Consider the following 57,671-nt stretch of genomic DNA (forward strand, 5'->3'; position numbering starts at 1 on the left):
GGTGCCGGGCTTTGGCACAACGATTAAAGCCCGGCACCGGCCGCCCGGCCTTTAGGGGGTTGGGGGCGGAGCTTTACGGTAGAAGATGAGATTTTTAGACAGTCACTTACTTCTTTAATACGAAACCGGGCCGTAAACCAGCCGCAAATACCGTTTCTGCAAGTGGGAGAAATAAGCCAGTGTGAGTAAAAAACCAATAAACAAGGCGCTGAACGACAACGGATTATTCAGATACGGAAGTGCCATCAGAACCAGCAGCGAAACCCGGCTGATTTCAAGGTAAAACACCCACTGCCGTTGTTCGAGCAAAGCCCCGCAGTTGACCAGCGTAATCAGAATAAACAGGGAAATCAACACCTGATAATAGAGCGGAACTTGCTTTTCGAACAACAGGAAAACGAACAGAATAGTCAGAATACCAATGAGTTGCCCCAGAACGTAGCCCCGAAACCGGCGGCTGGTGGTGCGCACCGGCGAGCGGGCCAGAAACCGCTTCTCCAACTGCTCGCGAATCTCCGGGTCGATGTCGTCCGGACGGCCGAACAGTACGTTGATTTTCGCGACAAAACCGGGTGTTCGCCGAACGGTTTCGGCCAATTCCATCATAAAATGGAATTGCTGCCACAAAAAGCTGTGGCTTTCGAGCGGTTTGGTCAGGCCGTAAACCAGTTCTTCGGCGTCTTCCTTTTCTTCGACGAAGGTCCCGAACAATTTATCCCAGATGATCAGCACATCGCCGTAGTTTTTGTCGAGATACTCCGGATTGCTGGCGTGGTGAACACGGTGGTGCGAGGGCGTTACGAAGATGTATTCCAGCCAGCCCAATTTGCCGATGGTGCGGGTATGAATGAAAAACGGATACAAACCGTGCAGGATCAACATAACCGAGATCATTCCGGCGGGAAAACCGATCAGCGGCAGGATGGTCCAGAAACCCGTTCGGATGAGCGCCTGAAAAACCGTAATCCGGGCGGAAACCGTGTAGTTAAAATCCTCGCTCTGGTGGTGAACGACGTGGGCGCTCCAGAAAACATTGACTTCGTGGGCCAGCCGATGATACCAGTACCAGACAAAATCGGTAGCCAGAAACAACGCAACCCAGCCCAGCACGCCGGGTTTGAGATCAAAAATGGCGTAATGCCGGTGAATGTAATCGTAAACGAAGTAAAAAGCGCCAACGGTAAACGTATCGAGCAACCGCTCGGCGATTCCGACGTTGATGTTGGCGACGGAATTATTGAATCGAAAGTATTTCTTTTTCTGCCTTTTGGAAACGAGGTATTCCAAACCCATGAAAAACAGAAAAAATGGAACGGCAACGGCCATCCAGTTCAGTGTTGTAATGCTCATACACGTTGTCTACGAAAAATTATAAAAAAACGAATTAGAAGAATACCTTTTAATTGTTTTCATACGTGAGTTATAGCGTATTTCGAAGCAGATGATTTTGTGAATTGTGCTCCAAAAATATCAAATTTTGTCTTCAAGAGGTACATCATTGAAATACCGTTAGGATAACAGACCGATTTGGTGAAACAGTTCATTAAAGTCGCCATCTTTCTTTAATTACATTTGCAGGCTAAACGGTGAAAACAGTACAGAATTCATTAAACAGGGGACCGTTGTTTTCGATTTACTGAAAGTCAGTCTAAATTTTATAATTTCCCCTTTCTACGGTCTGCCCCCAACCCCCTAAAGGGGGCTTTAATCGGCGTCTCAAAGCCCCCTTTAGGGGGTTGGGGGCAGACCGTAGAAAGGGGAAATCCGAATTTTAGACTGTCTCTGAAAGCCAGCTTTGTTTTCATTCAGTTTTCCACCATCGCCCAAGTAATTCAAAAGTTTAGGATTCATATCTATAGTTTTAGTGGACAAATATCTAAAATTTTATAATCGCTGCAAACGCTCACCGGCCTGAAGCAGCACCTCGTCGTCTTTGGCGAAACAGAAACGCAGTATGTTGTAATCGTTTTTCTGGCGATAAAACACCGAAACCGGTATCGAAGCCACGCCAATTTCCTTGGTCAGCCGGATGGCCAGGTCGTAGTCGGGCTCGTCCGTAATGGCCCGGTACGAAACGGTCTGGAAAAAACTTCCCTCCGTCGGGGTGAACTGAAACCGGGAACCGCGCAGGATTTCGAGAAACAGATTCCGCTTGCGTTCGTAAAAATCCGGCAGCGTTTCGTAATGAACCGGATTCTTCAAATAATCCGCCAGCGCATACTGAACCGGCGTTATCGTGCTGAATGTCAGGTATTGATGGATTTTTCGGAACTCTACCGAAAGCTCTTTCGGCGCCAGACAGTACCCGATTTTCCAGCCCGTCACGTGAAACGTTTTTCCGAACGATCCGCACACAAAGGTCCGTTCCTGCAAAACCGGGTGCGTCGCCAGCGACAGGTGAGGCCGACCGTCGAACCGGATGTGTTCGTACACCTCGTCGCTCACAATCCAGATGTCGCGGTCTTTCACCAGGGCGGCCAGTTGGGCTAGATCGTCGGCCGTCCAGACACGCCCCGTCGGGTTTTGGGGTGTGTTGACAACGATGAGCCGGGTTTTGTCGGTTATTTTACGACCGACTTCGGTCCAGTCGATGGCGTAAGCAGGCGGTGTCAGCGTGACCAGCACCGGAATGCCGCCGTTCAATTCGATGGCCGGAATGTAACTGTCGTACGCCGGTTCAAAGACGATGGCTTCATCGCCCGGGCGAATCACCGCCATGATGGCGGCAAACAGCGCTTCCGTGGCGCCGGAGGTAACGGTGACTTCCGTTTCCGGGTGATACGAAACGCCGTACAGTAGCTCCGTTTTTTGTGCCAGTGCTTCGCGCAATACCGGCACGCCCGTCATGGGCGCATACTGGTTAAATCCAGTTTTCATGTATTTTTCCACCAACGCCACCAGTTCCGGCGAACAGTCAAAACCAGGAAACCCCTGCGACAGATTAATGGCGCCGGTGTCGCTCGCTAATTTCGACATTACCGTGAAGATGGTTGTTCCAACCCACGGTAATTTGGAGGATAAAGCGCCCGCAACGGATAAATTCATGGTATAAAAAACGATTCTAATTTGTCTATCGTGCCAATAGAGTCGATTGATTAGTCCGGATCTAACCCCAATTGACCCCGAAAAGTACAAAAAAAAATAATCACGAATGAAGAAAATACTTTTTCTATGCAGTTTGTAGAATACCGCTAATCGCCAGCAATCGGTTCAGAATGATGACGAACCTTGTTAGGCAATTAGAACTGCCATTTGGCCGATAAGCCTAACAAAATCAATACGTTACCAAAATCGCCCCGCGATATTCAGGAATCAGCGGCTGATTGGTTTTGATGCGGTATTCGTAATTGCCCGGTTGGACTTTCTGGTTTTTATACGTGCCATTCCAGGGTTTATCGTAGCCTTTTGAATAGAAAACGACCTCGCCCCAGCGGTTGTAAATCGTTATTTCACAACCCGGAAACTGTTCGGTATTGCGGATTTCCAGCTCGTCATTAACCCCATCGTTGTTGGGCGAAAAAACGTCGGCAATGAACATCCGCTTCAGGACATCGACCAATACGGTTTTTTCGGTCCGGCAATCGCCCGGTGCCGAAACAGTCAGCTTGTACGTTGTCGGAGCCGTGGGACTGGCGTTCGGGTTCAGAATGGCCGGATTGGACAGGTTGTCGGGCGGTTCCCACAAAAAACCGGTCGTTTGCCCTTTGACACCCGGTTTTAACTGCACCGAATTTCCCATTAAAACTGTCACCCGCTCCGGCAAATCGACTTCGGCGGGCGGTTCAACGCGAATCTGCCGGGTGATGGCGGCCGGGCAGGCTGAGGTGCCGGCAAACGTATACGTGATCGTATGCAAACCCACACCGGCTTTCATCGCGTCGAAGCGATTACCCGTGACGCCCGGCCCGGAAAAAGTGCCGCCGGCCGGACTGGCAACCAGCAGCAACGATTCGGCGTGGTTGGCGCAAACGGGAGCCAGGCTGTCGAACTGCATCGCCGGAAGCGGAATAATTGACAGCGTTAAAGGCGTCGAAAGCGCCTGGCAGCGGTTTCCATCCGTGATCCGAACCTGGTAGGTGCCGCCCTGATTGACCAGTTTTGTCGAGGCATAACTGGTATTGATCGACGCGTTATTCTGAAACCATTCGTACTGATAATTCGCCCCAACGGCGGCATCCAGCCGAACCTCCCCGTTCTGGCAAATGGCGGATGCGGAGCTGACCAGCGTTGCCTTGGGATTCGGATTGACGGCCACGGCCAGGCTGTCGCGACTGGTACAACCCAGCGAAGAGTTCGCCCGGATGCCGTACAAACCGGTTTTGGTGACGGTTAGCGAGGTATTGGTGGCACCCGGCAAAACCGTGCCGTCCGATGTCCACTGGTAGCTAACCGCCGTCTCCGGTTTCACCGATAGCACCAGCGATTCGCCTTCGCAGATGGGCGGTTCTTTGGCGGGTGTAATTTTCGCGGCAGGCGGAACAACGGCGTAGGCTTTGGTGATTTTTGAGGTCGTGTCGTTGCCGCAGGTGGTGGCAAAGCTTTTTACAACTGCATAATCGCCGGTTGCATTGATGGTTAACGTGGCCGACGTGGCCCCCGGAATGTTGGAACCGTTGCGCTGCCATTGGTACGACCAAAGCGGATTCGACTCGGTCGAAAGCATAACGGTTGCACCTTCGCAAAAAGGCAAATCGAGGGTTTCGACGTTTTTATAACTGATGACCGGCGCGGGGGGCGTGTTGTTGCCGCAATCGACCACGGGCATCTGAAACTCGCGCCGAACGGCCCCAATTTTGACCCCGTTACGGTATTCTTCGCATAAAACCGCAAAAATGAACAAACCGGTTTGGGTAGCGGTCATGCTCAACTGGCCGGTTTGTGAATCAATCTTCAGGGGCGGATTCCCGGGAATGGAGCGAGCTGCGCTATACCCCGGCAACCAGACGACTTCCGGATAGGTGGCGTGTGATTTCCCGTCGCCCGCGGTATTCTGGGCCGTATTATCGGTAAAACCTGCCAGGGGCGTCACCAGCGAATAGCGCAACTGGTCACCGTCGGTATCAGTTGCGTTGAAATTTAGTTTAAACGGCTTGTTGATGCAGATGTATTCGCCATTGGGAAAACTGAATTCGGGGCTGGAATTCGTAAAGGCCGCACCGTTGCGCACCACCGCCGGAAATTCCATGTAAAACAGCATGCCTTCGCCCGCCGGATTCTGAATATTGCTGATATCGGCACTGCGGCAACAACGATCCCAAACCACGTAATAACCGCCAGGATCGTTATAAATTGCGGGATTTAAATAAATATCCTTGGAGTAATACATGGCCAGCACCTTCAGATTTCGCAGGTTGGCGCAGGCCTGATTATCGTAACGTACCTGTTGGGAGGAAGTCTGATTGACCGTAATGGCGTCCGTCCGCACGTGGTCACTTTTGCGGAAAACATACAGTTGAATCTCACGCTCGTACGTATCGGCGTTCGAAGTGGCCTGATCGAAAAACAGCGTCAGCTTTAAGGTATAGTAATTCGTTCGGGCCGTTGCCCGCAGGCCCATTTCGCCCCCGTAAATATGTTTGCCAAAACCGGTTGACAGCGTCAGCAAACCCAGCAATAAACTACACGCGGCAACCCAAAGCCACCGAAATGCCGGAACACCTGGCGTGAACTGGCCCAACAACACATTCATAAGCGCATCTCGTAGAAAATGGAAGCATAGGACAGAATCAATATGGATCCGTAATGGACTGAAAATATACGAATTTGGGATTAATATGTCACCAAAATTGACGAAACGGTACTATTACCTATGACGAAAAAGCCCCGCAAAGCGTTGCGGGGCTGAAGAGGGTTTTGGCGGCTTTTCTACGAAGCGATTTTCAATTCACCACATTGCGCGGCTGGCCGGAAAAAAAGGCGCGGATATTCTCGGCGGTTTCGTGCAATAACCGTTGGCGGGATTCCAGCGTTGCCCAGGCTAAGTGGGGCGTAATGAGGCAGTTGCGGGCCGAAAACAGCGGATGATTCGGCACAGGCGGTTCTACGGTCAGGACATCCAGTCCGGCTCCGGCGATCCGGCCTTCGTTCAGCGCATCGGCCAGGTCGGGTTCGTTGATGAGGGCACCCCGGCTGGTATTGATCAGAAAAGCCGTTGGTTTCATCTGGTTCAGCAAGGTCCGGTTGACAAACGCCCGGTTTTCGTCAGTAACCGGGCAATGGAGCGATATGACGTCACTATCGGCAAACAACGTGGCCTGATCAACGTAGCGAATGCCTTCCGGCGGTTGCTCGTTGGTGTGTCGGCGGTTGACCAGTATCTTCATTCCGAGGGCCAAACCGATGGCGGCCACGCTCTTCCCAATGTCGCCGTAACCAACCACGCCCAGGGTTTTCCCGGCCAGTTCAACCAGTGGGGTTTTCCAGTAACAAAAATCCGGATTCCGCGCCCAGTCGCCCGCCCGAACGCTGTCGGCGTGTAAACCCACGTGATTCGTCAGCTCGAGCAGTAGCGAAATAGTCAACTGCGCCACCGATGCCGAGCCGTATCCTTTCACATTCGTCACAACGATGTCGCGTTCGCGGGCCGCTTTCACGTCGATGATGTCATAACCGGTTGCCGTCACGCCGATGTACCGCAGTTTCGGCAGCTGTTCGAGCGTCTGCCGGTTCATTTTTACTTTATTGACCAGGACCATGTCGGCGTCTTTCAACCGCTCGATCAGTTGGTCGGGCGCTGTGCGGTCATACAGCGTGACGCTGCCGAGTGAGGTGATGGGCGTCCAGTCCAGGTCGCCGGGGTTGAGGGTGTAAGCGTCAGCGTAAACGAGGTTCATGGGAAAAGGGAAAATGAGGCCGAAAGATACGGCGATTTCCACGGAAGGAATGAAAAATATCAAATGATGAATGTTAAATGTAAAAGTATTTTCTAATCCAGCACTTTTACATTTAACATTCATCATTTGATATTTTTCATTCTATTTAAAACCATTTCCTAAACCGACCTCATTACAAACTCCAGCGCCCGGCGCTCGGCCCACGAAAATTCGTCACCGCGTACGCCAAAGCCAACGTGTCCACCGGTTTTGGGGGTTTCAAGAAAAATAGTGGGGTGTTTTTCGGCCAGCCACGCGGGCGAACATTCCGGCGACAACAGCGGATCGTTCTGGGCGTTGATGAGCAAAGCCGGTACAGTAATGCCGGGCATGTAATTAACCGCTGATGCCTGGGCGTAGAAATCGTCGGCGTCGCGGTAGCCGTTGACCGGAGCCGAAAATAGCTCGTCGAAATCGCGCCAGAGCCGCACCTGTTCCAGCCTGGTCATGTCCAGGCGGCCCGGAAACCGGTCGGATTTCTGCTGTAATTTTACAATCAGTTTTTTCATGAACCGATTGCGGTAAAACCGGTTTTTGGGCAAATCGAGCTGTTTGGCGCTGGCTTCCAGATCCGTTGGCGACGAAATTGCCACGACTTTTTTGATCACATCGGGAGCGGTTTTTCCATAAACGCCCGCGTATTTCAGCGTGATGTTGCCGCCCATGCTGAAACCGATCAGGACCACCTCGCGGTAAGGTTTGGTCCGCAACACGTGGTCGATCACTTCGGCGATGTCGCCAATTTCGCCGTGGTTGTAGAGCCGGAATGCCCGGTTCATTTCGCCACTACACGACCGGCAATTCCAGGCCAGCACGTCCCAGCCCTGCTGGGCGAAGAGTTTCGCGCTGGCTTTGATGTAGTGCCGGTTGGAGTCGCCTTCCAGCCCGTGCGTCATGAGCGCGATCCGATCACTTTTTCGGTCGATCCAGTCGAGATCCACGAAGTCGCCGTCGGCCAGCGTCAGGCGTTCCCGCTCATAAGCGACGCCTTCAATCTTGCGAAAAACGCTGGGGACAATCGTTTGGAAATGACCATTGATCAAATACCGGGGCGCTCCGGGGTAAGAAGACTGTCGAAGAACCGGCATGTCGTAACCATTTAGTCGTTAATGCTGTTATTTTTAACGAAATTTAGTCTGGTTGGTTCCCGCTATGGCCTTTGCAAAGTATTTTTCGGTTTTAGTAGCCAGTATGTTGAAATTTATCGGCGGCCCCGTAACCGGTATCGCGCTGGGACTGAACTGGGCAGAAACCTGGCTGTCGACCGTTGCCGGAATGATGGTGAGCGTGGTGCTGGTGACTTACGCAGGGGCCGGTTTACGGACATTGATGGCCCGGTTTCGCAGTTCGCCCCCGAAGCGATTCAGTTCCCGAACGCGGCTGGCGGTGAAAGTCTGGAAACGGTCCGGAATGGTCGGTATTGCGTTCCTGACGCCCCTGATTCTGACGCCCATCGGCGGAACCATTCTGGCCATTTCGTTTAAAGTAAACCGCTCCCTGATTTTTAGTTACATGCTGATCAGCGCCCTGTTATGGGGCATTGTCTTCACGCTGGCGATCTACGAACTGCCGGATTTATTGAACCGGTTTGGCGGAAGCGGTTTTTTGAAGAAGTGAGGGAGTTGCCTCATAAGAATAGTGGTTATTGGGGAAATCAATCCTCAACAATCCCTTACGAAAAGGACGATTACCCATTATTCCGGTGGTTGGTATCGAGAACACATCATCCTCCCGGGTGCTAATTGGTATATTCTTACAAGAAAGTAAATAACCGTCGTGCGTGAGATTTAAATGCTTCACTCGTTTACCCAATCGTATTGAAATACCTTTGTTGATTCCCCTTATAACGATAAGTTTTCTGCCAATTGGTAAAGGCTTCAGTTTTGTTATCGCATTTTTATTTAAGTCGAATCCATCTGATCCAGAGTCATAAAATACGTCAAGTCGTTGGTCGTTTGCTACTTGGATAGCCATCATTGGCATTGATAAACCAAATAAATTCTTGGTTAGTGAGCTGTCAGCAACTGTTTTTTCTATTGTGAGCCGAGTTTGCGGAAAGTTGACGGTATAAGAAATCTGCCGGAGTACATCCAATCCAATTACGCCATCTATATGTCTCAATGGAAATGAGGAATAGCAGTAAACAGGCCAATTTTCGAGTAAAACATTGCCAAATTCAAGGTGTTTAATTGAAGAAATAGCTACCTGAGTTGAACCAGTTGCTGTGCTGACAGTGCTGTTACTTTCGTAAACTACCAGTCCAAGTTCGTTAGCCAGTAGTCGGCTGATAGCTGTTCTCGAAAAACCTGTATCCAGCACAAACTTCTTGCGCCGACCTTGAATCAATACTTCCACGACGATCAAACTTTTGTGTCTAAGAACAAAAGGAACAGTATAGCTGACATTTTTGAGGGTAAGTAAGGATTTTGGGCGGTCGTTAAAAAAGAGAGCGTCAGTATAAAAAGCGGGCTTGCTTTTCGTTTTTTGAGTAAGATCAAGTACGTTTTGAAATTGATTCTGGAAGAAGTAGAGTAACGCCAGTTGAGATTGAGCCGGTTTTGCAATTGGATTAATGGTATCAATAGCTAGAGGATACAGCATGGCTGCGCTTTGGGTGAACTGATTGACCAGGGCCAGTTCCATTGCTTTGAAATAATGGCGGGTTGGCTTATCAAGGCGTGTGGTATCAAACCAAAACGGGTGGTTTGAATGGTTGTACCAGACGGTAGTAGTTTGGGCTTTTAAATTTGTTGTAATCAGGAATAGAAGGTAAAGGCGAATCTTAAAACTAAAAAGAGACATGTTTATTTATTTTATGTTGTACATGCATCACTTGTAATTAAACCTCTTTCAAAATTAGTCAACTGGTTTAGCAGGAACGTTTTTTGAAAAATGAAGAAATACTGCAGTCTAGTTTTGCTCTCACAAAAACACCGAATAATAATTCTTCTTGTTCTGTACAAAGGCCATAAAGATCAGCCGCTCATTGCCAACCCAGCGGGGGGCGTAATCACTGGAGGGGTTCAGGCCCGGTAAGAGCTTGATTTGCCGGACTTTACCTGTTATCAGGTTCCGGACCCAGAGGGTATACGTCGCACCGAGCTGGTCGGTTCGGGAGCTCAGAAAAGCCAGTTGGTTGCCATCGGGTGAAAACGACGGTTGCGTATCGATCCAGGACGGTTGCGTTTCAAAAAAGTTCACTTCACCACTTCCGTCGGGTGAATAATACGAAACCGTGGCCCGCCATTTGTCGCTGGAATTGTCGTTCCGGGCGCGCGATACGGCAATGAACCGACCGTCGGGCGACCAGTCGAGGCTGCTTTGCCGGATGTAATTTGATTCGCGAATGGGCAAAACCGGCGTGAGAGCCGTGGCCGCGCCACCGGAAGTCGGAATTTTCCACAAGCGGGATTCGTCATTAGAAACCGTACTGTAAGCCAGCCATTTGCCATCCGGCGACCAGGCTATCGACCAGATCCAGGTTGCATCCGCAACGGGCAGCGTCCGGCTCGTCTTGGTTGCCAAATCATGGATGATAATTCCATTCTCCGCTCGGGAAATGTAAGCCAGCTGTTTGCCATCCGACGAAAACGTAGCTCCTCCGCCCAGGCGGTTTACGAGTTTGGTGGTAACAACCTGCTCATTTTGCAGATCGGAAACGTACAGCGGATAGACATACGTACCGGGCGTTTCCTGAACCTGGGTGGAGTAGGTTGATTTTGTGCCATCCGAGGTTATATCGCCACCAAAAACGTCCGTCGAAAACTCGCCAAAACCAGGGTAATAAGCCGATTGCGAAACGAACGCCATGCTGGCCATCACCGGATTGGAATTGACGGGTGGTGCCGTTTTGTTTTTCGAAACGATCCGGGCTACCAGTTGCTCTTCAGCCGAAGCGGCAGGAATGCGGATCGATTTTTCACCGGCGTCGAGGACGCGGTAGGTACGAAACGCTCCCAACTCGCTGCTGGCCACCTGAACCTCGTATTCCTCGGCTTCCACGTCGGCGACATCGGGGCAGGGCGATGTGACGCAAACAATTTGAATGGGTTCCCAACTCAGGTCGTAAAAAGCACCCGATACCGAAATCTTCAAACTAACGGGCCGGACTCGTTTGGCCGGATCAACGTCCGTTTTTGGTTTGCAGGAACCAGCCAGCGCCAGCAAAACCAGTAGTGGCCAGGAAAGGGAGCGTCTCATCGTAAAACCGTGTATTTTAATTATTTGAAGACCCGTTTGGGTACGTAAAGGTTGTAAAACGCCACGAAAAGTAAAAACCCGATTGACCAGCTGAATCCATCGGGTTTTCTACGTAAATCGGCGGGTAATCAACTAACGGCGTCAGCGGTTTTTTCTACTTTCCCAAAACCGCTGACGGAACGATTATACACAAACGGCTCAGGATTTCTTCGCAAATTCCTGATTGTCGCGGGTGTTTTTCTGCACTGCAATGGCGCCGAATAAACCGAGCATAAAAGAAAAGGCATAAAACCCTTTTTCACTGGGCAACAGCGTCGCATTCCAGAGGCCAATGGTCAGGAGTGTGATGGACAGCAGGGTTGAAAACCAGCTGAGTCCGTAGTAAATATCGGTTACGGGGAAACCTTCGAGCCGGTCTCTGACGCTTTTCTGCAACGAAACGACCGAAAAAAGGCCGAACATCAGGACGGTAAAATAGAAACCTTTTTCGTTTAAGAGCATTTCGGAACGCCAAAGCCCGATTAAATACCCGAACATGCCAATGCCGAGGGCAAACCATGAAGCGCCAACAAAAGCGGCTGATGTTTTCATTTTTGAATTTCCTGTTTACTGTGTGTATAAAATGATCGTTGCTGGTCCGGATGTCATCGACTCCAGCCGGCAATCGTAGTGTAAATGTAGGGGGATGAATAAACTCCGTTAAACCTGAATTTTTAACGGGTTGCTTTGAAGGTACAACAGGCGGTTTTCAGTCCTTAACTGGTGGTTGAAATGGTGTAAAAGACAGCTCAGGAATTAGGATGAAAATGAATCATTTGCCGGTTTTTGCTGGCCAACTACCGACTTACCGGTGCCACCGGTTTGGTGGTTTTTTTCCGGAAATCGCCCCGCGACAGGTATTTTTCGATCAGGCAATACAGCAGAATAAAGAAGTACCGGCTGCCCATCTCCTTGATTTTCAGCTTCGATTCCCCGTATTTCCGGTTGGTCCAGCTGTTGGGCACCACGGTGTAATTGTAGCCGCGCACCATGGCTTTCAGCGGCAATTCCACGGTTAGGTTGAAGTGCGGAGACAAAAACGGTTTTAGACCCTCCATCGTCTCGCGTTTGTACAATTTGAAGGCGTTGGTGGTGTCGTTGTAGCGGATGCCCATCATGATCCGAACGATGAAATTGGCCGTTCGGTTGATGATTTTTTTCAGTTGCGGATAGTCCACCACTTTGCCGCCTTTGCTCCAGCGGCTGCCAAAAACACAGTCGTAATCGCCTTCCAGCATTTTGTAGTAAAACTTCACCAGATCCTCCGGATCGTCGGACATATCCGCCATAAAAACCGCCACGCAGTCGCCCGTAAACCGTTCCAGGCCGTAGCGGACGGCGTAACCAAAACCGTTCGGGCCGGGATTGGTGTAGTAAACCAGCGTCGGAATTTCGTGAGTCAGTTGCTCCAGAACCTGCGCCGTCTGGTCTTTGGAATTATCGTTGGTGACACAGATTTCGTGCGGAATACCGTATTTCGCCAACGTTTGGTACAACGACCGCAGCGTTTCCGGAATGGATTCCTGTTCATTGTAAGCTGGAATGACTACACTCAGTTTCATGTTCGAACCGCCGACGCGGCAATTATTTTTGGGTATTGTTTACGGTATTCAATTGGGCTGCATACCGGGCAATGGTCGGCTGCAGGGTGGCATCGTACCGGTAATTGGTCCAGGCATTAACGGCTTCAAACATCTCTTTCCGGTTGTTGAGAAAAAAGACGTTCTGATTGGAATGCACATTGCTCAAACCGCCCCGGTGTTTGCGGTAAATGCCCATCACCTCGTTAAGATAATGGATTTTTCCGTGCGCTGCCAACTGGATCACCAAGGCCCAGTCGCCGGAAGCCGCCCGGTGGTGCCAGTCAACGAAGTCATTTTCCCGGAAAATATTGCGATACAGCGTGCTGGCGGTGGCAATAAACCACCGATCTTCCAATACATCTTCAATCGAACTCTCTATTTTCTGGTCGGGTAAATTGAACAAATGCTCGGGCGAACCGTCTTCGTAGATGACCCGCAAATTGTGGTGACAGATGGAATAGTCGGAATGAAAATCCATGAAATCGACCTGTTTCTGCAATTTCAACGGATCCGTCCAGTAATCGTCTCCTTCACACAGTGCCACGTATTCGCCCCGGCAGTCTTTCAACAACTGCAGCACATTGTTCCGTCCCGCAAATTCGCGCGGTTCCTGCGGGCCGAGGTTGTGCGGGTGCAGAAAAGCCCGAATCAGATTGGGATGGCGTTCGGCATACCGGCGAATAATTTCCGGAGCGCCATCCGTCGATCCATCGTCGCCAATCACAATTTCGAACGGAAACGTCGTTTGCTGCATCAACGCACCATCAAGCGTCTGGGCAATAAACCGCTCGTGGTTGTAAGTCGGTACGCACACACTGACTTTGCAAGGTGTTTCCATCTCAGGCTTTGGGTTTCCAGTGTTCGGGAACGTCCGGAACCGCCGTTTGAATGCGTTCGAGTACCTCCGGCGACAAAGCCCCCAACGCTTCGGCGGTTTTGTTCGCGGCTACCTGACCGGCATTGCGCATTCCGGGAATGACCACCGAAACAGCCGGATTCGACAGGCAGAAACGCAGAGCAGAAGTCGAAATACCGCCGGGCAGTTCATTCAGGAAGGCCAGATTCCGGGCGCTTGCCAGCAACCAGTCGCGATCGCGGTCGGGTAAATAATGGCGGTATTGATCGTCCGGAAAAACCGGGGTTTCCGTCAGGTAGTCCGGTTTTAAAAAACCGGAAGCCAGCGGTACCCGGACGATGAATTCGTAGTCGTCGGCCTGCGGCAAGGTCCACAGAACGTCTTCGGCCCGGCGGTCAAGCGCATTGTACAAAATTTCGAGAACACTGCCAAAACCGGCCTCCATCACGCGTTTCGCGCCATAAACGCTCTTCGAGCTAACACCGTACGCCTTGATTTTACCCGCTTTCACTAAGTTTTCAAACGGTGCCGGGTCATACGACGACCAGTCGAACGCATCGGGCGGGCTGTGCAGCAGCAGCACGTCAAGCGTATCGCGCTGTAACCGGCGCAGGCTGTTTTCAACGGCTGTCTGAACATAATCGGCCCCAAAATCCTGACCCGGAATGCCTTGAGCGTCCATCGTATTCCCGAACTTGGTACAAACCACCACATCGGTTGCAGCGTGTGGCCGCAGGGCTTTGCCCAGAATGGTTTCGGATTGGCCCTGGCCGTAGCTGTCCGCCGTATCGAAGAAGTTGATGCCCTGCGCCAGAGCGGTTTCGATGGCCCGGAGCGCTTCCTGTTCATCGACGGCGCCCCAGCCCGTCGGTTTGCCATTTACCCGGTTCGGCCCGCCCAACTGCCAGGTACCAAAACCAATTCGCGAGCTGAGCCGCTGATTGAAACGTGTCATATTGATCGAAAACACGAAAGGCTTCTTTGTTCCTATAGAGCAAAGAAGCCTTCGTTATCTATTAACAATCAGACCATTACTGCCCATTAAGCCGCAGCAGGTGCCGGATTCAGAATGATTTTTCCTTTGATTAAACTCCGTTGACCCGGATACTCGGCAAAGAAGTTGTTCCGGCCGTGCATGATCCGATCGTCGTGGAAGAAAACCGCTTCGCCTTTCTGCAACTGCAATCCGTCGATCAGGCCGGAATTGATGATGCGGTTTTCGAGAAACTGGTGAAACCGCTCGCAAAGATCGATTACTTCCGGCGTGTTGTCGGTCCGGTCGATGCAGTAGTAGTTCCAGTTGGCCAGATAACCCTCTTCATCTTGGTCCAGGATTTTACGAACCTTTCGGCTTCCGCCTTTCGAGAAAACCACGTCGGTCGACAGCAAGTCTTCCAGCAGTTTATCTTCGCCATCGAGTTTCAGGCAGTTCACCAGCTGATCCAGCGTAAAGAAGGTCGTCGCACCACCAGCTTTGGCCCGCGATGCGCAATAGAAGAAGTTAACGGCCTCTTCACCATTCAGTTCCACGTATGAATCGTCGGTGTGCAGCGGCTGGCGGGTGTTGCTGGAGCGGTAGCGATCCGGAATGTTGGGATCGAACGTGATGTCGATCCAGCGGTTTCCCGTGGCTGAACCCGTAGCGATGTCTTCGTCGGCTGCGTGAATTTTACCAATGGTTTCCGAAAGCTGGCTGTAAAACTGGTGAACCTGCTCAACCGGCAGACTGGAATCGAAATCGGCGAGATGAACATAAATGTTGTTCAAAACCGCTTCTTTCACGTTCTGGATGGTTTCTTCGGGGGTTGTATACGTAACTTTCTTGAAGACGTTCATGTTGTGGGGTATGGTTTATTGAGTTAAATACCTCAAAATCACAGCAAAAATATAAAAAGTCAACTTATGGAATAAAACTTTTTCTTATACGGTACAATCCCAATGCCAGCGCACTGTAAGCGCGCGACACCGGGGGCGGAATTACGTGTTCAAGAATAATTTCCTTGGTTTCTTCCCAGGGAGGATTGGCCAGTGACAGATACTTCAGCGCGACCACATTTTTGGGATAATACGTATCCCGATACTGTCTGCAGTGCAGCATTTTTTCGTAATACTGGGCGATGTTTTTCTTTAAAGCCGCATCGAACTTGTAATTCAGCTCCTGGTTGATGCCTTCGTACATTTCAATCCGGTTGCGCAAAAACCGTACATCGTCTTCGTAATCCGTAAAACTGGTGCCGTTGCTATTTTTGCGGTAAACCGACATCACATCCGGCAGATAGCCAATTTTACCGTATTTCGCCAGCAAAACGTAACGCGGAATATCACCGCTCACCGACTTTTTGAACCACTCCGGATATTCCTTGATCACATTCCGGAACACCACGCTCGAGGTGGCCATAAACCAGATTTCCTTTTCGCCAATGAGGTCTTCGACGGTACAAATCGGTTTCTGATCGGGCGGATTCAGGATTTTGGATGGCGAGCCGTCCTCAAACGTAATCAGGGCGTTGTGAAAGCAGGTCGAGAAATCGGGGTGCGCATCCAGAAAGTCGATTTGCTTCTGAAGTTTCAGCGGATCGGTCCAGTAATCGTCGCCGTCCATGGCCGCGATGTATTCGCCTTTCGCCAGCCGGTACGTTTCAAGCGTATTGAATAAACCGTTCTGACCCAGGTTCTGCGGGTGCAGCACCGGACGAATCAGATCGGGATACCGTTCGGCGTATTCTGTGATGATCGCCCGGGTGTTATCCTTCGAAAGATCGTCGCCAATCAGAATTTCAAACGGAAAATCCGTTTTCTGGCTGACTACGCTTTCGATAGCCGCCCGAATGAATTTTTCCTGATTGTAGGTTATGATGCAGACACTGACTTTCATGATCAAGAGCTTCCAAAAAACCGTTGAACCGGTTTTTCAAAAGAGTAGTCTTATGCGTAAACTTCTTTTACCTGTTCGGCCGAGGGGAAGCCCGGTGTAACCAGTTCTTCCTGAGGCTTGTAGATATACGGCATGGGATAACCCCGTTCAATAAACGTTGGTTCGGCCAGGTTGTTATAACGAAGTTGTACCGACCAGCGAATATTCGGACTAACATTATTGCCGGAACGGTGGATCAGAAAGGCCGAAAAAATGAGCACATCGCCCACTTCGTATTCGGTCTGAATGAAATCTTCGTCCTTCAGATTATCCGTAATGTAACCGGCATAACCGGTGGTGTTGGCTTGCATCAGACCGGCAGTATGGCTGCCCGGAATGACCTGCAGCGCGCCGATTTCCTCGCTCGCCGGAACCATTGGAAACCAGATCACGACGCTGTCGAGCGAACCCTGCCCGGTGCGCCAGTCCTGATGCGCGCCCAGTTTCCAGTGCGTACTGCCGTCTTTCGACAAATACCGGCTGTTGAACTGCATGGCGGGGCGGACGGCAATCGACGGTTTTTCAATTCCAATGCCTTCAATTAAATCAAGGATGTCGCGGCTGGTGCCCAATTTGTGCAGTTGAATGGTGTGCTGCACGGTTTTCCCGGTACTGACAAAGGCGTCAAAATCCGTATTGAAAAACGCGTACATCGCCTTCTCGAACTCGTCGCGGTTTTCCACATCCGGTTTTCGGCCCAGCACTTTTTCGATCTGCAACGCGAAAATTTCACGGGCTTCGCGGTAAATATCTTCAATGACGGTTTTGTCGAGCGCATTTTTCAGCAACAGAAAACCGTCCTTCTTGAATTGTTCAATTTGTTCAGCAGACAACATGGCTGTACTGTTTAAATAGTTCAAATGGGTGTTGTTTTGCCATCGGAAAACGATAACACCACAAAGAACGTTCTGCGATTAATACCAAACTATGATATTCGTCAGTCTTCCCAAACAGCGTATCCAAATCCGGAAGCTCCGAAACCGTTCCCGTTATATAACAGATATTTCCGGTTTTTGTGTTCGTAATAATGGGCGTACCCAATCATCAAATAGTCGAAATCATCTGGATTGTCGGACATTTGAATTCCTACTAAATGGTCTTTCCGCTCCCAGTTGATGCCGTCTGCCGACTCCGCGTACCCCAGTCGATAGGCCTGATTCCGGTCGGTGCGGTAATCGCGGGTATGGCGGTAGGAATAGTACATTTTATAGATACCATCCTGTTTGAAAACACTCGGGCGACCCACGGCGTGCAGAAAATCGTCGAAATCCAGCGTCGGAATGTCGTTGATTTCCCAGTGAATACCGTCTTTTGAAAAAGCCGACTGGCAACGGTAAAACGGTTCGGGATAGTCGTGGATGTATTCGCACTTATGCCCCGAAATGTACCACATTTTCCAGCTACCGTCGTCTTCCCGAATCACCGACGGCTGACCCGCCCAGATCGGATTCTGAATGCTCCGGTCCATGATCGGTCCGGTAAACATTTTTTTGAACGTCAAACCGCCGTCTTTACTGACCGACAGGCCCATTGACAGCCGGTACGAATTCCAGGTGCGGTTCCAGCCGGTGTAATACAGCCAGATGTCGCCGTTGGGCTGGTTGACAAACCAGGCGGGCATTGCACCGGTTTCGTCGTATTCGCCCGGGCCACCTAACTCCAGTACGGGCCGGTCGTGGATGTATAAAATTTTTGTCGGGTCGTCGTAATCTACATCGATGAAAGTCGGCCGCGACTGAACATTGTTATCCCGCGACGAAAAATAAATCCGCAGAAAATCATCGTGTTTGTACGCAAACGGAACCTGTGCGTGCGAGCGGCTGTGCGTCAGCGTGCCATCCGGTTTATAGACGACTCCTTTTTTAATCCAGGGCATTTTTTTGGGTTTTGGGTTTACGGTTTACAGTTTTACGGTTGGCTGACGCATCTACATTCGCGCGTTAACCAACCGTAAACCATAAACCGTAACCGTAAACTATAAAACCTATTCTGCTTTTTCGCGGTCCGAAGCTTCGGCGCGAACCCGCCAGTTATCGACAAAATCTTTGCCGGGCATCGGTAGATCGATCAACACTTCGGGAGCTTTTGCGCCGACTTTGTATTCCATTACGTAGAACGCATTCCCGAAAATCCAGTGGAGTTTGAAATCCAGCGCGTTGGCCGGAACGTCTTCCAGCGGCACTTCGGCCCGGAACAACGGATTGGCTTTCAGGAGAGTAGCGTAGGTTGGCCGATTGCGCAACCACGGCGCCACACTCTCATCGCCCACCACAACCTTGCCACCCGGTTTGACGACGCGGGTAATTTCTTCAAACGCCTGTTTTCGTTCAGAAAACGTATTGATTCCGCCGAAATGGAAAAGCGCGTCGAAGGTGTCGTCCGCGAAAGGCAGATACGAGCCGTTGGCCAGCAGGAAGTGGATATCAACGGTTTCGGATTTCAGTTTTTCCGTCGCCAGCCGCAGCATATTGGGGGAGAGGTCGGACAAAACCGCCGTTCCGCCGGGAGCTACCTGGTCGATAATCAGCGCCGAATCCTTACCGGTTCCGGCCCCAACCTCCAGCACGGTCATACCCGGTTTCAGTTCCATCAGCCCGATCATGAACTGGCGCGTTGCCGCTTCGTCGGAGTCATTGAGGGTTTGAAACACCCACGAGACACCCCGGTCGTAGCGCAGATACGCCTGATCGTAGAGGTATTGTTCGCGGGCATCTTCGGCGAGTAAGTCTTTGGGGTACAGCCCATTGATAATGCCGCCTTCCAATACGTCATAGGTCGTACCAGCCTGGCTCGACAAGGTTTTCCCGTCGTCGGAAAGCGTAAGTGGCGTCCGGTCTTTTGGGTCGACGAGCGAACGCAGAAAATCTTGATGTGTCATTCCGTGTAAATAGGACGCTGAATCAGCTTAAAATCAGGCGGGTTGGCTCAAACGTTTCACCATGCTGTCGTGCATTTGCACGAGGGTTTGCCGCAGGTCATACTCCCAGTTCCAGTCGGGATAATGGCTTTTAAACTTCGATAAATCGGAAACGTACCAGATGTGATCGCCAATGCGGTTGGTTTCGGAGTAGCTGAAGTTCATTTTGTTGCCCGAAATCTCTTCGCACAACACCCGGGCTTCCAGCATCGAGCAGTTGGCGTGACGGCCACCGCCCGCATTGTACACTTCGCCCGGACGGGGGTTCTGGTAAAAATGCCAGAACATGTTTACCAGGTCGTGGCTGTGAATGTTATCGCGCACCTGTTTACCTTTGTAACCAAATATCGTATAATGGTTACCGGTAATGGCACACTTCATCAAATACGACAAAAAACCGTGCAATTGAGCACCCGAATGGTTCGGGCCGGTCAGACAGCCACCCCGGAAAACCGCCGTTTTCATGCCAAAATACCGGCCATATTCCTGCACCAGAATGTCGGCGGCTACTTTTGAAGCGCCGAACAACGAGTGTTTGGTGTGATCGATCGACATGTGTTCGTCGATTCCGTTGGCAAAATAGGGGTGATTTTCGTCAATTTCCCAACGGGTTTCGGTTTCGATCAGCGGCAGGTAGTTCGGATTGTCGCCGTATACCTTATTGGTTGACGTGAAGATAAAAACCGCATCCGGGCAGTGCAGGCGGTTCATTTCCAACATGTTCAGCGTGCCGTTGGCATTGACGCTGAAATCGGTGAACGGCTCGCGGGCGGCCCAGTCGTGGCTGGGTTGAGCTGCGGCATGAACGATCAGCTTGATATCCGTGCCATACTCTTTAAAGATGGGCTCCAGTTCTTCCACACTGCGGATATCGGCTTTGTAATGCCGGTAATTGGTATAAGAGTCCTTCAGGCGGTCGCGGTTCCAATCGGTTGAGCCGTCGGTACCGAAGAAATATTGTCGTAAGTTGTTATCAACGCCGATAACTAAATCGAATTTTTCTGAGAAAAAGGCAACTGATTCGCTGCCGATCAGCCCGGCTGAACCTGTAACTAATGCAATATTCATATCGCTTCTTGACTAAATATGGTTGGACACATCAAAAAAGTACTATATACTTGCTAAAAACCTGGGCGTAAAGTAAATCAAAAAAAGTCTAATTGTCTATACCATAAAATAAACCGGATGGATAGCAAACAAAAAGCGATGCAATGACTTCATAAAGCCTTACATCGCCTTTATCATCAAATTTATTTTTTCTGATTTTTGTCGTTCAGTATACTCACTTAGCGAACAGTTTCTGACGAATCTTATTGGTACGTTCGGCCAATTCGGGGCGGGAAGCATACTTATAAGTCGTCTGAACCGCGGCTGAATCCCGGCCGGGTCCGTACACATATTTATCGTCGGCCCGAAAATCCTTCTGGCGGATGGTATTATACTTCTGATAGTCACAGGATGTCAACGAGCCAACAACCAGCAGGAATACTCCAATATTCAAAAGACTTTTCATACAAGCGGTTTACAAAATTTAGTACAAAACTATAGACTGCCGGTCAATTCGCCAATAATACTTTAAATTTTTATCAACGACCGGTGATCAACTTTTCAAACGCTTGATTTCTTCCCAGACAAAGCGAATCAGTCGCCCGATGTGTTCTTCCGAGAAGTCGAACGGCACGTCGGCAGCGCGGTAAATCTCCCGGATCGGCGCGGTATAGCCCAACTGCAACGCATTCATATAACTCTGAAGCCCTTTTTGCTTGTCCTGACGGAAATTCATCCAGACGCCGATCGCGCCCAGTTGGGCAATACCGTACTCGATATAATAAAAAGGTACCTCGTATAAATGCAACTGTTTTTGCCAGCTATACGCTTCGTATTTTTCCAGGCCTTCCCAATTCGTGACGGTATCGGAAAAGGCTTCGAAAATACGCACCCAGGCCGTCTGGCGCTCTTCGTCGGGCCGCGTTACGTCCGGATCGGCGGCCGTTTCGTAAATCCAGTGCTGAAATTTATCGATCGTGGCCACCCACGGCAGGGTTTCGATGATGGACTCCAGGTGCTGGATTTTGGCCCGTTTCAGATCTTCGGGGTTTTCGAAAAAGACATCCCAGTAATCCATTGTCAGCAATTCCATCGACATAGACGCCAGTTCGGCTACTTCCATCGGCGGATTGCGGAACGGTTTCAACGGCAGCGTGCGAGTCAGGAACGAATGCACGGCGTGCCCCCCTTCGTGAACCATCGTGACCAGATCGCGCAGGCTCGAGGTGGCATTCATAAAAATGAACGGAACGCCAATTTCCTCCAGCGGATAATTATAACCGCCCGGTGCTTTTCCCTTCCGCGATTCCAGATCAAGATGCCCCATCGCTTTCATGATCCGCAGGCAATTGCTGAGGTAGGAATTGCCAACGGCGGCATCGAGCCGGTTGAAGCAGGTAATGGTTTTATTCAAAAGCTCATCGCCGGTTTCGAACGGTTTCAGGGCCGAAAAACCGTCAGGGTCCACCTTCGCGTCCCAGGGGCGCAATGTATCGAAAGACGGATCGACCCGCGCCAGCTTCTGCTGCCGTTCGCGGGCGAGGTCGTCCAGCAACGGCACGACGGCTTTCGAAACGGACCGATGAAAATCAAAGCAATCCTGCGGTGTGTAATCAAACCGGCCCATCGCGGCAAAAATATAATCGCGGAAATTGGCAAAACCGGCGTTGATGGCCACCTGATGGCGCAGATCGACCAGGCGGGTATACAATTCGTTGAGCGCGTCTTTGTCCTCAAACCGCCTTTCCTGGACTTTTCGCCAGACTTCCTCGCGGATGGCGCGGTCGGGCGACTGCAGCAACGTGCTGGCCTGCGGCAGGGTGATTTCTTCCGGAACGCCGTCGGCATTCGGCATTTCAATGGTCATCGCCCCGACCAGCGCCCCGTATTTGCGTTGTTCGGACTGGATGTCGGTTTGCAGCGGTATATTTTCGTCCCGAAAAATTTCAATTGCTTTTTTCATCCCGCGCAGGGCAATGTCGAAGCCTTTCTCCTGCAATTCGGCCAGGTAAGGACTTTCGACCGCCATTTTATCCAGCGTATTCTCGTACGCAGACAATTGCGGCTGAATCTCGGTAATGAAAAAATTAAACTGATTGATCAGTTCGGGGTCGGATGTATCGCAGGTCATTCGGATATACCGCCAGGCGAAGTTTTCGGAAAGATAGGACTCCAACTCGCTGCGGTCGGCAAACCACTGACGCAATTCGGCGGCATTTTTGATAGGCCGGTCAACGAGGTTGTCGTAGAGCGGTTTTACGTCCTCCCACGTTTTCAATACAAATTCTTCGCCAATAAAAGGCCGGGCCGGGCGAGCCGGAATTTCTAAAACAGTTTCCATTATTCGATTTCTATTACGACATCATTGGTCAGGGGGTGAGCCACACACGTCAGAATATAGCCAGCCTGCAACTCGGATTCGGCCAAACCGTCTTCTTCGTCCAGGTGCACTTTGCCTGATAAACACCGGCCCATGCAGGCTGTACACATGCCCGCCTGGCAGGAATAAGGCAGGTCGATGTCCAATTCCAGGGCTGCTTCCAGAATAGTTTGGTGCGGTTCGACAGTAAACTTGTATTCACTGCCTTCGTATAAAACGGTAACTTCCGGGCTTGACATGGTCGTGGGTTCTTCGTCGACAACAACTCCGTGCGCTTCGTGTGGAGACGTTGCAAAACTTTCTTTGTGAACCTGATCGGTTGGAACATTCAGGAGTTTGAGCGCGCTACGGGCTTCGTCCATCAAACCGTCGGGTCCGCAAATATAAAATTCGGTCCGGCGCGTATCGTCGATCGGCAATTCTTCCAGCAGTTTAAGAATGGCCGATTGGTTCAGCCGCCCTTCCAAGCCGCTCCAGTCCGCTTCCGGCTGGCTCAGCATGTGGGTAATCCGAAACCGCCCGCCCGATTGCCGGGCCAGTTCATTCAATTCATTTTCAAACAGGATCGATGAGCGGTTGCGATTGCCATAAAGCAACCAGAGTTGCGTCTGTGGTTCAACGTGCAGGATGGATTTTATCATTGAAATCAGGGGCGTGATGCCACTGCCAGCCCCGATCAGGATCACCCGACGCTGGTTTTTGGGGTCCAGTTTCGGCACAAAGGTTCCCAGCGGTTCCAGCGTTTCGTACGTATCGCCGATTTTTGCGGTATCGCAGAGATAGTTGGAAACCGCCCCGCCCGGCAACCGCTTGACCGTGACGGCCAGCGATACATCGGTATGCGGTGAGCTGGACATCGAATACGAGCGACGCACTTTTTGGCCCTCGAAAGGCAGAATAAACGTCAGGTATTGGCCCGGTTGATACCGGATAACTTCATTGAGTGGGTGCCAGAAATGAATGGTAACAGCGTCCGGAGTTTGCCGAACGACTTCTTTTACTTTCAAAAAATAACGATTTGCCATAATTCCAACATCGCCGGGGCGATTACTATTCTTGATTTATCGGCGGTACATATCAGTGCAGGAAACCAGTCAGGAAACCGTTAAGCCAACGAAGCCGCAATATACTATTGAATTGCCAATCGTTCGGGTAACAAATTGTAAAGGGTTCCGGTTTGCCGTTCTTTGGGTCAAATTTCAAACCGAATGACCGGTTTCTGTTTTTTTAGGCAGATATTAGCGGCTGAAGCACATTTCGATACATGAAAAAAATACTGTTCTTTACACCATACGGTTCGTTTACCGGTTCGGAAGTTGTTTTGTGGACGTATCTTCAGAATTTCGACCGGCAACAGATCCAGGCGGCTTTGTACAGTGAAGAAAAAGGGCCGCTGACGGCGCAGTTGCCCGCCGATATTCCCTTGTTTACCTCGCCTTTCAAGCGCGGGATGGTTCGGAAAATCGTTTCCAAAGTGACGCACGCGATGGGCGTGAAAGTCTACGAAAACTACATCCGGATCATTCAGGAACGGTTTAAAGCCGACTATTGGTACCTGAACACCGTGCTGATGTTTCCGCTCTCGTCGCTGGCCGAACAGATGGGCGTAAAGGTTATTTCGCACATTCACGAACTGCATTCGTCGTTCGAATCGATTTCGTATCAGGAAATGGCGCATTCCATGACCTATTCGGATCTGGTCATTGGCGTTACGCAGCAGATCTGCGATTTGGCGACGGTGATGGGGGCCAAACGGACCGCCCTGCTGTATCCGATTGTCGATTTAAGCCGGAAAAACAAATCCGAACAGCGGGTGGAGGAGTTGCGGAAGGAGCTGAACATCGCGCCGGGCGCTTTTGTCTGGACGATGGTGGGGACCCGGATATACCGGAAAGGGGTCGACATTTTTCCTTTTATCGCCCAGGCGATGGCCGACGTCAATTGTCATTTTATCTGGATGGGAAATTCGAAACCGACCGGTTTGAACTACCTGGTCGATAGCCAGATCAAAGCGTTGAACCTGCCCAACATGAGCTTCGTGGATGTGCAAACCGCCGATTATTACAACTACCTGCAACTCTCCGATGGCCTGGTGATGACCTCCCGCGAAGAGCCGTTTGGGAAAATTATGACCGAAGCAGCCTCCCTCGGAAAACCGCTGGTGGCACCCGACGCGGGCGGAGCCCGGGAGTTTATCGTTCCGGGAATGGGTGAACTGGTCGAATATCCAACTCCCGAAGCGTTTCGAAAAGCCATGTTGGCGGTGATGAACAACCCCAATTCGTACAGATCCGATTTTTTGATCGAAAAAAGCCAGCAATTTGATGCCAATGTCCAGGTAAAGGAATGGGAGCGGGCCATTTTGCAATTGTAGATGTTACCGTTTAATAACATTTAGAATACATGTAGTTACTTCTTTTGCTACCGCATAATAAATGTTGCGCATCGTTACACAATTTTTGTGAACATTCTTCGCTTCACTGTTGAACGATTTGTCACGATCTGACAAAATACCTATTGGTATGCTCGTATGTGTCAATTAGGCCGTTCTCACCTTTTCATCTGTCCACTTTTGCTACTCCTGAAGCTTAGAACTGATCCGGCTTTTGTCCCAGGGGGCAAAATACATTGGAATGATTTTTGTCTTTCGAAGTTATCAAAATCGAATTACGGCAGACTGCTCATAGTCTGACTGTTAATCAAACCTTGCCATTCGGTCAATGCGTACAGAGATTCTTCTCTTTTGAATTCGTCAAACCGAAGCTAGCCTTAGATGAATACCCGGTTTATGGGTACGTGGATGGGAACATTCTCGTAGTTAAGACTTCGTGTGTCTTCATCAGGCTGATCATTACTAAAATATAGCCCATCGACTGATGACCAGGATTTTAACCGTAATAGGTAGTTTCTTTTTAGTAATTCTTGGAGTTTTCAGCAGCCAGGCACTGGCTTATGGCGGATCAGAACCGACGGCCAACCGGGTTGCGGCTCCCAAAATCCCGGAACGTCAGCGCTATCTGGCAATTGTGGTTTTCAACTACGAAACCGACCCTCAGATAGACGATGAACGGATTGAAAATGCGGGTCGTTTGGGCTGTAATGCCGCCGAAATTTCCGTTCACTGGGACCGGATTTATCCAACCCGAAACAGTGCTCCCAACTGGCGCGTAGTCGACTCCCACGTCAGTACGGCTTTGCGGATGGGAATGAAAGTGGCCCTCCGGATTCAACTGGCGCGGGAACCGAAATACGTCGACGGTTTCTGGACCAACAAGGAATCGATGCAGGGCGGTGATAATACCGTGATGAACTTTGGCGGAGCGGTTCAGTTTAGTTTTGCGCATCAGCCGACGCTTGAACTCGCCAAGGATTTTGTTCGGCAGGTTACGCAGCATTTTCAATACCTGCAGCAGCAGGATCAACTTCTCTTTACGTCGGTGACCGCGTCGCCCATTCAGGAAGCCGAATATTCACCCCGGAATGGTCGGGGAGACACCTCATACCCAATTCCGTTCGACTACAGCGACCCGATGAAAACCGGCTTTCGGCAGTGGTTGCAGGGGCGGTTTTCGCTGGAAGCCCTGAACAAACGATGGGGCAGTGATTTCAGCAACTGGGATGCCGTTGCTCCTCCTCCTTACAATCAGAATGATCCGTATATTTCCTTTAACCGCGGAAGGTGGGGCGAAGACTGGTACGTGTTCCGTCACCTGATGCTGAAGCGGTTTCTCGACGAAACCAACCGGACGATTAAGGAAGTAAACGGCGCCATTCAGGTCGTAAACCAACACGGTTGCGTCTGGGACCGCCAGAGTGGTTTACGCGGAACGTTCGCTTTCAAGAACCTGGCTCAAAACGCGGATGGCGTTAAAATTAACGACGGCCCGGACTACAACCACCGGTTTTCGATGGACGTGGTGCGGAGCAACATCAGGGCGGGCGGCTGGGTTTGTAATGAAGTCGACGGGCTGTTCCACAGCAGCGTATCGGTCGGCCGGTTTTATGACCAGGCAGCCGAAAGTTTTGAACACGGCGCTCGCCTGGTTACTCTGGCTAACTTCGGTGGCTGGGATGCCCGCGAAACCCTGAATCAACTGATTCAGCAGATTGTTAACCGGGGTTTGCTGAACCAGCCGGTGACGCAGGTCCAGACCGGAAGCAGCACCAATTATCGGCTGTCGTCGATGGTGAAGGACGATGTTGCCGATCCATCGGGCCGCGCCAGCGATCAGTGGTCGAAAGAATATGTTCAGAATGGCCGTAAACCGGTCAATATCGTCATCAACGAAGACTGGCTGGAAGATAACGCCAATCAGGATCCCCGGGTCCGCCAGACCATTCCCAACCAAACCGCCTACGTAGAAAAACCGTTTGAATTCAGTATTCCTCCTTCCACATTTGAAGATCCGGACGGTTCGATCACCAAAGTTGAAGTGACTTCCGGTTTACCGGCTCTGGGCCTCTCGGCCAATGGCGTATCCATTACCGGAACACCCAACTCCACCGGAACCATTACGGTGACGGTGAGAGCGATCGACAATAAAAATTCGCCGGTAACCACGCAATTCCAGATTAACGTGCTCGGCCAGAACGCCAACCAGGCGCCGATCGTGTCGCAACCCATTTCGGATAAAACCGCCGTTGTGGGGCAGGATTACTCGTTTCGGATTCCAGATGAAACATTCAAAGATCCGGACGGGCGGATTGTCAGTATAAACGTCTCGGATTTGCCGGGCGGTTTATCGTACAAATCCGAAAACCTTACGATCAGCGGTAAACCTACGGCAGAAGGCGTATCGACCATTGGACTGAAGGCTACCGATGACAAAGGAACCAGTGTTTCGACCAGCTTTAAATTAACCATTACCAGACAGGAAGAAGTCAACAAACCGCCCGTCGTCAGCAAAGCCATTCCGGCTCAAAACGCAACCGTAGGTCAGAATTTCAGCTATACCATTCCGGGCGAAACCTTTACCGATCCGGATGGGCAGATTACCAGTCTGGACGTATCGGGTTTGGCGAACGGCCTGAATTACGATGCTGACAACCGGACCATTAAAGGAACGCCTAACGCGGCCGGAACGATCACGGTGAAGGTAAAAGCTAATGATAACAAGGGAGCGAGTGTAACAACCGAGTTTCGGCTGACCATTAATAACTCCACGTCACCCGAACAATTTGCGATTCTGGAACCAACAGTGGATTGCAACACCGGCGAGATTAAATTTCGCACCAGCGGAGGAGACAATACTAAGATTGAATTCAAAGCCGTCGGTATTGCCGATGACTGGACCACTACCAGCACCTTTACCATTGCTCCCTGGCTGCGCAACGGCACAACGTTCGATATTCAGGCCCGACAAAGCGGCAAAGAGATCAAATTTACGTACACCACGCCCTGTAAAGGGTACGAGCCTCCGGTGGTTGACAAACCGATGAGCGATTATACGTATCCGACGGGCCAGTTCTTTATCCTGAAAATTCCACCGGAAACCTTCCGCGCTTCTACTCCGTTAGCAATGGCCGTCAGTGCCTTACCCGAAGGACTTGCCTTTGACAAGGTTACCTGGGCCATATCGGGATCACCAACCAAAGCGGGTACGACCTCGATTACCGTGACGGCAACCGACGAACGGGGCGCGAAGGTTGAGGATGTCTTTCTGATGACCATTCGGGAAAGTGGAACGGCCTTTACCATGCAGGACCCGACCTTCAATTGCCAGACCGGTAAAATTACCCTGCGTACCGATGGTGGCAACGGCAGCCCGATTACCTATTCGATTCAGGGAATTGCCGACTGGACCAGTAACCCAACTTTTACGATCAGTGCCGACAAACTAAACGGAGCGCGACTCACGTTGTTAGCGCGTCAGGGCGATCGGGAAGTCAACTACGTTTATAACACCAATTGCTCGGCCCCGGGCTCCTCCACCCTGGCCGACCAGACTATTATTGTTGGCGAGTCCTATTCCTACACGCTGCCTGATCTGGGTGCCGGTTTTTCGTATAACGTTAGCGGTTTGCCGGACGGGTTGTCGTATAATTCCGGGAACCGCGCGATCTCCGGCATCCCGACGCAAATAGGTTCCAAGACATTGATTATCAAAGCGAATGATAGCAAAGGGAATTCAGTAGGAGAACTTACTTTTAAACTGACCGTTATTGCTAAACCATCGACCAGCGGCAATTTTGAAGGCTATCTGGATTTGGTAAGCTGCCTGAATATAGCGGGTTGGGTGTGGGATCGTGATCGGCCCAACGCGCCTTTGACGGTTGAGTTTCTGGTGGGAAACACCATTGAAACCGCCCGCGTCGTTGGCGCTTACGAGGCCAGTCTGTTCCGGCAGGATCTGAAAGACAATGGCAAAGGAAACGGCAACCACGGCTACCGCTGGGATACGGCCGAAGAGTTGAAGAACAACCAGACGTATTCGATCTGGGGCCGGGTGCAGGGAACTACCTTTCTGCTGAAAGGTTCACCCAAAACGTTGACCTGTAACGGCAATACGACGGGGAATCCCACGAATCCAACCAACCCGACCAATCCGACGACCAACCAGCCGCCGGTTGCCCCAAGCCTGTCGAGTCTATCCGCAACGGTTAACGTAACTTATCTGACAGTTTTACCGGCCTTTACCGATCCGGAAAATGGCGCTATAACCTACACGGTGAGCGGTTTGCCCGCCGGATTGGCTTTCGATCCGGTTAGCCGAGGACTGAGCGGTACGGTTTCGACGGCGGGTAGCTACAAACTGACGTATTCTGCCACCGATAATCAGGGCGCTAAAACCGGTATTGATATCACCCTGAATGTTTCGACTTCGGGAGGCACCACGCCGACTAATCCAACCAATCCAACGAACCCGACAAGCGGCAGCTACGAAGGTTATCTGGATTTGGTAAGCTGTCTGAATGTGGCAGGTTGGGTGTGGGACCAAAACCGCCCCAATACGCCGTTGGTGGTTGAGTTTCTGGTAGGAAATACGCTGGAAACTGCCCGATTAGTTGGAACGAACGAAGCGAGTCTGTTTCGGCAGGATCTGAAAGACAATGGCAAAGGCAACGGCAGCCACGGCTACCGCTGGGATACAGCCGAGGAGTTGAAGAATAACCAAACATATTCAATCTGGGGTCGGGTGCAGGGAACTAACTATCTTTTGAAAGGCTCGCCCAAAACCCTGACCTGCAACGGCAATACGACGGGGAATCCCACAAACCCGACCAACCCAACCAATCCGACAACACCGACGAATCAGCCGCCGGTTGCGCCTACTGTGTCGGCTTTAACGGCGACGGTTAATGTGGCCTACCAAACGACCTTGCCGGTTTTCACCGATCCGGAAAATGGGGCATTAACCTACAGCTTGAGCGGTTTACCAAATGGGCTGAGTTTCGATGCTGCCAGCCGGAACCTGAATGGGACGGTTTCGACGGCGGGTAGCTACAAACTGACATATTCCGCAACGGATAATCAGGGAGCCAAAACCAGCATTGACATTGCCCTGACGGTCAATCCGGCAACGACGACACCGACCAATCCAACGAACCCGACAAGTGGCAGCTATGAAGGCTACCTGGATCTGGTCAGTTGCCTAAATATTTCGGGTTGGGTGTGGGACCAAAACCGCCCCAATACGCCGTTGGTGGTTGAGTTTCTGGTAGGAAATACGCTGGAAACTGCCCGATTAGTTGGAACGAACGAAGCGAGTCTGTTTCGGCAGGATCTGAAAGACAATGGCAAAGGCAACGGCAGCCACGGCTACCGCTGGGATACAGCCGAGGAGTTGAAGAATAACCAAACATATTCAATCTGGGGTCGGGTGCAGGGAACTAACTATCTTTTGAAAGGCTCGCCCAAAACCCTGACCTGCAACGGCAATACGACGGGGAATCCCACAAACCCGACCAACCCAACCAATCCGACAACACCGACGAATCAGCCGCCGGTTGCGCCTACTGTGTCGGCTTTAACGGCGACGGTTAATGTGGCCTACCAAACGACCTTGCCGGTTTTCACCGATCCGGAAAATGGGGCATTAACCTACAGCTTGAGCGGTTTACCAAATGGGCTGAGTTTCGATGCTGCCAGCCGGAACCTGAATGGGACGGTTTCGACGGCGGGTAGCTACAAACTGACATATTCCGCAACGGATAATCAGGGAGCCAAAACCAGCATTGACATTGCCCTGACGGTCAATCCGGCAACGACGACACCGACCAATCCAACGAACCCGACAAGTGGCAGCTATGAAGGCTACCTGGATCTGGTCAGTTGCCTAAATATTTCGGGTTGGGTGTGGGACCAAAACCGCCCCAATACGCCGTTGGTGGTAGAATTCCTGGTAGGAAATACACTGGAAACCGCCCGCTTAGTTGGAACGAACGAAGCGAGTCTGTTTCGGCAGGATCTGAAAGACAATGGCAAAGGCAACGGCAGCCACGGTTATCGCTGGGATACAGCCGAGGAGTTGAAGAATAACCAGACGTATTCAATCTGGGGCCGGGTGCAGGGAACTAACTATCTTTTGAAAGGCTCGCCCAAAACTCTGACCTGCAACGGCAATACGACGGGTAACCCCACGACGCCGACCAACCCAACAACACCGACGAATCAGCCGCCGGTTGCGCCCACTGTGTCGGCTCTAACGGCGACTGCCGACGTGGCCTATCTGGCGGTTTTACCGGCCTTCACCGATCCGGAAAATGGCGCCATAATCTACACGGTGAGCGGTTTGCCCGCCGGTTTGTCTTTCGATCCGGTGAGCCGGGGACTGAGCGGGACGGTTTCGACGGTGGGTAGCTACAAACTGACGTATTCCGCGACGGATAACCAAGGTGCTAAAACCAGTATCGATATTACCTTGACGGTCAATCCGGGAACAACGACACCGACGACGCCCAACACTCCGGTGCTGGTTGTGCTGGCACCCGAGTACGATTGCCAAACCGGTAGAATCACGTTCCGGACCAGCGGAGGGGATAACACCCAGATTGAATACCGGGCCGCCGGAGTAACTGACTGGACGACATCGGCATCGCAAACGGTTCCGCTGACCATGCGGAAGGGCAGTACCTTCGATATTGAAGCGCGTCAAAGCCAGAAAGTGGTGAAATACAGCTACACAACTACCTGCAGCGACGGTAAAAGCCCGATCAGCGATCAGGTCATTACCAAAGGCTTGTTCTACACCTTCACCCTGCCCGATCCGGGTGCCGGGGTTCAGCTTGAGGTAAGCGGTTTGCCGGATGGTATTAATTACAATGCTTCTAACCGAACATCGAGCGGAAAACCGCAAAATGCTGGTGAATATACCGTAACGGTGAAAAGCATGGGTGCGGATCAGAAGAGTAGCAGCATTACGTTCAAATTGACGGTTCGGGATCCCCAACTGACCGTTCAACTGATGAAAGCGGGCAATGCCGCGTCCCGGCAGGTGATTCAGACACTGAATGATAATGGCTCGGTTGGAATCGCCAATTTGCCCGAAAAAGTCAACTTCTTCTGTACATCCAATGTGCCGGTGGGCAGTATTTCATTCGAGCTGACCGGTAGCGCATCCAACAACAATGTTGATAGTCAGGCCCCTTACGGTTTGTTTGGCGACGACGATGGCATTAAACCGCAAACGGGATCGTACGTACTGCGATTGGCGGCTTTTACCGGCGCCAACGGCAGCGGAGAATTAATCGTTACCAAAAACATTCTCTTCTCCTTTGTACCGGGTGGCGGCCGGATTGGCGTTAGTGCTGAAAATGCCGAAACGGCGGGCGAATGGAACGTGTATCCTAACCCGATTCGGGAAGAGATCAACCTGACGATGCCCGACGGCGAATTGAGCCAGCGGGAAAATCCGGCTCCCTACCGGTTTTCACTCTCGTCAGCGACGGGCAATCAGTGGGAATTGCAGGATAATTCCGTCGGCACCAATCAACGCAAGGTGACGCTCGACGTCAAAACGTTGCAACTCCCGACGGGCTTGTATTTCCTCCAGATTCAGGGTGAAAACGGCGTTAAGAAAGTGATCAAAGTGTTGAAACAGTAATTTCTCAGGAGATTATAGATAATAGAAGGTAAAAAAAGACGCTGCCCAAAACCTGGCAGCGTCTTTTTTCTATGGAATGATACCACGGTTTCAGGACTTTATTTCCCGAACAGCAGCGATTCGGCGTCCTGGTGGTAGAGCGTTAATCCGGCGATGGGTGTTTCCAGAATCCGGCGGACCGTCAAGCCTTTGTCGTTTGCAATCTGGCGCAAAATATCGCTGTAATAAAACGCCACCGATCCCACAAAGTGAATCGGGAGCTGGGCCGCATCCGAAAATTTGCGGATGTAAGTATCGAAAAACAGGCTGAAGGCGTCGTGAACAATCTGATAGGCGACGGGGTGGCTGCGGTTATCGAACAGAAATTTGGAAAACGAAGCAAAATACCGGTTTGGGAAGGGCTGTTTATACGCCTGCTCCATGACCGTTATCCGGTCAACTTTGGGATACCGCTTCCGGAATTTTTCCGCCAGTTCAACGGGTAACTGACCGTGCAGAAACCGCACCACCAGCGTCTTGCCCAGATACCCGCCACTGCCTTCGTCGCCCAGCCAGAAACCCAGCGAGCCGCTCAGTTGCGCAATCTCGCGGCCATCGTACAGACAGGCGTTGGAACCGGTGCCCAGAATGCAGGCAATACCGGCCTCGTGGTGGCACAAAGCGCGGGCCGCGCCCAGCAGATCGCTGTTGACCTGCACCTTTTGCGCATCCGGAAAAACCGCCCGAATGGCCGTCTCAACCACTCCGCACGATTCCGTACTATTGCAACCGGTGCCGTAATAAAAAACGTCGGTGACCGTTTCTTTAACGGTTGGTAGCAACGCGGTCTGTAACTCGGCAGCAATGGCGGCACTATCCTGGTAATACGGGTTAAAACCGATGGTTCGGGCCTGGTCGACCTGCCCCCGGCTATCGATGGTTCGCCAATCGGTTTTGGTGGAACCGCTGTCTGCAATCAGTATCATTTTCGGATGGTAATTTGCTGGTTAATTGATTAGTTTTCCGACGGGTTTGAAGCGTTCAAAGACCCATTCACCGTGGGGCGCATCGGGCAGCTCGTCGGTCAGGTCCTGACCGGCCCAGTGTTCATAATGTTTGCCGTTGCGCCAGAGTCGGCTCGGCGAAACATCGTAGATAATACCCTGATAGGCACACCAGATTTCGTCGCGGTCGGAACCGTTGCGAAGCGCCAGTTGCGAACGGGTGTATTCTTTTAGGGTATCGTTTTTACCAATATACATGGACATTTAAACAGTTCAGTCAGCAAAAATGCAACTTTACGGATAAGTTTAGATACGGTTTTCGTAAAAACGCTTAACTTTATCCGCTTACTAATGAACACGATTGGGTCTATAAAATTTTATTTTTTTATGAAAAGAACTACCATGATCGCCTTCGTTGCCGTGTTGGCAATGTTTACGGTTTTAGTCGGTTGCAGTAAAAGCAAGACAACCCCGCTCTCGGATCGGATCAAGAAAAACTGGACGGCGCAAAAAGTGGAGGAAAATAACGTTGTTGTTTACACAAAAGGAGGAACCGGTAATGTTAAACCCGGCTATTCGCAGTATACGCTGGATTTGAGCAACCCGCCCAGCGTGACCATCAAGCAGGTCGACGGTTTTACCTCGACCGGGCAGTATGAATTACAGGGCGATACGAAACTCATTCTGAAAAACCTGAGTCCGGTGCCGACCGATGGCCCAACGATTGAATTCACGATCGGTACCGTCACGGATACTTCCCTGGAAATCACCCGGACTACGACCGACCGGAAAACCGGTGGCACGAGCAACAAATATACGTTGAGCAATCCGTAAGGGGCCGCCGAACGCCTTTTGCCAGATAAATTTCGCCGTTTTCGAACCGAAAGCGGCTTTTTTGCTTTTATATCTCTATGAATACACGTACTGAACTGGATTCGTTGGGTGAAATTGCCCTGATCGATCGCATCAACCGCGCTATTGGCGAACCCACATTGCCCGAAACCGTACGCGGCATTGGCGACGATGCCGCCGTTGTCGACACCGGCGGCCCCGATTACTGGCTCATTTCGACCGATATGCTACTGGAAGGGGTTCATTTCGATCTGGCGTATGCGCCCCTGAAACACCTTGGTTTTAAGGCCGTTGCGGTCAATGTCTCGGATATTGCGGCCATGAACGGAAAACCCCTGCAGATTACGGTCAGCGTCGCGCTCAGCAACCGGTTTTCGGTTGAAGCCGTAGAAGAACTGTACGATGGCATTAAAGCCGCCTGTGAAGCCTACCAGATCGATTTGATTGGGGGCGATACCACTTCGTCGCGCTCGGGTCTGGTTATTTCAGTGACGGTGACGGGACGGGTAGCGAAAGATAAAATAACGTACCGGAATACTGCCCAGCCCAACGATGTCGTCTGTGTAACGGGCGATTTAGGCGCGGCTTTCTGCGGATTGCAGTTGCTTGAACGCGAAAAACAGGTTTTCCTGGCCGATCCGACGATGCAGCCGGAAATCAGTGAAGACAAAGCGTATGTGCTGGAACGCCAGCTTCGGCCTTCCGCCCGCACCGACATTGTTTATGAACTTCAGGATCTTGGTATTGTGCCAACAGCCATGATCGATGTTTCCGACGGACTGGCGTCGGAACTGCTTCACATCTGTAAACAGTCCAAAACCGGGGCAGTTATTTTCGACGAAAACCTCCCGATCGACGACGTCACGTACCTGGCGGCCACGGAATTGAATATCAGCCCCATAACGGCGGCTCTGAACGGCGGGGAAGATTACGAACTGTTGTTTACCGTTCGCCCGCAGGAGTTTGAAAAACTAAAAAACCACGCCCGCATTACGCCCATCGGCTACCTCACCGACAAACCGGAATCCATTCTGCTGGCCACCAAAGCCGGGCAATATACCGATATCAAAGCGCAGGGGTGGAAACACTTTTGAAAGGAAAAAGAGGTAATATCGAATACTGAATATTGAAGAACGAATATCGAAGTTAACGTTCACTATTTTCGATATTCGTTATTCAATATTCAGTATTCGATATTTATCGCTCTAAACAAAGTGCGTTCCGTGATGCTTGGCATCGGCGACGAACTCTTTTACTTTTTGTTCTTCATCCTTGGGGCAGATCATCAGCACACCGTCGAATTCGGCAACGATAAATCCTTCTAATCCGCTGATAACGACCAGCTTGCCTTTGGGGGTTTTGATGATGCTATTGTTCGTGTTGTAAAGAATGTGCGTCCCGTCCGTGACGTTTTCGTTCTGGTCTTTTTCGGACACTTCATACAACGATTTCCACGTTCCCAGATCCGACCAGCCGAAGTCGCTCAGCACGACGTACACGTTCTGGGCTTTTTCCATCACCCCGTTGTCGATGGAGATATTTTTGCAGAGCGAATAGGCTTTCCCGATAAACGCGTGTTCTTTTTCGGTGTAATACCATTCGTTACCCTCGGCAAAGATTTCCGCCGTTTCGGGCATATAGGTTTCAAACGCCTTCCGGATAGCCTGGACATTCCAGACGAAAATCCCGGCATTCCAGACAAATTCACCACTTTCCAGAAACTGCATGGCCAGTTCCAGATGCGGTTTTTCGGTAAACGTTTTTACTTTTTTGATGACGTCTCCGTTTCCATCCTGAATATACTGGATATAGCCGTAACCGGTATCCGGGCGGCTGGGCTGAATACCCAGCGTAACCAGAATATCCTGCTGGGCTGTCGCGGCCAGAGCCGTGCGGATGGTATCCCGGAATTCTTCTTCTTTCAGAATAATGTGATCGGCCGGAGCAACCACGATGTTGGCTTCCGGGTCCTGCTGGGCAATTTTATAGGCTGCGTACGCAATGCAGGGAGCGGTATTCCGGCGAACGGGTTCGCACAAAATCTGATCGTCGCTGAGATAAGGCAATTGTTCTTTGACCAGCGCCTGATATTCCGAACTGGTTACGATATAGATATGCTCTTTGGGGCAAATACCGTCGAAACGATCGGCCGTTTGTTGCAGCAGCGATTTCCCGGTTCCGAGAACATCGTGAAATTGCTTGGGATTGTTGGTTCGACTAAACGGCCAGAAGCGGGTTCCAACTCCACCCGCCATGATAACTACATAAGTATGATCCATACACCTGGTTTCTACTAGAGGATTAACCCTCTAAATTGAGGAAGGGGATTCTAAACTACAAGGAAAGCACCAAAAAGTTAGTTAACACCGGCTTGTAAAATGGATTCCTGACAGTTTATCTACCAAAGTTACTAATTCAGGACGGTACCCGGCGGCACAAAAGGTCACGGTTTTGTTAAATTATTGTTTTCTGGAAGGTAAATTTGCCTCCATCAATTACCGGTCTGATTATTGTACCCTTTTGTACAATCCCGAATTTTTCGACATTCCAATACATTGACAGGCAAGCAGTTGAAAAATAGTTTGTCGATTTAACGGATAAAGTATGTTTATTTTTAGTAAGTATTGTATTTTCCCATAAAAAATAAGCCTCTGGTTGACCGTTAACTCTCCTCAATTATGAATAAGCTATATACGCAGATTATTGGTTCTGTTATATTGTTTCTTTTGGTGACATTAGAATGTTTTGCACAAACAAAAATTAGCGGTAACATCACCGAAAGTGGTACTAAAAAGCCCCTGGTTGGAGTTAGTGTCACGGTGAAAGGCACCGTTGCCGGAACAATTACCGATACCAAAGGCGATTTTGCCTTAACGACCGCCACGCCCGTTCCGCTGACGCTGGTGGTTTCGTCGGTCGGTTTTCAAACCCGGGAAATCGCGGTCCAAAGCCAGTCGGCCCTGGCCATTGAGCTGGCGGAACAGGTCATGCTGGGGCAGGAAGTGGTGGTCTCGGCATCGCGCGTGGAAGAAAGCGTGATGAAATCACCGGTTTCGGTCGAAAAAATGGACACACGAGCCATCCAGTCGTCGCCAGCCGCTACTTTTTACGACGCCCTGCTTAACCTGAAAGGCGTTGATATGAGCACCCAGAGTCTGATGTTTCGGTCGGTGAACGTGCGCGGTTTCAGTGCCAACGGCAATACGCGGGTGGTGCAGTTGATTGACGGGATGGACAATCAGGCGCCGGGGCTTAACTTTTCGGTGGGTAACATTGCCGGTATTTCAGAACTAGACGTCGAAAGTGTTGAATTACTGCCGGGTGCTGCTTCGGCTTTATACGGTCCGAATGCGATCAACGGATTGCTGCTGATGACGAGCAAGAATCCGTTTCAGTACCAGGGGCTGAGTGCTTACGCCAAAACCGGTATCATGTCGGCCAGCAACCGGAGTACGGCCACGACGCCGTTCTACGACGCGGGCATCCGCTACGCCAAAGCGTTCGGTAACCGGCTGGCTTTCAAGGTCAGTGCATCTTACATCAGCGCTGACGACTGGCAGGCGACCGACACCCGCGATCAGAGCTTTGCCAATGGTTTTACGCTCGGAACCGGCAACCGCCAGAATAACCCGGGTTACGACGGACTCAACGTTTATGGCGACGCCAGCGCCAATCTGAATGCGTTTCAAAGTACGGTAGCGCAGCTTCTGCCGCTGCCTCCGGCTCAGATCGCCCTGATTTCGCCGGATCTGGCCCGGATCATTGGGGGCGTCAATCAGCTTTCGGCAGCGACAAAAATTCCGGCTACCCAGATCATCAACGATGTTTTGTTACCCAACGCAACGGTTTCCCGGACGGGTTATACGGAAAACCAACTGGTTAATTACAAGGTCAGTAGCCTGAAACTGAACGGTGCATTGCATTACCGCATCAACGACAACCTGGAGGCTATTCTGCAGGCCAACTGGGGAACGGGAACGACGGGGTACACGGGTCAGGACCGGTACTACATCAAGGGCTTCAGCATTGGCCAGTACAAAGCCGAACTGCGCGGGTCCAACTTTTTTGTAAGAGCCTACACTACCCAGGAACGTTCCGGCGATTCGTTTGCCATCGGCCTTTTAGGGCAGGGTATCAACGAAGCCTGGAAACCGAGTCTGGATGCGAACAATCTGGTGGGTTCGTGGTTTCCGCAATACGCTTTTACGTACGCCGGGGGTGCTTTGCAAACGTTCAGCACGGCCCTGCAGCAGGCGCTGGCAACGAATCCGGCAACTGCCTACCAAACGGCGCTCAATGCCGTCAATGCCGTATCCGGCTCCTTACATACTGCGGCCCGTACAACTGCCGATCAGGGGCGGTTTTTGCCGGGAACCCCGCAGTTTGAACAAGCGATGGCTACGGTTTCCGGCCGCCCATTGCCTGGAACACTGCCGAATCTGGGTGCCAAATTTCTGGACAAAACGAATCTCTACCACGGCGAGTTTATGTACAATTTCAGCAAGCTGATCGATCCGAAAACCGTTGAGCTGCTCGTGGGCGGAAATTACCGGCAATACGCCCTAAATTCTGGAGGAACCATTTTTGCGCTGGATGAAACGAATAAGGAATACAAAATCAATGAATACGGTGGATACGCCCAGGCATCAAAAACAGTCGCCGACGTTCTGAAGCTGACCGGTTCGGTTCGGTACGATAAAAACATGAACTTCAAAGCGCAGTTCAGCCCGCGTTTGTCGGCGGTTTTGACCTTGGCGAAGGTTCACAATTTCCGGGCGTCGTTTCAGCGCGGTTTCCGGATTCCGACCACGCAGGCGCAATACATTGACCTGAATACGCCTACTGCGCATTTGATTGGGGGTTTGCCGGAATTCCGGCAGCGATACAACTTTGCGTTCAATCCGGTTTATACGCTGGAATCGGTACGGGCTTTTGGCGCGGCTTTACAGGGTGGTGCGGCTTTGCCGGTGGCGGCCCAATCGCTGCAGCAATACCAGCCCAAAGAATGGAGTCCGGAGCGGGTGGAGACATACGAAATTGGTTACAAGGGACTTATCTCAAACAAGTTGTTTATCGATGCCTATTATTACTACAACCGGTTTCTGAATTTTGAAGGAGCCGAGGTGGTTGTTCAGGGGGCTCAACCCGCCACAGTTGCGAATCCGGTGTCGTTGCAACAGCTCCTCAGCGGAACGACCCGGACGATCTACAGCTTTTACGTCAATGCGCCCGTTCAGGTCAAAAACCACGGCTGGGCCGTGAGTGCCGATTACCTGCTACCGGGTCATTTTACAATTGGCGGCAACGTGTCATTCAACGACCTGGCCAACAGTGGCTCGTTGCCAAGCGGTTTTGTTACGTTCTTCAATACGCCCAAATACCGCTACAACCTGTCGTTTGGCAACCGGAATATTCGCAACAGCGGTTTTGGCTTCAATATACTTTTCCGGCATCAGGATGGTTTTCTGTGGGAGTCGAGTTTTGCAAACACGGAAGCGACCCTGCGCCAGCAAACCAGAATACCGGCGTTTGGCTCGCTCGATGCGCAGGTGAGCAAACGCATTCCAGGCATTAAATCCGTTCTGAAAGTGGGCGGTACAAATGTGCTGGGTAAATTGTATACCCAGGCCTGGGGCAATCCGAGTGTGGGAGGGATGTACTACGTCTCGCTGACGTTCGATGAATTGATGAATCGCTAGGCGGTTTTTGAAAAACCGCCTATATGAGCCACACGACACAAAGTTGTGAGCTTTTTAGCTGTCTGCAATCCGGATCAGGTCCAGGACACTGTTGATAATCACGGCATTGTCGGGAGTTCGGATGTCTTGCCCGACGACCTGATAGCCCGTGAACAGCAGTTGGGCTTCCGGAAAACGGCTGGCTAACCGATCCACATAAAGCTGCACTTCGTGATTACTCGGCGACGAGGTGATGACGGCAAAAAGATAATCCGGTTTGTGTAGGTCATAAACAAATTCCAGTTCACTCATTGGCAGGCTCTGTCCCAGGTAAATAACCTTGTTTTGCCGCGCCCGAATGACGTAGTTGGCGAACAGTAAACCAATTTCATGCAACTCGCCTTCCGGTAGAAACAGCAGGTATTTTTTTCCCGTTGGACGTTGTTTGTTCATTTGGCCATCGATGGCGACAATGATTTTCTGACGAATCAGATTCGACATAAAATGTTCCTGCGCCGGGCCGATGGAGCCCGTTACCCAAAGTGTACCGATCCGGCTGAGAAAAGGATAGATGATGTAAATCATCGTGTTTTCAAAGCCAAACTGGAGGATATTGGTGTTAATGATTTTTTCAAAGCGCTCTTCGTCCAGATCGATCATCGAAATGGTCAGGGCGTGAATCTGATCGGGATAATTCAGTTTGCGGTCGGAAATGGTGATCACTTCATGCGCCATTTCGCCCGTTGACATTTTAGAAATCTCGGAAATTTTGAAGCCGTGATCTTTCAGCAGGGAAATATTGAGCACCAGTTTCAGATCAACATCATCATACGTTCGGATATTGGTGTCGGTTCGTTTGGGCGAGATAATGTTATAGCGCTGTTCCCAGATCCGAAGCGTGTGGGCTTTAATTCCTGAAAGTTGCTCAAGGTCTTTGATTGAATAGTTACTCATGGGAATTGTATAAGTGATAGTTATCCCAAGCCCCGCGTACTAAAAAACAGACTACCGGCAAACGTTTTATATACCCAAGATCGATCAAACTGAGGTACAAGATACCTAAAGATCAGTAATTAAGATTGCACCCATGCCTAATTTAGAATTGTACTGATTCGACTACCAAAAGGACGGGTTTTAGCCGCTTATAACTATATTTCGTTTAAATTGTTATCGCTGCACCAGGAAAATTATCAAATTGGTCAGGAGAAAAAATAAAAACTGGAGAATAAATAACGGTTTGGCCAGGCGGTTTTGCTTACGAAACGGCAAACCGTACCAGATCGCCAGCAGAACCAGCGAGACAATCCACCAGCCCAGGTAATTCCGGATCGGGACCGGCGCTCCGAACCAGCTCCAGAAATCCAGCCGGATGGCGGCCGGTTCGATCAGTAAGTCCAGCATCACCATCAGCGACGCGGCCAGTATCGTTTTTAAATAAACCGGTACCCGGAAGGTATCGAAAATGACACCGCAGCAATACGTTAGCATCAGCCAGTTGCAGCCGATAACAACCGGAACATCCCAGAGTTTCCACCCCAGCGTTTCGCCGTAGGCATAGTTGCCGAACACAAAACCGGTGTGAACACCCAGTACTTCAATCAGGAAACCGAGCACGACGGCCAGGATACTGTAAAACAGAAAGGACGGTTTCCAGTCGGGATGAAACAGCAGCAGCAGCAAAAGGGAACCCAACAGGTTGTACGGCACCAGGCTCCGGAAGAGCGGAGCTAACGACGGTAGCTGCAAGCCAATAACTCCGGCGATGTAGGCCAGAATCAGAATCGTCAGCACGGGGCGGTAAAATCGATCGGGCATGACGAAAAGCCAGGTGAAAAAGCTGAAATGCGTACAGTAAAGACGTAAAAAAGGCCCTGTCAAAAAACAGGGCCGTTGGGAGGGAGAAAGACGGGTCTCGAACCCGCGACCTCCAGAACCACAATCTGGCGCTCTAACCAACTGAGCTACATCCTCCGTATATGGACTGCAAAGATAAGAAATGAACAATGAATAATGAACAATGAATCTGATTTTTTACGTCAGAATATTCATTGGTCATTATTCATTGTTCATTTATTGTTTTTAAACCGCCTGAGAATACCGGCTATCGGCTCCGGCCCAATCTACCAGATTCCACCAGGCTGCGATGTAATCCGGGCGTTTGTTCTGGTACTTAAGGTAATAAGCATGTTCCCAAACGTCCAGCCCGAGGATCGGTGTACCCTTCACTTCGGCGATGTCCATCAATGGATTATCCTGGTTGGGAGTTGAAGTGATGGCGAGTTGACCATCCGAACTTACGACCAGCCAGGCCCAGCCGGAACCGAAACGGGTTGTGGCAGCTTTGGCAAATTCTTCTTTAAAAGTCGCGAATGAACCAAATTTCTGATTGATGGCTTCCGCCAGTTTACCGGTTGGCTCACCACCGCCGTTGGGCGACAGGATGCCCCAGAAAAAGGTATGATTCCAATGGCCTCCGCCATTATTCCGAACTGCCACCGGATATTTGCTGATATCAGCCACTAATTCTTCGATCGATTTACCTTCCAAATCGGTGCCTTTCACCGCGTTGTTGAGGTTGGTCACGTAGGCAGCATGGTGCTTGTCGTGGTGAATTTCCATCGTCTGCTGATCGATGTGGGGTTCCAGCGCATTGCTCGGATAAGGCAGGGGAGCTAATTCAAAAGCCATATTATGGATCTGTTAAAGTTAGACATACGTTTAAGTTGTCAAACGCGATAACAGCGACTTTTTAATTTATGTTCGTAAGCTCCGAAAAAAAATACTCAGTAAATGCAGACTTTCGTCGGCTAAAACGCCTGTTGTCAGGCGCGTTTTGGGGTGAAGAATAGACGGTTTTACAGATGAAAAACCCCTTTTCGGATCGGGCGCGCCGATAACGATGTGCCCGATCTGCGCCCAGAACAAGGCTCCGGCACACATCACGCAGGGTTCCAGCGTGACGTACAAGGTGCAGTCGGTCAGGTATTTGGAGCCCAGGAATTGGGCCGCAGCCGTCACCGCCAGCAGTTCGGCGTGGGCAGTCACGTCGGTCAGCCGCTCCGTCTGGTTATAGCCTTTGGCAATGATGCGGTTTCGGCAGACGACAACCGCGCCAACCGGAATTTCGCCTTCGTCAAAAGCGTTCCTGGCCTGGTCAAGCGCCATTCCCATGAAGTAATCGTCATCGAACATTCGGCGGATGGGGTTTTGGTACGACAAAACCGGTTCGTGGAGTTGTCGTACCAAAAATTACTGTTTCATGATTTTCCGAACCGTCGTCCGGTCGCCAATCTGGATTTGCAGGAAATAATAACCGGCCGCCTGCTGACTCAAATCCAGCTTGGTTTGCCGCTGGCGCGTCGTCAGTTGTTTCGAAATCCGGCCGCTCTGGTCGGTCAACTGAAGTATTGCCGGATCTTTCTGCAACGGCAAATCGATGTCAATCGTCAGGATGTTCTGGGTCGGAACCGGGAAAACCTTCACGGCGGTGATGAGCGGATCGGGTTCCAGACCAAGTACGGGCAGCACCCGAACAATGGCCGTTCCCGTGGCCGTTCCGACTCCGCAGGTGTTTGAAACCGTATTGACCTTGTAAGTCGTGGATTTGATTGGGGTTACCGTAATCACATGCGGATTGGCGCTGGTCGTTACTTTGGTCGTTTTTAAGCTGTCCGAATATTCAAACGTCCAGGGAGCGTCGCCCGTCAATGCAAAAGAGAGCGGTGCACTTTCGTTGTCGTAAATATCCTTCGTTCCCGTGAGTGTGACGGTTGGCAGCGCGCGGACATTGAGAATCGTCGGGCTGCTGCTACCCGGCACCGGCACCTGTGGATTGGTCGCCGTCACCCGCACCCGGTAAAGTCCCTGGGTTAACGTCAGCGGCAGCGGGGCCGTAATCGGGCTCTGCGTGGCACCAGCCATGATTTCGGTTTTATTGACAAACGCCGTATCCGCAACGGGCGCCATTTCGACCCGGAAGGTGTTGCCCTGTGTAAACTCTCCGGCGGCCGTGAAGGGAACCTGGATTTGGGTACCGACGCAAATCGTTGTTACTGATAAAGCATTAGTGGTAACGGTTGGGATAACCGCGTTAACCGTAAACGTTCCGACAGGGGTGCCGTTACCGCAGGAATTGGTGATGTTGGTAACGGTGTAAATCGTTGTTTTCTTGGTCGGTAAAAGATTAATCTCCTTCTGATTCGTGGCCGAAGTGCCGCTGGTTCCGTCCGACAGCGTGTAACTAAATGGAGGTATGCTGGTAAACGAAATGGTAACCGGAACGGTTTTTCCCAGATTTACGGTAGCGGTTCCTTCAATTTTAGCCGTCGGTGGCGCGTTGACGATCAGTTTGATTTCGGATTTACGGCTTTCGCAACCATTGCTGGCTTTCTGGGTAACAAAATACGAATCACCTTCCGGTTTGGTTGAAATATTGGTTGTCGGTGGCGTTGGCGTTGCCGACGATTCGCGGCCGTACGGGTCGATCCATTTCAGATTCTGTCCGGTTGCTTCCAGCGGTTTGGCCGTTGCATTCTGGCAGTAAATAACCGGGGTTACAACGGTGGGTTTGGGTGTAACATTGACTTTATACGTAATCGTCAATTTGTCACTTTCGCAGCCATCGACGGTTTGGGTGGTTTTATAGGTATACGTAATGGTCTGATCGACAACCGTAGCGGGCGTTGGTGCGCCCCCGAGTATCTGATCACCGTTATCGAACCATTTGATATTTTGCCCGACGGCCTGCAAGGTTTCGGTTGGTGCATCCTGACAAACCTCTTTACTGGCAATGGTAGGAGCACCCGGCAGCGGTTTTACCCGGATCGAGGTTTTCGTTCGCGGCCCTTCGCAGGCTTTCAGCGTTTGGCTGACGTAATAAACAAAGGTGCCGTCTTTATCGGTTGCCTGAACCGGGTTGGCGGGTAAAGCCGTACCGCCCGTTTCAACATCGTACCACTTGAGCCCTTCACCATCCGCTTTTAATGGAACAGCAGCTTCTTTCTGGCAGACGACTGGCCGGTCGATCGTTACCGCAGGGGCTTTTGGCGTTGGGTTGACAATGACCGAAATGGTCGTCTGGTCACTTACGCAACCATCCAGCGTCTGAGTAACTGCATAGGTATAGCTTCTGGCGTCGGCATTCGGAATAACCGGAACCGTCGCTGACGGAGCTCCGCTGGCATTGAACCAGTTCAGCGTGGCACCAGACTCCTGAGTTGCGGTCAATATTGGAGCCGTTGTATTCTGGCAAAATTCCAGCGCTGGATTGGCTACTGTGGGTTTACCCGGTTTCCGTTTAATAACGACCGTAATGTTTTCTTTCGGACCTTCACAACCGACTACGGTCTGGGTGGCCGAGTAAACAAAAGAGCCCGCTGCCGCAGTTGATGGCGTAGGCGTTGGAATAACCGCTCCCTTGTCGTCGTACCATTTAATTGAGGTACCGGTAGCCGCTAATTCTACGGAGTTTCCGCCCTGGCAAATCGGAGCAACCGGCGTAATGACCGGTTTCGCTGGTAACGGATTGATCGTAACATCGAGTTGAGACCGGTCGCTTTCGCAGCCGTCAACGGTTTGCGAAACAAAATACGAACTGGTTCCGGTGGCACTGACCGGCGGAGTCGGTACGGTTGCCGAACCGGTGCCGCCCGTTTGGGCTGAATACCATTTCAGGGTACCGTTACCGGCTTTAGTAACGCTCTGATCCAGACTTGCAACCGCCGTTCCGATACAGGCCAGGACGGTTTTGGTACCCGGTGCAGCGGGCTTATCTTTGATCGTAACCGTAATCTTTACGGAGACACTTTCACAACCGTCTACCCGTTGGCTAACGTTGTATTCAAACGTTCCCGGGCTTGCAGAACTGGGTTTGGGCGCCGTCGGGGAATTGGAAACACCCGGGCCGTTCCAGACCAGCGTTGCGCCAGCGGCAGCCGTAGCGGCCAGGTCGGGAACAACGTCCCCTTTGCAATACGATAAGGCGGTTTGGGCAACGGTCGGGGCGGCCGGTAAGGCTTTCACCGTAACCACAACGCCTGTGCGGGGGCCTTCGCAACCCGTGACGGTTTGACTGACGTAGTAGGTTTTTGAACCAACTGTTTTCGTGTCCGGTGTGATGGAAGCCTCGCCATTCCCACCCGTAGCGACATCATACCATTTTAAATTTTGGCCCGTTGCGGCCAAGGCGGCTGAGGGAGCATTCTGACAGTATGCCACAGCGCTGGTCGCCGTTGGTGCCGACGGAACGGCGTTGATCGTTACCTGAATAACCGCTTTCGGGCTTTCACAACTCGTTCCCACCACCTGACTGACCGAATAGCTTGTTACTCCGATCGCACTCGTTGGCGGGGTTGGCGGGCCAGCTAAGGCCGTTCCATCCGGCGCATACCATTTGAGAGTTCCGCCACTGGCCGCAATGGCCGAAAGCGGGGAAGAGGGGCCTCCGGCGCAGTAGGCAACGGGCGAAACAGTCGGAACAGGGGCAGTTGGTTTAACTTCAACGGAAATTTCGGCCCGGTCACTTTCACAGTCATTGACCGTCTGGCTGACGTAGAATTTGAAGGTGCCTGCGGTGCCGGTATTAGGGACATTGGAAACGATATCTCCACCCGTTGCGGCATTATACCATTTTAAGTTCTGTCCGGTTGCCGTTAAGGCAACGGCGGTTTGGTTTTGGCAGTAACTTGCATTGGCACCGGGCGTGGGGGCCGCCGGTTTTGCTTTGACCGTTACAACCAGCGACGCTCTGGGGCCTTCGCATCCATCGATCGTCTGGCTAACGTAGTACGTCGTACTGCCCGCTGTTCCCGTGGGTGGAGATGGGGCCGTTCCCGAAGGTGTTCCGCCCGTTTGATTGGTTCCGTACCAGTTCAGGCTTCCGCCCCCCGAAGGTGAGGCTGTCAGGGCCGCGGTCGGGGCGTTCTGGCATAAACTAACCGGACTCGTGCCGGGAGCGGCTGGGGTGGCTTTGATGGTAACCGTAATAGCAGCCCGATCACTTTCACAGCCACCGGCATTTTTCTGGCTGACGTAATAACTGGTCGTTCCGGCCGTCGCGGTTGCTGGCGTTGGGGCAGTGGATGAACCGGTTCCGCCCGTTTGGCTGGTTCCGTACCAAACCAGTGTATTACCCCCGCCCGCAGTTGCCGATAAGGCTGGTACCGGAGTTCCTAAACAAACTGCAATGGGGGTTGTCACCGTGGGTGGCCCCGGTTTGGCATTAATCGTAACGGTAATACCGACGCGCGGTCCCTCGCAGTCGCCGATGGCCTGACTGACATAGTACGTAAAAGTACCGACGGCATCGGTCGCGGGGGTTGGTGCCGTGCCGGAAGCGCTTCCGCCGGTTGCACTGGTTCCCCACCACTTCAGGCTGGCGCCACCGGACGCCGTGGCTGTAAGAGGAGCGGCTGGTGCGTTCTGGCAATAAGTCGGCGCTGCCCCCGGTGTTGGAGCCCCCGGAACGGCACTAACCGTAACCTTAATCTCGGCTCTGGGGCCTTCGCAGGTTCCAATGGCCTGACTGACGTAATAGCTGGTTACACCCGCAGCCGCAGCGGAAGGCGTGGGAGCGGTTGGAGAAGAACTACCACCAGATTGACTTGTTCCCCACCATTTAAGGGTGGCACCTGAACTGGCCGTCGCGGTTAGCTGAGCTGGGGTTGCCCCCTGGCAATACGTTACGTCTGCCGTTCCCGGGGCACCGGGGATGGCGTTAATGGTTAGTGCGGTTGAGCTGTTGCTGCCATTTACGGCCGGATTGGTCGAGACTACGCGCACCCGGTAACCGGTGCCGTTGGCCCCGCCCGGTATGGTGCCGGTAATTGGACTGGTGGCGCCACTTCCGATGTCGGCAAAAGTTCCGGAGGTTGTGGCGAGTTGTACTTTAAACTGGTTGCCGGTTACAAAGGTACCCGAGGTAGTGAAAGGCACTGAAATGGTACCGCCAGCGCAGATCGACGAAACCGGCAATGCGCCCGTTGTAATCGTCTGGGCTGATGCCACGCTGCCACTTGCAATAAACACAATCAGCAAAAGCCAATACAGACGTATAGATTTATTCATACGGAATCAAATTAGTGAGGAAAGTAGTCGGTTAACTTCGTTTTATTCTGAATAATTACCCAAAAGTACAAATTACATCGACTGATATATAATCTCATGAATTTGCCGACGAATTTTTTGGGTATTGATCAGTGTATTACCCGCGCTGGGGTTGACGCGATTGGATAGAAAAATGAAGACAAGATCGTAGTCGGGGTCCACCCAGATTACATTTCCGGTAAAACCGGTATGGCCAAAGGAGCGGGGCGAAACCTGCGTCGCGTGGTAAACGCTGTTGCCGTCCACTTCGGGTTTATCCCAGCCCAAAACGCGGTGGCTGCGATCGCTCTGAGTGCGGACAAAAAGTGGTACAGTTCCGGGCATCAAAAACCGCTGACCGCCGTAATTGCCCCGTTGGAGATTCATTTGCAGGATTTTAGCAATGTCATTCGCATCGCCAAACAGACCGGCATGGCCCGAAATACCGCCCTGCAAAGCCGCCAATTGGTCGTGAACCGTGCCCTGCAGGAGCGAATTGCGGAAGTAGGTATCCTGTTCGGTGGGAGCAACCCGGCAACCCGCGTGGCATTGCAGCGGATTGAAGCAGAGCGTCGAAATGCCCAGCGATTTATACAGATTTTCGTTCAGGAAAATGTCCAGCGGTTGTTTGGCTACCCGTTCGACGAGCTTTTGCAGAATCACGAAACTCAGATCGCTGTACACATAATTATATCGGCCGTCTTCATCCGCCCGGCTGGTCAGGGGAGTCCGCACAATCCACTGCCAGATCGAGTCGCGCAGGGCCGGAGCGGCATACAGATTGGGGCCAACCTGCAACGAATAAGTCGTGTCGCGGACGGAGCGGAAGGCCGACATGCCCGGGGCTTTCGACCGTTCAATGGCCCGCGACAGACCCGCTGGCAAACCGGTCTGGTGCAGCAGCACATCGCTGACGGTCATATTCCGCTTGCTGTTATTCTGGAATTCGGGCAGGTAATAGGCCACTTTCTGATTCAGGTCGATGGCTCCGCGCTCGTTCAGCAGCATCACTGCCTGGAGCGTAGCCAGCACCTTCGTGAGGGAAGCCAGATCGTAAAGAGTTTCGTCCGTTACGCGCTCGGCATTGTTATACGACAGCGTACCAAAACTTTTGTCGAAAACCACTTTTCCTTTTCGGGCTACCAAAACCTGACAACCGGGAAAGGCGCGGTCGCGGATGGCTTTTTGAACCACAGTTTCAATGTGTTTCAACTGCCCCGACCGCATTCCGACACTCTCGGGCAGGCTGTAAGCCAGGCGCTGGTTGGGGGCGGTCAGCAACCCGTTTCCGATTCGCCATTCACCAATGGTAACCGGCATAACGCCTTTGGCGGGAACGGCCCCAAAAATAATCTGAGGCACCACGCGCTGCATTTCTTCACCGTCTTCGTAGGCGCACAAAACCGCATCGGCTTCCGTTCCGATGAAGGGCCGGAGCGCGTACGCTGGCCCAAAGGCACAAACGACTACCCGAACTCCGCGCTGTTTCAGGCGGTTAATCAGAGTCAACGACGCATTAGTAACGCCGTAATTCCACTTGGCCGACGGACTCATCCGGTGAAAGCTTACCACCACCAGATTGGCATCGCCAACCTGATTCAGCATCTCCTCCACGTTGTGATCGCCCGACGGTTTTTCGCCGTACGTGATCTGGCGAAATGGTGCATACCGCCCCAGCATTTTCTGGAACGCGTTGCCATAATCCGTTCCGATCGAGACCGAAGCCAGACGCAAAGTGTCCAACGCACTGACGGGTAATAAGTTATTGGTGTTTTTGACGAGCGTAACCGCTTGCTCACACAGTTCCTGTTTGAGCAGTTGGGCTTCCGACGAATTTAGGTCGCGGTTGAGGTTTTCGAGCTGGATGGGCTTGTATTTGTTCAAACCTGCCCAGTACTTGGCCCGCAGGATTTTCTTGACCTTTTCGTCAATCAGTTCCTGCGAAATGCGCTTCTGCTCAATGGCTTCGGCAATCCGGTGCACCGCGTCGGGCACATTTTCCGGGTACAGCAGCACATCGTTTCCGGCCATCAGGGCCCGCAGGTTGACTTCTTCGGCCGGTAATTTGCCGATTCCGCCCATATTGAGCGCATCCGTAAAGACCAGCCCCCGGAACCCTAATTCCTTCTTTAACAGATCCGTAACAATTTTTTCGGATAGGGTTGCGGCCAGGCGCGGAGTATTGTCGACCACCGGAACGTGCAAATGGCCGGTGACAACACCCATGAGGCTATCCGCGATCAATTTGCGGAACGGATACAGATCGATGTCGTTTAGCTGCGTAACCGAACGGCTGATTGTGGGAAGCGTCAGGTGAGAATCGCTGCTGGCGTCGCCGTGGCCGGGAAAATGCTTGGCGGTGGCGATGACGTGGGTGTGTTGCAGCCCTTTCATGTAGGCCGACGCTTTCAGCGCTACATTTTCCTTCGATTCGCCAAAGGAGCGGTTTCCGATAACCGGGTTGGAAGGGTTGCTGTTGATGTCGGAAACCGGGGCAAAATTGATGTGAATGCCCAGCCGCTGGCACTGGCGGCCAATTTCGGCGCCCATGCGGTAAATCACGGCGGTGTCGCTGATGGCTCCCAAAGTCATTTGTTTCGGGAAATCCATCGTACTGTCGAGCCGCATGCCGAGTCCCCATTCGCCGTCGATGCCGATGAGCAGTGGAATATTGGCGGCAGCCTGATATCGGTTCGTCAGGATGGCCTGCCGGTTGGGTCCGCCCTGAAAGAAAATAAGTCCGCCAATGTTATAATGGCGAACCAGTGTTTCGATGTATTGGTAATGCGCTTCGTCCCGATTGGAAAACGTGGCAACCATAAAGAACTGCCCAATCTTCTGCGCCTGCGTCAGGGTGCGGAAAACACTGTCGACCCACCGCTGCTGCTGCGGAGCTGAGCCCCAGACCTCAACCGGATGAGCCGCTATTTTGTGATGCCACACTTCGGCTTTGGCCACGCGCGTCGGGGTCTCCTTCGAAAAAGGAGCCAACAGGTTCGCTGATAGTAAGGCATTACGCCAGCCTGACCCCCGCCAAACAGGCCGGGCCAATCCGGAATGATTCCATCCAAAAGCTGTCAAAAAACCGGCCACTAACAGAGCCAACACTACCCGAGAGACAACTTTAGCACGCATTTTGGTTAAGAAATACAGTTACGTCAGGTTGTACAGTTTATTCCAATCAAACGATAAAGTTAACCAAATAACGAAAACATGCCTAATTAAAACACACGATAAACCGCCTATTTATGCATAAATTTTCAACGTTTGACCTGTAAAAAATTTTGAAATAAGGGGTTTAAGAGAAAATAAAGGCGATTTGCGCCGTTAACTACCTCACTTAATCCGGCAATTCCTGTGCCACAAAAAAAAGAGCGGTGCCACAACCGAAGTCGTGGCACCGCCATCCTGAGGAAGGAATTATGGATTATCTCAGCTCAATTTCTTGCGTAGCAGAACCCAGGTCTGCAGAACGGAGGGAGCAGCTGCCTTGACACAATTCGTGAGAGCACGTTTGTCAGTAACTGTCGTCGTTTTGCATACCTCCGGCTTGTACTGCTTCGCTTTGCGGTGAGCAGCGAACAGATTTTGCGGATGACCCATGGCTGAAGCATTCAGGCTGGCACCAATCAACAGGAAAAAGATTACTAACGTTTTCATACTCTTCACGGGCTTGGCCCTTCTTAAGTTCTTTACAAAGATATGGGTTTTCTATTGTACCTTGCAATACATAGTACCTTGTTTTTTCAAAATAATTTTTAAACGGTACTATTTATTGATGAACGGTATTGACTTGCCAAACCTGACGCAACCAACTTCCCTTAAGACGTGAATACTTAGATAAGGTAACGTAAAGGTAGCGGGTCTTTTTCCTATCTTCTTAGTAAAAGTAGCTGAACTGTTCAAAACAACCGACCAACCATCTGAATAAAAGGACGAAATCCATCCGGCGTCCGACAATCAACCGGTTTCAGGGGATGAAATTACGGAATGACAATCCGCTTGACCGCCCCGTCGTCCTTCTGAGTGACGTTAACAAAGAAAACTCCCTTGGCTTTTTTGTCGATGTCGATCTGTCCGGCGTAACTTCCCGAGAAGTCTTTCACGTCTTTTTTGGCAATCTCTTTTCCGTCAGGTGTCGTTACCCGGATGTGGATATCTCCTTTGGCCGGGGCCGTAAACCGGACGTTTAACTCGTTGGTTTCCGGGTTGTTGGGATATACCTGGAGGTTGCGGATGGTGGGTGCTTTTTCGTCATCCATCGACCAGCTCCAGTTGCGGAACGAGTCTTCCATGCGCTGACCGAAGTTTTCGGGCCAATGGAATTCGAGCCGTTTCAGCCGATCGACCAGCGAGTCGGAATCAAACCGGTAGCGGTTTTGCAGTTTGCCGTCCTTGTAATACCGGAACTCACTCGGGCCGGTCGCGCGGTTGGGCCGACGCGCCGTAATGTCGCGCTCATTTCGTTTGGCAATCCGGTCGGAGTTGCGGTTTTCGCGGTAATTGAAATTACTGTTGTTGTGCGTATCGTCGATCACGATGGTGATCTGGCCTTTGGAATTTCCGCGTTTGGTCCGGATCGAATCGACCAGCCGGTTGACCAGCGCATCCCGTTCGTCATCCCTCATTCCATTCAGGCGATAGCTGCGTTCGATTTCGCGAACTTCACCGGCGTTGGTGCGCTCAATAATCTTCACGTTGACGTTGTTTTGATCAGCGTCCGTTTTCTTGTCGGATTGGGCCTGCGCTGCGGCCGACCAGCCGCACACCAGCAGGACTGCCAGCATCGGGCGGTAACAGATAACAGATTGGATACTCATTGCGTTAATCGTTTTTACGGTCAGAAAACACTGCAAACCTAGGGCAAATCGAATTGTTTCGTTGTTAAAGTTTGTTAAAGGAAGCGGGTATTTTAGCCCGTAGGCCGTGGGTTTTGTAATTTTAGGTGAGGATAACCAATCAATAGATGTACGGTTAATCGAAAATGTTGCACAGGAGGAATAAAAAATGACAAAACAACGCATCCGCTGGATTGCCGCGTTGATGACGGTGGGTTTGCTGGGGCTGATTTCGTTGCAGCTCTACTGGATCAACAACGCGCTTTCGTTGCAGAAGGAACAGTTTGATTATAAAGTGACCGACGGTTTGCAGGAAGTGGTTCGCACGCTGGAACGCCAGGAAATTCTGTATCTGGCGCGGCAACGCATGAACCAGCAGCAGCAGCAACGTCAGCTGATGGCCATTTCCCGACCAGCCGTTGGCATACAGTCGGTAAATGACCGCGACCAACTGGCCAAAACGGGCAACCGGTTTTCTAAAAAAGCCCGCACTGAAGCCTATCTGGCAAATCGGGCAAAAGAACCTATTGTGTCGGAACCGGAAAGCAACGCAACGGTTCCGGTCAGCGTCTGGCAGCAAACGCAGGTTTCGCCTTCCGACGCCTTTCATTCGGATGTGCAGAAACTGTCGGACGTTCAGCAGAAGCATTTCGAGGATCTGGTGCGGCAACAGGACGCGCTGGGCCCGGATGAACTCTGGGATTTGCAGATGCAGCAGCAACGGCAGTTTAATAACCTGGTCGATCAGGTTTTTGAGCGGCAATTGCGGCTGCTATACGCCCAGCCGGACAGCACGCTGATCGTGTCAAGTCCGGTTAAAAAGCAGCAGATTATTCGCAAATTACACCCGAAACCAAAACCGGTGGTACCGGTTTTACCCGTTGATCAGGCACATTCCAAAGCCGGAATGCGGAAGGTCGAGCAACAGTCGGAAATGGTAAAAGGGGTGGTGCGGGATTTGCTATTTGCCAATCGCCCGATCGAAAGCCGCCTTAACCGTACGGTGCTGGATTCGCTGCTGAAAGAAGCCATCGCCGAGCGGGGCATCAGCATCCCTTTTGAATACGGCGTTCGGACCAATGTGGGCGTGGGGCTGGCCAAACCGCAGTTGTTGTTTGCGTCGCATTCGCAGAATCAGCTTTCGGAGAACAAGAAAGTGTACAAAGCCGTGTTGTTTCCGAACAATTTTCTGGAAAAAGGCAATTATGTGTACGTCTATTTCCCGGATCAGCAGCAGTTCATTCTGCGGAAAATGAGCGCTGTTCTGGCGGGGTCGGCGATTCTCGTGCTGGTGATCATCACCTGTTTTTACGTTGCCATCAATACCATTATGCGGCAGAAAAAACTGGCTGATATCAAGAATGATTTCATCAACAACATGACGCACGAGTTCAAAACGCCGATTTCGACCATTTCGCTGGCGGTGGAAATGGCGCAGGAGCAACTTAGCCACGGCCTGGAACCGGCCGAAGAACCGGCGACGCGCCTGACCCGCTACATGGGCATCATCCGCGACGAAACCCGCCGACTGGGTACGCACGTCGAAAAAGTGCTCCAGATGGCGCTGCTCGACCGGGCCACGGCGGGCAAGGGCGCGGTTAAACTAAAATTGTCGTCGGTCAATATTCACGATGCCATTGGCAACGTTCTCAATACGATCGGTTTGCAGATCGAGCAGAAAGAAGGCGAAGTTCACCTGGATTTTGAAGCCGCCGACGAAATTGTGGAAGCGGACGAAGTTCACCTGAGCAACATTCTCTATAACCTGCTGGATAATGCCATCAAATATTCGCCCGAAAAACCGGATATTACCATTCAGACGCGGAACGTTGAGAATGGGATTAGTGTCACCGTTTCCGATCATGGCATTGGCATGACGAAAGATCAGGTGGGCCGGATTTTTGAGAAATTCTACCGCGTTCCGACGGGCAACCTGCACGATGTCAAAGGCTTCGGGCTGGGATTGAGTTACGTCAAGAAAATGGTCGAAGAGCACCACGGTTCCATTCGGGTCGACAGCCAGTTGGGGAAAGGAAGTTCGTTTGAAGTAATTTTGCCATACCAACACACTTAAACCCCTGATAAACCCTGATTTCCTCTGGTAACCTCTGTGTAACAATAAAAGCTATTTCACAGGGTTTATCAGAGGTAATCAGGGTTTATCAGAGGAAAATTCAAGATGCCGAAAATCTTACTGGTTGAAGATGACCCGAATTTGGGGATGTTGTTGCAGGAATACCTGAACGCCAAAGGATACGATACCGATCTGGCAACCGACGGCAATCAGGGCTGGCAGCGGTTTGTCGATCACGCGTACGACCTGTGTCTGTTCGATGTGATGCTGCCGAAAAAAGACGGTTTTTCGCTCGCGAAGGAAGTTCGGATGTCGGGCCGGGATGTGCCGATTATTTTCCTGACCGCCAAGTCGATGAAGGAGGATACCATTCAGGGCTTCCGGATCGGGGCCGACGACTACATGACCAAACCGTTCAGCATGGAAGAATTGCTGCTGCGGATTCAGGCCATTCTCCGGCGGTACCACAAAACCGATGAAGCCCAGCAGCCCGCGACGTATCAGATTGGTTCTTTTTCCTTCGATTTTGCGCACCAGCTCCTCACCCGCGACGGAACCGACGTCAAGCTGACCAGCAAAGAAGCGGCTTTGCTGAAGTTGTTCGCCCAGAACAAAAACCAGCCGCTCAGCCGCAGCTTTGCCCTCAAGCTCATCTGGGGTGACGATTCGTATTTCAACGCCCGCAGCATGGACGTTTACATCACCAAACTCCGCAAGTACCTCAAAGAAGATGAGTCGGTGCAGATCGTCAACCTGCACGGCGAAGGATTTAAACTGATGGCGTAACGTTTCGGTATGTTATCTTTGTTGCTAAAATAGACTTTAGACAAGAGAGATTAGATGAAAAAGCAACTCGCTGCCTTTTAACCGTTGGTCACTTGTCTATTCTCTTTCTTCTTTCTCTAAGTATAAATATGCTACGAAGACCACGCAGAAATAGAAAATCGCCCGTTATTCGGGAACTGGTGCAGGAAAACTTCCTGTCGTTGTCCGACCTGATTTATCCCATGTTCGTGATGGAAGGTCAGGGCGTTCGCTCCGAAATCACTTCCATGCCGGGTGTCGCCCGGTTTTCGCTCGACCTGCTGCTGGAAGAAATGCAGGAATGTGTCGATCTGGGACTGAAAACATTTGCTTTGTTTCCCAACCTGCCCGAAAGCAAAAAAGATAAATACGCGACCGAAAGCCACAATCCCGAAGGTCTGTATCTGCAGGCCGTAAAGGCCATTAAAAACCGGTTTCCGGACATTGCCCTGATGACCGACGTAGCGATGGACCCGTACAGTTCCGACGGTCACGACGGAATTGTGGAAGAAGGTTCAGGCGGTTTTGAAGTCGTCAACGATGAAACGCTGGTGGTGCTGGCTAAAATGGCGGTGGCGCAGGCCCGCGCCGGTGCCGACATCATCGGGCCGTCGGACATGATGGACGGGCGTATCGGTTATATCCGCGAAGCGCTTGACAAAGAAGGATTTACGAACGTTTCGATCATGGCGTACACCGCCAAATACGCCGGGGCTTTCTACGGCCCGTTCCGCGATGCGCTCGATTCGGCTCCTCGTTTTGGGGATAAGAAAACCTACCAGATGAATCCGGCCAACAGCCGCGAAGCCCTGATCGAAGCGGAACTGGATTATGCCGAAGGCGCTGATTTTCTGATGGTAAAACCGGCGATGGCTTATCTGGACATCATCAAACTGCTGAACGACAATTTTGACCTGCCGATTGCCGCGTATAATGTCAGTGGGGAATACGCGATGGTAAAAGCCGCAGCTGCCAACGGCTGGATCGACGGCGAACGGGCCATGTTGGAAATCCTGACGGCCATGAAACGCGCGGGTGCCAAAATCATCCTGACCTACTTTGCGAAGGAAGTTGCCCAACTCCGGAAATCCTAGACTTCATAAAAACCGGTAGTAGGAGGTTCGTCTTCCCGGTTCTACCTTTGCCGCATGAGCACAATTTTGATCCAGAATGCCCGTCTGATTAACGAGGGAACCATTCGCGAAACGGACGTTTATTGCAAAGACGGTTTTATCGAACAGATCGGTTCGGGCCTGAACAAACCGGCGGATACCGTTATCGACGCCAAAGGAAACTATTTGTTACCGGGCGTCATCGACGATCAGGCGCATTTCCGCGAACCCGGTCTAACCCACAAAGCCACCATCCATTCTGAAGCGCGGGCGGCCGTAGCCGGGGGCGTCACGAGCTTCATGGAAATGCCCAACACGGTTCCGAACGCGCTGACGCAGGAATTACTGGCCCAGAAATACGACATTGCCGCCCGGACGTCGCTCGCCAATTATTCGT

The 57,671-nt window shown here is 51.5% G+C and carries 41 protein-coding genes and 1 tRNA gene (1 of these 42 running past the window's edge); 10 read left to right on the forward strand and 32 right to left on the reverse strand.

The window, feature by feature from the left end:
* Window positions 1-114: 114 nt before the first annotated feature.
* The 5 genes from GJJ30_RS04170 to GJJ30_RS04190 all read right to left on the reverse strand — a co-directional run bounded on the left by GJJ30_RS04170 (window position 115) and on the right by GJJ30_RS04190 (window position 7,960).
* Window positions 115-1,350 (reverse strand): sterol desaturase family protein, encoded by a 1,236-nt coding sequence (locus GJJ30_RS04170; RefSeq protein WP_205880528.1) that lies wholly within the window; start codon window positions 1,348-1,350, stop codon window positions 115-117.
* A 534-nt stretch (window positions 1,351-1,884) separates the two neighbouring features.
* Entirely contained in the window at window positions 1,885-3,045 is a 1,161-nt protein-coding gene (locus tag GJJ30_RS04175) for a methionine aminotransferase (RefSeq protein ID WP_154173502.1), read from the reverse strand.
* A gap of 229 nt (window positions 3,046-3,274) precedes the next feature.
* Entirely contained in the window at window positions 3,275-5,689 is a 2,415-nt protein-coding gene (locus GJJ30_RS04180; RefSeq protein WP_154173504.1) for a T9SS type B sorting domain-containing protein, read from the reverse strand.
* 190 nt (window positions 5,690-5,879) lie between these two features.
* Entirely contained in the window at window positions 5,880-6,833 is a 954-nt protein-coding gene (locus tag GJJ30_RS04185; protein ID WP_154173506.1) for a D-2-hydroxyacid dehydrogenase, read from the reverse strand.
* Between the two features lie 158 nt (window positions 6,834-6,991).
* Window positions 6,992-7,960: a YheT family hydrolase gene (locus tag GJJ30_RS04190; protein ID WP_154173508.1), complete on the reverse strand. Its 969-nt coding sequence runs from the start codon at window positions 7,958-7,960 to the stop codon at window positions 6,992-6,994.
* Window positions 7,961-8,063: 103 nt separating this feature from the next.
* On the opposite strand from GJJ30_RS04190, the gene GJJ30_RS04195 reads away from it, so the two are divergent.
* Window positions 8,064-8,489 (forward strand): hypothetical protein, encoded by a 426-nt coding sequence (locus GJJ30_RS04195; RefSeq protein ID WP_229312957.1) that lies wholly within the window; start codon window positions 8,064-8,066, stop codon window positions 8,487-8,489.
* Here the strand turns inward: GJJ30_RS04195 and GJJ30_RS04200 are convergent.
* The 15 genes from GJJ30_RS04200 to GJJ30_RS04270 form a co-directional block, all read right to left on the reverse strand.
* Window positions 8,448-9,674, reverse strand: coding sequence for a retropepsin-like aspartic protease (locus GJJ30_RS04200; protein WP_154173512.1), 1,227 nt, complete (start codon window positions 9,672-9,674; stop codon window positions 8,448-8,450). The genes GJJ30_RS04195 and GJJ30_RS04200 overlap by 42 nt on opposite strands.
* 120 nt (window positions 9,675-9,794) lie before the next feature.
* Entirely contained in the window at window positions 9,795-11,072 is a 1,278-nt protein-coding gene (locus GJJ30_RS04205; protein ID WP_154173514.1) for a TolB family protein, read from the reverse strand.
* A gap of 198 nt (window positions 11,073-11,270) precedes the next feature.
* Complete coding sequence (yiaA, locus tag GJJ30_RS04210) at window positions 11,271-11,663, reverse strand: inner membrane protein YiaA (protein ID WP_154173516.1); 393 nt, start codon at window positions 11,661-11,663, stop codon at window positions 11,271-11,273.
* 245 nt (window positions 11,664-11,908) lie between these two features.
* Window positions 11,909-12,673: a glycosyltransferase family 2 protein gene (locus tag GJJ30_RS04215; RefSeq protein WP_154173518.1), complete on the reverse strand. Its 765-nt coding sequence runs from the start codon at window positions 12,671-12,673 to the stop codon at window positions 11,909-11,911.
* A 22-nt stretch (window positions 12,674-12,695) separates the two neighbouring features.
* Window positions 12,696-13,532, reverse strand: a complete 837-nt coding sequence (locus tag GJJ30_RS04220; protein ID WP_154173520.1) for a glycosyltransferase — start codon at window positions 13,530-13,532, stop codon at window positions 12,696-12,698.
* A 1-nt stretch (window position 13,533) separates the two neighbouring features.
* A complete protein-coding gene (locus tag GJJ30_RS04225) occupies window positions 13,534-14,505 on the reverse strand; it encodes an aldo/keto reductase (protein ID WP_154173522.1) in 972 nt (323 codons plus the stop codon).
* Window positions 14,506-14,591: 86 nt separating this feature from the next.
* A complete protein-coding gene (locus tag GJJ30_RS04230) occupies window positions 14,592-15,386 on the reverse strand; it encodes a TauD/TfdA family dioxygenase (protein WP_154173523.1) in 795 nt (264 codons plus the stop codon).
* A 64-nt stretch (window positions 15,387-15,450) separates the two neighbouring features.
* Window positions 15,451-16,428, reverse strand: coding sequence for a glycosyltransferase family 2 protein (locus GJJ30_RS04235; RefSeq protein WP_310588203.1), 978 nt, complete (start codon window positions 16,426-16,428; stop codon window positions 15,451-15,453).
* A gap of 47 nt (window positions 16,429-16,475) precedes the next feature.
* On the reverse strand, window positions 16,476-17,300 hold the full coding sequence (locus tag GJJ30_RS04240; RefSeq protein WP_205880529.1) for a phytanoyl-CoA dioxygenase family protein: 825 nt from the start codon (window positions 17,298-17,300) through the stop codon (window positions 16,476-16,478).
* A gap of 101 nt (window positions 17,301-17,401) precedes the next feature.
* Window positions 17,402-18,340 carry a glycoside hydrolase family protein gene (locus tag GJJ30_RS04245; protein WP_154173528.1) on the reverse strand — a complete coding sequence of 313 codons (939 nt, stop codon included), beginning with the start codon at window positions 18,338-18,340 and terminating at the stop codon, window positions 17,402-17,404.
* A 108-nt stretch (window positions 18,341-18,448) separates the two neighbouring features.
* On the reverse strand, window positions 18,449-19,342 hold the full coding sequence (locus GJJ30_RS04250; protein ID WP_154173530.1) for a class I SAM-dependent methyltransferase: 894 nt from the start codon (window positions 19,340-19,342) through the stop codon (window positions 18,449-18,451).
* 33 nt (window positions 19,343-19,375) lie between these two features.
* On the reverse strand, window positions 19,376-20,449 hold the full coding sequence (locus tag GJJ30_RS04255) for an NAD-dependent epimerase/dehydratase family protein (RefSeq protein WP_154173532.1): 1,074 nt from the start codon (window positions 20,447-20,449) through the stop codon (window positions 19,376-19,378).
* 214 nt (window positions 20,450-20,663) lie between these two features.
* A complete protein-coding gene (locus GJJ30_RS04260) occupies window positions 20,664-20,894 on the reverse strand; it encodes a hypothetical protein (RefSeq protein ID WP_154173534.1) in 231 nt (76 codons plus the stop codon).
* A gap of 87 nt (window positions 20,895-20,981) precedes the next feature.
* Entirely contained in the window at window positions 20,982-22,769 is a 1,788-nt protein-coding gene (locus GJJ30_RS04265; RefSeq protein WP_154173536.1) for a M3 family oligoendopeptidase, read from the reverse strand.
* Window positions 22,769-23,833 carry a ferredoxin--NADP reductase gene (locus GJJ30_RS04270; protein ID WP_154173538.1) on the reverse strand — a complete coding sequence of 355 codons (1,065 nt, stop codon included), beginning with the start codon at window positions 23,831-23,833 and terminating at the stop codon, window positions 22,769-22,771. Before GJJ30_RS04270 ends, GJJ30_RS04265 begins: the two co-directional genes overlap by 1 nt.
* Window positions 23,834-24,072: 239 nt before the next feature.
* Here GJJ30_RS04270 and GJJ30_RS04275 point away from each other — a divergent pair, with 239 nt between their 5' ends.
* Together GJJ30_RS04275 and GJJ30_RS04280 are read left to right on the forward strand one after the other, a co-directional pair.
* The gene (locus tag GJJ30_RS04275) at window positions 24,073-25,182 is read left to right on the forward strand and encodes a glycosyltransferase family 4 protein (RefSeq protein WP_154173540.1); all 1,110 of its coding nucleotides are present in this window, start codon (window positions 24,073-24,075) and stop codon (window positions 25,180-25,182) included.
* A gap of 502 nt (window positions 25,183-25,684) precedes the next feature.
* On the forward strand, window positions 25,685-32,851 hold the full coding sequence (locus GJJ30_RS04280) for a putative Ig domain-containing protein (RefSeq protein ID WP_154173542.1): 7,167 nt from the start codon (window positions 25,685-25,687) through the stop codon (window positions 32,849-32,851).
* A gap of 98 nt (window positions 32,852-32,949) precedes the next feature.
* Here the strand turns inward: GJJ30_RS04280 and GJJ30_RS04285 are convergent, their stop codons facing one another.
* Window positions 32,950-33,816 (reverse strand): N-acetylglucosamine kinase, encoded by an 867-nt coding sequence (locus tag GJJ30_RS04285; RefSeq protein WP_154173544.1) that lies wholly within the window; start codon window positions 33,814-33,816, stop codon window positions 32,950-32,952.
* A 21-nt stretch (window positions 33,817-33,837) separates the two neighbouring features.
* Window positions 33,838-34,098, reverse strand: a complete 261-nt coding sequence (locus GJJ30_RS04290) for a cytochrome b5 domain-containing protein (protein ID WP_229312959.1) — start codon at window positions 34,096-34,098, stop codon at window positions 33,838-33,840.
* A 123-nt stretch (window positions 34,099-34,221) separates the two neighbouring features.
* Here GJJ30_RS04290 and GJJ30_RS04295 point away from each other — a divergent pair, with 123 nt between their 5' ends.
* Window positions 34,222-34,668 (forward strand): hypothetical protein, encoded by a 447-nt coding sequence (locus GJJ30_RS04295; RefSeq protein WP_154173546.1) that lies wholly within the window; start codon window positions 34,222-34,224, stop codon window positions 34,666-34,668.
* A gap of 77 nt (window positions 34,669-34,745) precedes the next feature.
* Window positions 34,746-35,780: a thiamine-phosphate kinase gene (thiL, locus tag GJJ30_RS04300; protein ID WP_154173548.1), complete on the forward strand. Its 1,035-nt coding sequence runs from the start codon at window positions 34,746-34,748 to the stop codon at window positions 35,778-35,780.
* A gap of 111 nt (window positions 35,781-35,891) precedes the next feature.
* Here the strand turns inward: thiL and GJJ30_RS04305 are convergent, their stop codons facing one another.
* Complete coding sequence (locus GJJ30_RS04305; protein ID WP_154173550.1) at window positions 35,892-36,965, reverse strand: mannose-1-phosphate guanylyltransferase; 1,074 nt, start codon at window positions 36,963-36,965, stop codon at window positions 35,892-35,894.
* 399 nt (window positions 36,966-37,364) lie between these two features.
* Here GJJ30_RS04305 and GJJ30_RS04310 point away from each other — a divergent pair, with 399 nt between their 5' ends.
* On the forward strand, window positions 37,365-40,385 hold the full coding sequence (locus tag GJJ30_RS04310) for a TonB-dependent receptor (RefSeq protein WP_154173552.1): 3,021 nt from the start codon (window positions 37,365-37,367) through the stop codon (window positions 40,383-40,385).
* Window positions 40,386-40,439: 54 nt separating this feature from the next.
* On the opposite strand, the gene GJJ30_RS04315 is transcribed toward GJJ30_RS04310, so the two are convergent.
* The 9 genes from GJJ30_RS04315 to GJJ30_RS04355 all read right to left on the reverse strand — a co-directional run bounded on the left by GJJ30_RS04315 (window position 40,440) and on the right by GJJ30_RS04355 (window position 53,266).
* The gene (locus GJJ30_RS04315; RefSeq protein ID WP_154173554.1) at window positions 40,440-41,318 is read right to left on the reverse strand and encodes a MerR family transcriptional regulator; all 879 of its coding nucleotides are present in this window, start codon (window positions 41,316-41,318) and stop codon (window positions 40,440-40,442) included.
* A gap of 213 nt (window positions 41,319-41,531) precedes the next feature.
* Window positions 41,532-42,179 carry a carotenoid biosynthesis protein gene (locus GJJ30_RS04320; protein ID WP_154173556.1) on the reverse strand — a complete coding sequence of 216 codons (648 nt, stop codon included), beginning with the start codon at window positions 42,177-42,179 and terminating at the stop codon, window positions 41,532-41,534.
* Window positions 42,180-42,260: 81 nt separating this feature from the next.
* Window positions 42,261-42,336: transfer RNA gene (locus GJJ30_RS04325), tRNA-His, on the reverse strand.
* A gap of 107 nt (window positions 42,337-42,443) precedes the next feature.
* Window positions 42,444-43,052, reverse strand: a complete 609-nt coding sequence (locus GJJ30_RS04330; protein ID WP_154173558.1) for a superoxide dismutase — start codon at window positions 43,050-43,052, stop codon at window positions 42,444-42,446.
* A gap of 66 nt (window positions 43,053-43,118) precedes the next feature.
* Entirely contained in the window at window positions 43,119-43,556 is a 438-nt protein-coding gene (locus GJJ30_RS04335; RefSeq protein ID WP_154174428.1) for a nucleoside deaminase, read from the reverse strand.
* 57 nt (window positions 43,557-43,613) lie between these two features.
* A complete protein-coding gene (locus GJJ30_RS04340) occupies window positions 43,614-48,428 on the reverse strand; it encodes an Ig-like domain-containing protein (protein WP_154173560.1) in 4,815 nt (1,604 codons plus the stop codon).
* A 72-nt stretch (window positions 48,429-48,500) separates the two neighbouring features.
* A complete protein-coding gene (locus GJJ30_RS04345; RefSeq protein WP_310588185.1) occupies window positions 48,501-51,437 on the reverse strand; it encodes a serine hydrolase domain-containing protein in 2,937 nt (978 codons plus the stop codon).
* A gap of 441 nt (window positions 51,438-51,878) precedes the next feature.
* Entirely contained in the window at window positions 51,879-52,106 is a 228-nt protein-coding gene (locus tag GJJ30_RS04350) for a hypothetical protein (RefSeq protein ID WP_154173564.1), read from the reverse strand.
* Window positions 52,107-52,429: 323 nt separating this feature from the next.
* A complete protein-coding gene (locus GJJ30_RS04355) occupies window positions 52,430-53,266 on the reverse strand; it encodes a T9SS type A sorting domain-containing protein (RefSeq protein WP_170299120.1) in 837 nt (278 codons plus the stop codon).
* A gap of 187 nt (window positions 53,267-53,453) precedes the next feature.
* Here GJJ30_RS04355 and GJJ30_RS04360 point away from each other — a divergent pair, with 187 nt between their 5' ends.
* The 4 genes from GJJ30_RS04360 to GJJ30_RS04375 form a co-directional block, all read left to right on the forward strand.
* The gene (locus tag GJJ30_RS04360) at window positions 53,454-55,358 is read left to right on the forward strand and encodes a sensor histidine kinase (protein WP_154173568.1); all 1,905 of its coding nucleotides are present in this window, start codon (window positions 53,454-53,456) and stop codon (window positions 55,356-55,358) included.
* A 105-nt stretch (window positions 55,359-55,463) separates the two neighbouring features.
* The gene (locus tag GJJ30_RS04365) at window positions 55,464-56,144 is read left to right on the forward strand and encodes a response regulator transcription factor (RefSeq protein ID WP_154173570.1); all 681 of its coding nucleotides are present in this window, start codon (window positions 55,464-55,466) and stop codon (window positions 56,142-56,144) included.
* A 122-nt stretch (window positions 56,145-56,266) separates the two neighbouring features.
* Window positions 56,267-57,256, forward strand: coding sequence for a porphobilinogen synthase (gene hemB, locus GJJ30_RS04370; protein ID WP_310588204.1), 990 nt, complete (start codon window positions 56,267-56,269; stop codon window positions 57,254-57,256).
* A gap of 54 nt (window positions 57,257-57,310) precedes the next feature.
* Window positions 57,311-57,671: the 5' end (the start) of a dihydroorotase gene (locus tag GJJ30_RS04375; RefSeq protein WP_154173574.1), read on the forward strand. Its footprint extends 974 nt past the window's final position; 361 of the gene's 1,335 nt are visible here — the first part of the coding sequence; it begins with the start codon at window positions 57,311-57,313; the stop codon falls past the right edge of the window.

This window comes from Larkinella terrae (assembly GCF_009668025.1).
Classification (GTDB): domain Bacteria; phylum Bacteroidota; class Bacteroidia; order Cytophagales; family Spirosomataceae; genus Larkinella; species Larkinella terrae.

Excerpts from the sequence above, each read along its gene's own strand:
- GJJ30_RS04170 (WP_205880528.1), bottom strand. The coding sequence starts at position 1,350 with ATGAGCATTACAACACTGAACTGGATGGCCGTTGCCGTTCCATTTTTT.
- GJJ30_RS04175 (WP_154173502.1), bottom strand. The coding sequence starts at position 3,045 with ATGAATTTATCCGTTGCGGGCGCTTTATCCTCCAAATTACCGTGGGTT.
- GJJ30_RS04180 (WP_154173504.1), bottom strand. The coding sequence starts at position 5,689 with ATGAATGTGTTGTTGGGCCAGTTCACGCCAGGTGTTCCGGCATTTCGG.
- GJJ30_RS04185 (WP_154173506.1), bottom strand. The coding sequence starts at position 6,833 with ATGAACCTCGTTTACGCTGACGCTTACACCCTCAACCCCGGCGACCTG.
- GJJ30_RS04190 (WP_154173508.1), bottom strand. The coding sequence starts at position 7,960 with ATGCCGGTTCTTCGACAGTCTTCTTACCCCGGAGCGCCCCGGTATTTG.
- GJJ30_RS04195 (WP_229312957.1), top strand. The coding sequence starts at position 8,064 with ATGTTGAAATTTATCGGCGGCCCCGTAACCGGTATCGCGCTGGGACTG.
- GJJ30_RS04200 (WP_154173512.1), bottom strand. The coding sequence starts at position 9,674 with ATGTCTCTTTTTAGTTTTAAGATTCGCCTTTACCTTCTATTCCTGATT.
- GJJ30_RS04205 (WP_154173514.1), bottom strand. The coding sequence starts at position 11,072 with ATGAGACGCTCCCTTTCCTGGCCACTACTGGTTTTGCTGGCGCTGGCT.
- yiaA (WP_154173516.1), bottom strand. The coding sequence starts at position 11,663 with ATGAAAACATCAGCCGCTTTTGTTGGCGCTTCATGGTTTGCCCTCGGC.
- GJJ30_RS04215 (WP_154173518.1), bottom strand. The coding sequence starts at position 12,673 with ATGAAACTGAGTGTAGTCATTCCAGCTTACAATGAACAGGAATCCATT.
- GJJ30_RS04220 (WP_154173520.1), bottom strand. The coding sequence starts at position 13,532 with ATGGAAACACCTTGCAAAGTCAGTGTGTGCGTACCGACTTACAACCAC.
- GJJ30_RS04225 (WP_154173522.1), bottom strand. The coding sequence starts at position 14,505 with ATGACACGTTTCAATCAGCGGCTCAGCTCGCGAATTGGTTTTGGTACC.
- GJJ30_RS04230 (WP_154173523.1), bottom strand. The coding sequence starts at position 15,386 with ATGAACGTCTTCAAGAAAGTTACGTATACAACCCCCGAAGAAACCATC.
- GJJ30_RS04240 (WP_205880529.1), bottom strand. The coding sequence starts at position 17,300 with ATGTTGTCTGCTGAACAAATTGAACAATTCAAGAAGGACGGTTTTCTG.
- GJJ30_RS04245 (WP_154173528.1), bottom strand. The coding sequence starts at position 18,340 with ATGCCCTGGATTAAAAAAGGAGTCGTCTATAAACCGGATGGCACGCTG.
- GJJ30_RS04250 (WP_154173530.1), bottom strand. The coding sequence starts at position 19,342 with ATGACACATCAAGATTTTCTGCGTTCGCTCGTCGACCCAAAAGACCGG.
- GJJ30_RS04255 (WP_154173532.1), bottom strand. The coding sequence starts at position 20,449 with ATGAATATTGCATTAGTTACAGGTTCAGCCGGGCTGATCGGCAGCGAA.
- GJJ30_RS04260 (WP_154173534.1), bottom strand. The coding sequence starts at position 20,894 with ATGAAAAGTCTTTTGAATATTGGAGTATTCCTGCTGGTTGTTGGCTCG.
- GJJ30_RS04265 (WP_154173536.1), bottom strand. The coding sequence starts at position 22,769 with ATGGAAACTGTTTTAGAAATTCCGGCTCGCCCGGCCCGGCCTTTTATT.
- GJJ30_RS04270 (WP_154173538.1), bottom strand. The coding sequence starts at position 23,833 with ATGGCAAATCGTTATTTTTTGAAAGTAAAAGAAGTCGTTCGGCAAACT.
- GJJ30_RS04275 (WP_154173540.1), top strand. The coding sequence starts at position 24,073 with ATGAAAAAAATACTGTTCTTTACACCATACGGTTCGTTTACCGGTTCG.
- GJJ30_RS04280 (WP_154173542.1), top strand. The coding sequence starts at position 25,685 with ATGACCAGGATTTTAACCGTAATAGGTAGTTTCTTTTTAGTAATTCTT.
- GJJ30_RS04285 (WP_154173544.1), bottom strand. The coding sequence starts at position 33,816 with ATGATACTGATTGCAGACAGCGGTTCCACCAAAACCGATTGGCGAACC.
- GJJ30_RS04290 (WP_229312959.1), bottom strand. The coding sequence starts at position 34,098 with ATGTCCATGTATATTGGTAAAAACGATACCCTAAAAGAATACACCCGT.
- GJJ30_RS04295 (WP_154173546.1), top strand. The coding sequence starts at position 34,222 with ATGAAAAGAACTACCATGATCGCCTTCGTTGCCGTGTTGGCAATGTTT.
- thiL (WP_154173548.1), top strand. The coding sequence starts at position 34,746 with ATGAATACACGTACTGAACTGGATTCGTTGGGTGAAATTGCCCTGATC.
- GJJ30_RS04305 (WP_154173550.1), bottom strand. The coding sequence starts at position 36,965 with ATGGATCATACTTATGTAGTTATCATGGCGGGTGGAGTTGGAACCCGC.
- GJJ30_RS04310 (WP_154173552.1), top strand. The coding sequence starts at position 37,365 with ATGAATAAGCTATATACGCAGATTATTGGTTCTGTTATATTGTTTCTT.
- GJJ30_RS04315 (WP_154173554.1), bottom strand. The coding sequence starts at position 41,318 with ATGAGTAACTATTCAATCAAAGACCTTGAGCAACTTTCAGGAATTAAA.
- GJJ30_RS04320 (WP_154173556.1), bottom strand. The coding sequence starts at position 42,179 with ATGCCCGATCGATTTTACCGCCCCGTGCTGACGATTCTGATTCTGGCC.
- GJJ30_RS04330 (WP_154173558.1), bottom strand. The coding sequence starts at position 43,052 with ATGGCTTTTGAATTAGCTCCCCTGCCTTATCCGAGCAATGCGCTGGAA.
- GJJ30_RS04335 (WP_154174428.1), bottom strand. The coding sequence starts at position 43,556 with ATGTTCGATGACGATTACTTCATGGGAATGGCGCTTGACCAGGCCAGG.
- GJJ30_RS04340 (WP_154173560.1), bottom strand. The coding sequence starts at position 48,428 with ATGAATAAATCTATACGTCTGTATTGGCTTTTGCTGATTGTGTTTATT.
- GJJ30_RS04350 (WP_154173564.1), bottom strand. The coding sequence starts at position 52,106 with ATGAAAACGTTAGTAATCTTTTTCCTGTTGATTGGTGCCAGCCTGAAT.
- GJJ30_RS04355 (WP_170299120.1), bottom strand. The coding sequence starts at position 53,266 with ATGAGTATCCAATCTGTTATCTGTTACCGCCCGATGCTGGCAGTCCTG.
- GJJ30_RS04360 (WP_154173568.1), top strand. The coding sequence starts at position 53,454 with ATGACAAAACAACGCATCCGCTGGATTGCCGCGTTGATGACGGTGGGT.
- GJJ30_RS04365 (WP_154173570.1), top strand. The coding sequence starts at position 55,464 with ATGCCGAAAATCTTACTGGTTGAAGATGACCCGAATTTGGGGATGTTG.